The organism is Leptospira perolatii, assembly GCF_002811875.1.
GTDB lineage: Bacteria > Spirochaetota > Leptospiria > Leptospirales > Leptospiraceae > Leptospira_B > Leptospira_B perolatii.
On record NZ_NPDZ01000003.1, the window covers coordinates 110964 to 168634 of the forward strand.

The 57671-nt window shown below is 42.8% G+C and carries 54 protein-coding genes (2 of these 54 cut by a window edge); 33 read left to right on the forward strand and 21 right to left on the reverse strand.

All coding sequences use genetic code 11. The annotated features are described in order from the left end of the window. The 4 genes from htpX to CH373_RS06680 form a co-directional block, all read left to right on the forward strand. On the forward strand, positions 1-549 hold the 3' portion of the coding sequence (gene htpX, locus CH373_RS06665) for a protease HtpX (protein WP_100712631.1). It extends 345 nt beyond the left edge of the window; only the last 549 of its 894 coding nucleotides appear in the window; its start codon lies off the left edge, out of view; its stop codon occupies positions 547-549. A 136-nt stretch (positions 550-685) separates the two neighbouring features. Then, on the forward strand, positions 686-1219 hold the full coding sequence (locus tag CH373_RS06670) for an adenine phosphoribosyltransferase (RefSeq protein WP_100712632.1): 534 nt from the start codon (positions 686-688) through the stop codon (positions 1217-1219). Between the two features lie 7 nt (positions 1220-1226). Then, positions 1227-2690: a S1C family serine protease gene (locus tag CH373_RS06675; protein WP_100712633.1), complete on the forward strand. Its 1464-nt coding sequence runs from the start codon at positions 1227-1229 to the stop codon at positions 2688-2690. A 5-nt stretch (positions 2691-2695) separates the two neighbouring features. Then, entirely contained in the window at positions 2696-4243 is a 1548-nt protein-coding gene (locus CH373_RS06680; RefSeq protein ID WP_100712634.1) for a S1C family serine protease, read from the forward strand. 74 nt (positions 4244-4317) lie between these two features. Here the strand turns inward: CH373_RS06680 and CH373_RS06685 are convergent, their stop codons facing one another. From CH373_RS06685 to CH373_RS06695, 3 genes are all read right to left on the reverse strand, one after another. Beyond that, entirely contained in the window at positions 4318-5550 is a 1233-nt protein-coding gene (locus CH373_RS06685; RefSeq protein WP_165778798.1) for an AZOBR_p60025 family cell surface glycopolymer formation protein, read from the reverse strand. 97 nt (positions 5551-5647) lie between these two features. Beyond that, positions 5648-7189, reverse strand: a complete 1542-nt coding sequence (locus tag CH373_RS06690) for a hypothetical protein (RefSeq protein WP_100712635.1) — start codon at positions 7187-7189, stop codon at positions 5648-5650. Then, positions 7186-7584: a Fur family transcriptional regulator gene (locus tag CH373_RS06695; RefSeq protein WP_100712914.1), complete on the reverse strand. Its 399-nt coding sequence runs from the start codon at positions 7582-7584 to the stop codon at positions 7186-7188. Before CH373_RS06695 ends, CH373_RS06690 begins: the two co-directional genes overlap by 4 nt. Before the next feature lie 155 nt (positions 7585-7739). Between CH373_RS06695 and CH373_RS06700 the strand changes: the two genes are divergently transcribed. Continuing rightward, on the forward strand, positions 7740-8459 hold the full coding sequence (locus CH373_RS06700) for a leucine-rich repeat domain-containing protein (RefSeq protein ID WP_100712636.1): 720 nt from the start codon (positions 7740-7742) through the stop codon (positions 8457-8459). A gap of 3 nt (positions 8460-8462) precedes the next feature. Here the strand turns inward: CH373_RS06700 and CH373_RS06705 are convergent, their stop codons facing one another. Next, positions 8463-9248, reverse strand: a complete 786-nt coding sequence (locus CH373_RS06705; RefSeq protein WP_100712637.1) for a hypothetical protein — start codon at positions 9246-9248, stop codon at positions 8463-8465. A gap of 104 nt (positions 9249-9352) precedes the next feature. Between CH373_RS06705 and CH373_RS06710 the strand changes: the two genes are divergently transcribed. Beyond that, positions 9353-10909 (forward strand): peptidase M30, encoded by a 1557-nt coding sequence (locus CH373_RS06710; protein ID WP_100712638.1) that lies wholly within the window; start codon positions 9353-9355, stop codon positions 10907-10909. Between the two features lie 55 nt (positions 10910-10964). On the opposite strand, the gene CH373_RS06715 is transcribed toward CH373_RS06710, so the two are convergent. The 4 genes from CH373_RS06715 to queA form a co-directional block, all read right to left on the reverse strand. Then, positions 10965-11279 carry a YbaB/EbfC family nucleoid-associated protein gene (locus CH373_RS06715; protein ID WP_100712639.1) on the reverse strand — a complete coding sequence of 105 codons (315 nt, stop codon included), beginning with the start codon at positions 11277-11279 and terminating at the stop codon, positions 10965-10967. A 122-nt stretch (positions 11280-11401) separates the two neighbouring features. Further along, entirely contained in the window at positions 11402-12754 is a 1353-nt protein-coding gene (locus tag CH373_RS06720) for a hypothetical protein (RefSeq protein WP_100712640.1), read from the reverse strand. A 311-nt stretch (positions 12755-13065) separates the two neighbouring features. Next, positions 13066-14688, reverse strand: coding sequence for a S16 family serine protease (locus CH373_RS06730; protein ID WP_100712915.1), 1623 nt, complete (start codon positions 14686-14688; stop codon positions 13066-13068). A gap of 43 nt (positions 14689-14731) precedes the next feature. Beyond that, positions 14732-15793, reverse strand: a complete 1062-nt coding sequence (queA, locus tag CH373_RS06735) for a tRNA preQ1(34) S-adenosylmethionine ribosyltransferase-isomerase QueA (protein WP_100712916.1) — start codon at positions 15791-15793, stop codon at positions 14732-14734. Positions 15794-15917: 124 nt separating this feature from the next. Between queA and CH373_RS06740 the strand changes: the two genes are divergently transcribed. From CH373_RS06740 to CH373_RS06780, 9 genes are all read left to right on the forward strand, one after another. Continuing rightward, positions 15918-17231: a glycosyltransferase family 87 protein gene (locus CH373_RS06740; protein ID WP_100712917.1), complete on the forward strand. Its 1314-nt coding sequence runs from the start codon at positions 15918-15920 to the stop codon at positions 17229-17231. A gap of 6 nt (positions 17232-17237) precedes the next feature. Beyond that, a complete protein-coding gene (locus CH373_RS06745) occupies positions 17238-18383 on the forward strand; it encodes a glycosyltransferase family 4 protein (RefSeq protein ID WP_100712642.1) in 1146 nt (381 codons plus the stop codon). Further along, entirely contained in the window at positions 18380-18985 is a 606-nt protein-coding gene (locus CH373_RS06750; protein WP_100712643.1) for an LIC20162 family protein, read from the forward strand. The genes CH373_RS06745 and CH373_RS06750 overlap by 4 nt, the downstream gene beginning before the upstream one ends. A gap of 3 nt (positions 18986-18988) precedes the next feature. After that, the gene (locus CH373_RS06755) at positions 18989-20374 is read left to right on the forward strand and encodes a hypothetical protein (protein WP_243393294.1); all 1386 of its coding nucleotides are present in this window, start codon (positions 18989-18991) and stop codon (positions 20372-20374) included. A gap of 85 nt (positions 20375-20459) precedes the next feature. After that, a complete protein-coding gene (locus CH373_RS06760) occupies positions 20460-21959 on the forward strand; it encodes an MBOAT family O-acyltransferase (protein ID WP_100712644.1) in 1500 nt (499 codons plus the stop codon). A gap of 10 nt (positions 21960-21969) precedes the next feature. After that, a complete protein-coding gene (locus CH373_RS06765) occupies positions 21970-23142 on the forward strand; it encodes a hypothetical protein (RefSeq protein ID WP_100712645.1) in 1173 nt (390 codons plus the stop codon). Further along, positions 23139-24539, forward strand: coding sequence for an MBOAT family O-acyltransferase (locus CH373_RS06770; protein WP_100712646.1), 1401 nt, complete (start codon positions 23139-23141; stop codon positions 24537-24539). Before CH373_RS06765 ends, CH373_RS06770 begins: the two co-directional genes overlap by 4 nt. Positions 24540-24551: 12 nt before the next feature. After that, the gene (locus CH373_RS06775) at positions 24552-25637 is read left to right on the forward strand and encodes a DUF1574 family protein (protein WP_100712647.1); all 1086 of its coding nucleotides are present in this window, start codon (positions 24552-24554) and stop codon (positions 25635-25637) included. 35 nt (positions 25638-25672) lie between these two features. Next, complete coding sequence (locus CH373_RS06780) at positions 25673-26008, forward strand: nucleotide pyrophosphohydrolase (protein ID WP_100712648.1); 336 nt, start codon at positions 25673-25675, stop codon at positions 26006-26008. Positions 26009-26031: 23 nt separating this feature from the next. On the opposite strand, the gene CH373_RS06785 is transcribed toward CH373_RS06780, so the two are convergent. Both CH373_RS06785 and CH373_RS06790 read right to left on the reverse strand, forming a co-directional pair. Further along, positions 26032-26424, reverse strand: a complete 393-nt coding sequence (locus CH373_RS06785) for an ExbD/TolR family protein (RefSeq protein WP_100712649.1) — start codon at positions 26422-26424, stop codon at positions 26032-26034. A 2-nt stretch (positions 26425-26426) separates the two neighbouring features. Next, a complete protein-coding gene (locus CH373_RS06790; RefSeq protein WP_100712919.1) occupies positions 26427-26906 on the reverse strand; it encodes a MotA/TolQ/ExbB proton channel family protein in 480 nt (159 codons plus the stop codon). Positions 26907-27027: 121 nt separating this feature from the next. On the opposite strand from CH373_RS06790, the gene CH373_RS06795 reads away from it, so the two are divergent. From CH373_RS06795 to CH373_RS06805, 3 genes are all read left to right on the forward strand, one after another. Then, on the forward strand, positions 27028-27756 hold the full coding sequence (locus CH373_RS06795) for a ubiquinone/menaquinone biosynthesis methyltransferase (RefSeq protein WP_100712920.1): 729 nt from the start codon (positions 27028-27030) through the stop codon (positions 27754-27756). 67 nt (positions 27757-27823) lie between these two features. Then, positions 27824-29623, forward strand: coding sequence for an LruC domain-containing protein (locus CH373_RS06800; protein WP_100712650.1), 1800 nt, complete (start codon positions 27824-27826; stop codon positions 29621-29623). Positions 29624-29669: 46 nt separating this feature from the next. Then, the gene (locus tag CH373_RS06805) at positions 29670-31040 is read left to right on the forward strand and encodes a PrsW family glutamic-type intramembrane protease (protein WP_100712651.1); all 1371 of its coding nucleotides are present in this window, start codon (positions 29670-29672) and stop codon (positions 31038-31040) included. A gap of 97 nt (positions 31041-31137) precedes the next feature. Here the strand turns inward: CH373_RS06805 and CH373_RS06810 are convergent, their stop codons facing one another. The 7 genes from CH373_RS06810 to CH373_RS06840 all read right to left on the reverse strand — a co-directional run bounded on the left by CH373_RS06810 (position 31138) and on the right by CH373_RS06840 (position 37695). After that, complete coding sequence (locus tag CH373_RS06810; RefSeq protein WP_341476342.1) at positions 31138-33189, reverse strand: hypothetical protein; 2052 nt, start codon at positions 33187-33189, stop codon at positions 31138-31140. Between the two features lie 66 nt (positions 33190-33255). Further along, a complete protein-coding gene (locus CH373_RS06815) occupies positions 33256-33708 on the reverse strand; it encodes a TraR/DksA family transcriptional regulator (RefSeq protein WP_100712652.1) in 453 nt (150 codons plus the stop codon). Between the two features lie 17 nt (positions 33709-33725). Further along, positions 33726-33878 (reverse strand): 50S ribosomal protein L33, encoded by a 153-nt coding sequence (gene rpmG, locus CH373_RS06820; protein WP_100712653.1) that lies wholly within the window; start codon positions 33876-33878, stop codon positions 33726-33728. Between the two features lie 126 nt (positions 33879-34004). Continuing rightward, positions 34005-34970: a bile acid:sodium symporter family protein gene (locus CH373_RS06825; RefSeq protein WP_100712654.1), complete on the reverse strand. Its 966-nt coding sequence runs from the start codon at positions 34968-34970 to the stop codon at positions 34005-34007. Between the two features lie 18 nt (positions 34971-34988). Beyond that, the gene (locus tag CH373_RS06830; protein WP_100712655.1) at positions 34989-36134 is read right to left on the reverse strand and encodes an aminotransferase class V-fold PLP-dependent enzyme; all 1146 of its coding nucleotides are present in this window, start codon (positions 36132-36134) and stop codon (positions 34989-34991) included. A gap of 107 nt (positions 36135-36241) precedes the next feature. Beyond that, entirely contained in the window at positions 36242-37012 is a 771-nt protein-coding gene (locus CH373_RS06835) for a ferritin-like domain-containing protein (RefSeq protein WP_100712656.1), read from the reverse strand. A gap of 56 nt (positions 37013-37068) precedes the next feature. Next, positions 37069-37695, reverse strand: coding sequence for a lysoplasmalogenase (locus tag CH373_RS06840; protein WP_100712657.1), 627 nt, complete (start codon positions 37693-37695; stop codon positions 37069-37071). 101 nt (positions 37696-37796) lie between these two features. On the opposite strand from CH373_RS06840, the gene CH373_RS06845 reads away from it, so the two are divergent. From CH373_RS06845 to CH373_RS06915, 15 genes are all read left to right on the forward strand, one after another. Beyond that, the gene (locus CH373_RS06845; protein WP_100712658.1) at positions 37797-38792 is read left to right on the forward strand and encodes a TerC family protein; all 996 of its coding nucleotides are present in this window, start codon (positions 37797-37799) and stop codon (positions 38790-38792) included. A 77-nt stretch (positions 38793-38869) separates the two neighbouring features. Continuing rightward, complete coding sequence (locus tag CH373_RS06850) at positions 38870-40753, forward strand: methylmalonyl-CoA mutase family protein (RefSeq protein ID WP_100712659.1); 1884 nt, start codon at positions 38870-38872, stop codon at positions 40751-40753. Continuing rightward, entirely contained in the window at positions 40750-42942 is a 2193-nt protein-coding gene (gene scpA / locus CH373_RS06855; RefSeq protein ID WP_100712660.1) for a methylmalonyl-CoA mutase, read from the forward strand. The genes CH373_RS06850 and scpA overlap by 4 nt, the downstream gene beginning before the upstream one ends. Further along, on the forward strand, positions 42935-43984 hold the full coding sequence (meaB, locus tag CH373_RS06860) for a methylmalonyl Co-A mutase-associated GTPase MeaB (RefSeq protein ID WP_100712661.1): 1050 nt from the start codon (positions 42935-42937) through the stop codon (positions 43982-43984). Before scpA ends, meaB begins: the two co-directional genes overlap by 8 nt. Before the next feature lie 261 nt (positions 43985-44245). Next, positions 44246-44629: an LIC20211 family lipoprotein gene (locus tag CH373_RS06865; protein ID WP_423789752.1), complete on the forward strand. Its 384-nt coding sequence runs from the start codon at positions 44246-44248 to the stop codon at positions 44627-44629. Between the two features lie 20 nt (positions 44630-44649). Next, positions 44650-45108, forward strand: a complete 459-nt coding sequence (locus CH373_RS06870; protein ID WP_100712662.1) for a hypothetical protein — start codon at positions 44650-44652, stop codon at positions 45106-45108. Next, entirely contained in the window at positions 45109-45462 is a 354-nt protein-coding gene (locus tag CH373_RS06875) for a hypothetical protein (RefSeq protein WP_100712663.1), read from the forward strand. Position 45463: 1 nt separating this feature from the next. After that, complete coding sequence (locus CH373_RS06880; protein WP_100712664.1) at positions 45464-47995, forward strand: TonB-dependent receptor plug domain-containing protein; 2532 nt, start codon at positions 45464-45466, stop codon at positions 47993-47995. Next, on the forward strand, positions 47995-48501 hold the full coding sequence (locus CH373_RS06885; protein WP_125169889.1) for a hypothetical protein: 507 nt from the start codon (positions 47995-47997) through the stop codon (positions 48499-48501). The genes CH373_RS06880 and CH373_RS06885 overlap by 1 nt, the downstream gene beginning before the upstream one ends. 73 nt (positions 48502-48574) lie before the next feature. Beyond that, positions 48575-49189 (forward strand): MotA/TolQ/ExbB proton channel family protein, encoded by a 615-nt coding sequence (locus CH373_RS06890; protein ID WP_100712666.1) that lies wholly within the window; start codon positions 48575-48577, stop codon positions 49187-49189. Positions 49190-49219: 30 nt separating this feature from the next. After that, positions 49220-49624, forward strand: coding sequence for an ExbD/TolR family protein (locus CH373_RS06895; protein ID WP_100712667.1), 405 nt, complete (start codon positions 49220-49222; stop codon positions 49622-49624). Between the two features lie 18 nt (positions 49625-49642). After that, on the forward strand, positions 49643-50299 hold the full coding sequence (locus CH373_RS06900; protein WP_243393295.1) for an energy transducer TonB: 657 nt from the start codon (positions 49643-49645) through the stop codon (positions 50297-50299). Between the two features lie 176 nt (positions 50300-50475). Continuing rightward, complete coding sequence (locus CH373_RS06905; RefSeq protein ID WP_100712668.1) at positions 50476-51093, forward strand: SCO family protein; 618 nt, start codon at positions 50476-50478, stop codon at positions 51091-51093. Between the two features lie 167 nt (positions 51094-51260). Next, positions 51261-51710, forward strand: coding sequence for an LIC_20196 family exoprotein (locus tag CH373_RS06910; RefSeq protein ID WP_100712924.1), 450 nt, complete (start codon positions 51261-51263; stop codon positions 51708-51710). Between the two features lie 15 nt (positions 51711-51725). Then, positions 51726-54143: a C1 family peptidase gene (locus CH373_RS06915; protein ID WP_100712669.1), complete on the forward strand. Its 2418-nt coding sequence runs from the start codon at positions 51726-51728 to the stop codon at positions 54141-54143. An 81-nt stretch (positions 54144-54224) separates the two neighbouring features. On the opposite strand, the gene CH373_RS06920 is transcribed toward CH373_RS06915, so the two are convergent. The 4 genes in view from CH373_RS06920 to CH373_RS06935 are tightly spaced (at most 60 nt apart) and all read right to left on the reverse strand, a layout consistent with a single transcriptional unit that may run on beyond the window. After that, complete coding sequence (locus CH373_RS06920) at positions 54225-55598, reverse strand: EAL domain-containing protein (RefSeq protein WP_423789753.1); 1374 nt, start codon at positions 55596-55598, stop codon at positions 54225-54227. 57 nt (positions 55599-55655) lie between these two features. Continuing rightward, positions 55656-57083, reverse strand: a complete 1428-nt coding sequence (locus CH373_RS06925; protein ID WP_100712670.1) for a UTP--glucose-1-phosphate uridylyltransferase — start codon at positions 57081-57083, stop codon at positions 55656-55658. Continuing rightward, the gene (locus tag CH373_RS06930; RefSeq protein ID WP_100712926.1) at positions 57071-57454 is read right to left on the reverse strand and encodes a hypothetical protein; all 384 of its coding nucleotides are present in this window, start codon (positions 57452-57454) and stop codon (positions 57071-57073) included. Before CH373_RS06930 ends, CH373_RS06925 begins: the two co-directional genes overlap by 13 nt. Positions 57455-57514: 60 nt before the next feature. Beyond that, positions 57515-57671, reverse strand: partial view of a FlgO family outer membrane protein gene (locus CH373_RS06935; RefSeq protein ID WP_243393296.1) — the 3' portion only. The gene runs 404 nt beyond the window's last position; 157 of the gene's 561 nt are visible here — the last part of the coding sequence; the start codon falls outside the window, past its right edge; the stop codon is at positions 57515-57517.

The window sequence follows — 57671 nt, forward strand, 5'->3', positions numbered from 1 at the left end:
GCATTTGCGACGGGGCCGAGCAGAAACAACGCATTGGTTGCGGTTTCTACCGGACTTCTGAATAAGTTAGATTCCGGGGAATTGGATGGGGTCTTAGGTCACGAGCTTTCTCACGTGGCGAACGGAGATATGGTTACAATGACCTTGGTACAAGGAGTTGTGAACTCCTTCGTCTACTTCTTTGCTTGGATCGTGAGCAGAATCATTGCTTCTCAATTTAGAGATGATCTAGGATACTTTGCGAGATTCATGATCAACCAGCTATTGATCGTTGTTTTCGGAATTCTAGGATCTATCGTAGTAGCTTACGTCTCCAGAGCAAGGGAGTATAGGGCAGATGCAGGCGGAGCAAAGCTTGCAGGAAGAACCAATATGATCGCTGCTTTGGAGAAACTGAAAGCATCTTATTCAAGGGATCCGGTAGACCAAAGAGGAGATGCAATCGCAGCTCTAAAGATTTCCAATCGGTCCGGCGGATTTATGGCACTTTTCTCCACTCACCCACCTTTAGAGGAGAGAATCGCTGCTTTAAGAGCAAACGCCTACTAAGTACCAATTGCATATAGGCAAAATGGAAAGAAAAACGCTCCAAATTCTGGAGCGTTTTTTTATGATTAAAAAAGAATTGTTTCCGCAAATCGAAAGTTTGGAATAGGATCTTTATTCGAAGCTTTTCAGGAAATCAATGTCGATCGTAAAATCAAAAATTCGCACCATACCGGATTATCCTACAAAAGGGATTTTATTCCGAGATATCACTTCTCTACTTTTGGACCCGGAAGGTCTTGCGCTAACCATCGGCACATTTGTGGATCGTTATGCGAATAAAGGGATTACGAAAGTCGCCGCAATCGAAGCAAGGGGCTTCGTGATCGGAGCACCTGTTGCGTTCCAATTGGGTGTTGGCTTTATTCCGATCCGCAAAAAAGGAAAGCTTCCAGCCGAAACCGTTTCACAAGAGTACGACTTAGAATACGGTAAGGATATTATCGAAATCCATAAAGATTCTATCCAACCAGGAGATAAGGTTCTCGTCATGGATGATTTGATCGCTACCGGAGGAACCATGATCGCCGCGGTGCAACTATTGCGGAAGTTAGGCGCAGAAGTTCACGAAGCAGGAGTCATTATCGATCTACCCGATTTAGGTGGAACTGCCAAAATGGAAAAAGAATTACAGGTCAAAGTATTTTCGATTTGCGAGTTCGAAGGCCATTAAGGGCAAAATGAAACACACAAAAGCATCTATTTTCCTATTATTTACGATCTTTTTATTTTCTCCGATCTTTTCGGAGACCAAGACCGATTTCGACGAGATTCGAAAAGCTGTCGTACAAATCAGAGTCTATTCCCAAGCAGTAAATCCATTTTCTCCTTGGACCACAGAAGGAGTTCGAGCCAGTTCCGGTACTGGATTTTTGATTGGCGGGAAAAGAATCCTGACAAACGCACATGTAATTTCTAACGCGAAGTTCATCCAAGTGCAAAGATACGACCAGACGGAATGGTACAGGGTGAAAGTGCTTCACATCGCTCATGATTGTGACCTTGCGGTTTTGGAAGCAGAAAGTCCGAATTTCTACAAGGATTCTAAGGATCTAGAACTGGGAGGAATTCCGGAATTAAATTCTCCCCTAATTGTTGTAGGATATCCTATTGGTGGAAACCGAGTTTCAGTGACCAGAGGAATCGTTTCTAGAAAAGAGCAATCAGTGTACTCTCATTCTTCCGTAGATAGCCATCTCGTGTTACAAGTAGACGCAGCGATCAACCCCGGCAATTCCGGAGGGCCTGCGATCCAAGACAACAAAGTCGCTGGGGTGGCTTTTCAAGTAGCTACAAAAGGCGAAAACATCGGATATTTGATCCCGACCAACGTCATTCGACACTTTCTAAAAGACATAGAAGATGGAAAATACGACGGCTATGTAGAATTAGGTATTCGTACTTTAAATTCCTTTAATGTAGCGCTACGGAAGTCCAAAGGGATTCCGGATGATTTGGAAGGAGTTTTTGTATCTCGCGTATTACACAATGCTTCCGCAGAAGGTTATCTCAAAGATGGAGATTACCTGATTGAACTGGACGGCTTTCCGATTGGAAGGAACGGCACAGTCACTCTAGACAGAGACGCGAGAGTAGACTTTACCGAAATCGTGGATAATAAACACGCGGGGGATCTAATTCGATTCAAACTTTTACGAAAGGGTCAGACCTTAGAAGTGAAGTTTCCTGCCAAAAAAATGCAAGACTTTGATTTCTTGCGAAATCAGTACGATGTTCCTTATGAATATGCAATGATCGGAGGATTGGTTTTTCAAGAAATGTCCAGAGATCTTCTAACTGGCTGGAGTAGAGCCGGGAGCACTTCTGGGGGAAGCCAGTTCTTGTATCGGTTTTTTTACTTTATCGATGATCTGTTAAACAAAGACAAAAAGGCCGATGTGGTTCTTTATAGAAAGCTCGCACACCCGGTAAATTCTTCTGCAGACTATTTTTTGAATCTAGTACTGGAATCTGTAAACGGCAAACCTGTCAAAAGTCTGAAAGACTTAAAATCGATCCTGAGTTCCTCAAAGGAAAGATTCCTGCAATTAAAGTTTCTGGATGTGGAACTCCCACTCGTATTGGATAAGAACGAGGCGGAAAAGGCAGACGAGCAAATTCGGGCGACCTACAATTTGGAGTAGTTAGATTGAAATTCAGAATTTTACCTATTTTTGTTTTGATCCTAATTTCAGGCGGATTGCACGCAAAACAAAAGAAAAAGCAAAATCATCATTCAACAGAAAGTTACTTAAGTTCTAATATTCAAATTCCTTCCAAGGCCGAGGAAAATTATAAAAAGAGTATAGTTCAGATCAAGATTTCCTACCAGGAACCCGACTATCTTTACCCTTGGAAACGGAAAAGTCCTAAGGTACGTAGAGCCGTCGGAATCGTTGTAGAAGGCGGCAGAATTCTATTACCGGCTCATTTACTTTTATATCATACATTAATCGAAGTAAAAAAATTCTCCTCTTATACCGAAACCAAAGCAAATCTACTTAGGTTAGATCCAGAAATCAACCTGGCTCTGCTTAAAATCGAAGACAAGGATTTCTTCCAGGATTTGAAGCCTTTGGAATTTCACTCTATCGTGATGTATCCAAAGCAGGTTTCTATCTTCCAGCTTGATAATTCAGGATCCATTCAAACCGCAGCGGGAAATTTACTGAGTTTGGATCTGGATCAATCTCCGATCGGTCACGTGGAACTTCCCATTTTAGACGTAAACTCTACGGAGACCTTAAACGGAAACGGAGAGGTTTTGTTGGAAAATGGGAAAGTAAGCGGTATTCTCTTCGATTTTACCGGGGATAAAAATTCCGGTCGAGCTATCCCTTCTTTTTTGATCCAAAAGTTTTTAGGAATATTAGGAAATGCGAAAGTAGCCTACAAAGGATTCAGATATAGACCAATTACGGACCAAGCAACTAAAAACTTTTACGGCGTGCCAGGCCAAAACCAGGGAATACTTGTGGGAGACGTTTTGCCGAACGGATCTGCGGATGGAGTCTTGAAACCCGGAGACGTGATCTTAGAATTCGGTGGGAAAAAGATAGATTCCAAAGGATATTTCGATCATCCTCATTATGGAAAGCAAGCTCTATCATTTCTTTCTAATTTTGGAGATTCCTTCGGATATTCGATTGGCAAATCTGTACCGCTTTTAGTTGTTCGAGACAAAAAAGAAACTAAGCTGGAAATGATTTTAAAGACCTTTCCTTATAGTTCGGTTCGGATTCCCCACCGTAGCCCGCAGGCAAAATCAGAATACTACTTGGACGGCGGATTCTTATTTTTAGAACTTTCCGAGGATTATTTGCAAGAATGGGGAAAGGACTGGAGATCAAGAGTAGATAAGAAACTGCTCTACTTTTTCGATTATAGAAAATTTCGCACCCAAAAGGATCCTGAGGGCAGGATCGTGCTTTTCTCTCAGGTATTTCCAGATGAATCCAACGAAGGATATCACGAAGTTTCTTCTAGGATTGTAGAATCTGTAAATTCGAGCCCAGTGAATTCTGTCCGAGATCTAGCGCAAAAGGTAAAGGAAAGCAAAAGTAAATACGTTACCATTTTACTAGACGACGGAACAGAGGTAGTAATAGATAAGTCAGAGCTTAAAAGCGCAAATGAACGAATACAAAACCAGTACAAAATTCCGGTTTCCGCTATGGGAGAGCAATCTCAGAAATAGAGAATAGGCTCAAAAAGAAATCCAAGCGAATAGACGAAGAGACTTCTATTATAAAATCTTAAATGAAGTTATGATTAAGTTCCCCAAATCATATGCGAAAGCGGCTTGGAAATAAATGCTAATTTTATAAAGAGCGCAAACAGCACCAATAGAGTAATCACCCAAAAATGCCAGGTCTTGAGAGAATCATCTTCGGATTGCCAGAGAATCAGTAAGGGAACCGCGATCGTAAACATCCTGGAGATATTCTCGTAAGTCGCCCAATACAGTACGTATCCTCCGGAAAATACAGTGAATACCACAAGCGCGATTCCAAAACGGAATACTGACGCTTTCTTGTAATTCCCTCTAAATAGCAAAACGCAAGAGCTGACCAGAAGCAGAACCAAAGGAAATCTGGAAAATTTCTTCGCAAAAGCTCTAAATCCGACCTCTTCCGAATCGCTCGCGATCAGTTCTTGGGCGGATTCCCACAATTCGAACAGATATCTTCCGATTCCTTCGAAGGGCTCAAAGAATCCGGCATATCTTACAGGTTTCATTTCCGAAAAGTGAATCCTAAGAAACAAAGCCCAGGCGATCGGTGCGAATACAGTACAAAGTACGAAAATGCTCTTTCTGTATTCCCTTTGCCAAAGCGTTTGCACTCCGAGTGGAAATAGTAAAAAGAGAGCCTGCTCCTTGGTAAGAATCGCGAGGCTTCCGAATATTATAAAAATAGCATATTTTTCTTTCTTGTAAGCCCAATACGCCAAAACAACAAGACTGATCATGACCGCGTCCGAGACTAACAGGACGTAACTCCCTAAAGCAAACGGAGAAAACAAGTAAAACGCAGAAAGATACTTTTTATGCAAAGGAAGAATGGATCTGAGTGCAAGAAAGGAAATAACCATCAATCCTAGATTCAACAGATACATTCCGAAAATAGTTCCGTACTGCCCGAACCATCCAAATGGAGATGCGAGCAAAGGATACCCAATTCTAGGAGCTCTCAAACTTTCCTCAAAGCCTGGAGGCCAGACTAAACTAAAACCAGAAAGCATCCTGGAATAAAAATAGAATATTTGTCCGTCATAACCTGCTCCAAGGTCCCCCTTTTCTCCCAGAAAAACGATAGAGCCGTTAGGAGTTTCGGACTTATTGAGTTCGCAAAATTCCTTTCCAAAATTAACTTGCGAGCTCGGGTTCCAGCCGTATTTTTTCCATATAAGCGCCGAAGCGATCGCGTAGAGTAGCAACCCGATAAGAATTACTTTATTTTGATTTTCTAATATAGAAAGAATCTTATTCCAATAGATCGAAATTTTCGACATCGCAAGAGCGGCTATTCTTTGAAAAGGCCCATTGTTTTTCATCTATTTGAATTCTCCGGCCAAATTTTGCCTGATCGATAAAGGAAGTTCACTTGGTTTTTAGGTTCAATTCTTTGCCGATCCATTCAGCAAAATAGATCTCCGACATTCTTTCAGCGGCTTGATACGTCAGGTGGTGCGGATCCAAAAAATCCCGCTTTTCATTGCTTAATGATCCTGCATCGATGAAAGTACCTTTCTCTTTTACCAAGGATTGCAAGTGATTGAGATACCCTAAGTACCATTTACTTTTTTCGTACAAACTGCGCTCGATTGGATTTTCCGGCGAGTTTACGATTACTACATGTATTCCACTCTTTTGCAGGTACTCGACTGCTTTTCTCAATTTTTCCAGCTCCGAATTGGGGAAAAAGTCGGAAGACTTAGACAGCAGCATCTTTGATTTTCGAAGTACCTTTAATCTTGTAAGTGCACTTTCATTTTCTGGATTTCTGTACAAGCGTCTTTCATAGTCTTCCGTATATTTTTGATCCGAAAACCCGGAAATTCTGGAATCATCTATTCCGAGAATCCTGTCATAGGAAATGTTCTTCAGGATTGTTGCTCTACAAAAATTCTGAGAGAGGCGAATTCCGTAATTCTCCGAGACTCCAAAAATTCGGGCGTCTACTTCGTCAGAAGTTACACTCGGTGTCGCGACAAAATGTAATTTTACAAAATTAGAATTTTCTTTTACATCGAATTCTATATTCGTCCAACCAGACTTTGGAAAAATCTGATCAAAATAAAGTGTATCTTTCTTTTCCGAGAAAATTTGAACTCTTGTTTCTTTTTTCTGAGTAAAAATACTCTGCTTGAATTTACCATCCTGGACCACGCACTCGATATCGAATTCTGGCTTTGCCCACCCTCTTAAATAGATCCCTTGTTTTGGGGGAATTCCGGTATAATAATGATACGATCTACCACTTCTGAAATGATGCTCGATCCAAACGTCAAACGGGTCATACAAAAAGCTGCGGTATCTAGAAAGCAAGAAAAGCGATTTAGAAAGTAAAGAATAGAAATGAGAGCTACCTAATTTCCAAATAGAACCTAAGTGATCCCAAAAGAAGGCATCTGGGTATAAGAATCGATTCTGGTGTCTGCCGGATATAGAATCTTTTAACAGACTTGCTTCGTCAAAATCCACTCTTCCTTTTTTTTCGATCACGTAGTCGAGTTGTAAATCGGCAGGATTTAAGATATAAAAGACTAATTTAGGATTCTTTGATACTGCATCCTCTTTGTAATAATAGAAGTCGGAAGGAGTCATTGCAGGGTGCGCGTAGAATTCCGCCAAGACCTTTTCTTTTCCAAATTTGCTCGCAAAAACTTCGTTCAGTTTCTGAGGTAATACTGAGTAAAGAGCTACGCTGCTGCCTACAACAAGCACTCCATTTTGCTCTTCCCGGAATTTGATTTTTCTTCTTTTTTCCAGAAAGTTAAACCAAGGAGAAGTATCCCATTCCAATTCGTTTGGAAATCCGAATAGAACCGCAGGAAGCAGGAATCTATCCAGAATGCAATACGAAAGAAGTAATATTAGAGCTGTCAGAAAGACTTTGAGCTTTATTTTAATTTGATTCATTTGTTAAGAGAACTGCACTCGGAACACAGACCGTATAAGATAATCTCGTGCGATTCTACTTGAAATCCTTTTGGTAAATTTTCAATCGGGAAAGGACAAACTTCTATATCGTAGACCTTGTCGCAATTTCTACAATGAAAGTGATGGTGATGATCCAAATGACTCGTTTCGAATCTTGAAGATTCTCCAGGCAACTGTATCTCATGGATCCTGCCGGATTCTAAAAGCTGGTTTACGGATCTATAGACAGTGGCTATACCGATGTTCTTGATCGATTGTTTGGATATTTCGTGGATTTCCTTTACGGAAAGAGGACCTTTTGCGTCTTGGATCACGCGTAGGATCTCCCCTTTTTGTTTTGTATTTCTAGACGTGGTTTTTCTATCTTCGTCCATACGATAAAAACCTGTTCGGATGCGCACGTGCTACTACTCTCCGATTTGGAAGCAGGAGGTGTCAACCTGATTCCAGAAGAGCGGAAATAGCTGAAAATCCTGATCCACTCCAAATTAGAATTTCCATCGGAACTGTGAATGAGTAAAATTGCGCCATGTCCACAAGACCGTTCGGGCTACTTATTATAGTTTTTCTCTCTCTAAATTGCAAGTCCTCTCAATTCGGAATCCCGGTCTCTGAAACCTCCGGAGAAATCTTGGGGCAATATCACCCAGAAACTAGGTGGATCGGTTTTACCAAAAATCAGAATCCTAAACTATCAGAGTTAAGTCATTTTCCTAATCTAGAAATCCTAGAGCTTTCCTCCTCAGAAATAGAATCAATTGATGCATTGCCCGAGCTCCCGAAATTACGCTTCATCAATCTAAATCACACGAACGTCAAAAGATTTGAAGTCTTGGAAAAATTTCCCAAACTAGATAGTCTGATTTTAAACGGAACCCAAGTTGATGATTCAGACCTGGCCTTGTTTCACAGTTGGAACCGACTCACTAGATTAGAATTGAATGATACGAAAGTAACGAATCTGAATTTTCTAGTCCCCGGTTGTTCTCTCAGGAGACTGCATCTCAGACATACGAAAATAGAAGACATCTCTCCAGTTTCCAACTGTGTATTCTTAAAAGAACTGTATCTAGGCGGAACTCTGGTACAAGACTTAAAGCCATTGGCTTCTGTTAGCGGATTATATCATTTGCAATTAGACGGCACGAATGTATCTAACGAAGAAATCGCAAGTCTTCGAAAGCAGCTTCCCTATCTGAAAATATTTCCTGGTTTGAGGAAAATTTTCTTATCTGAAACGGGCCAGTAAACCCTATTCGTACACGAGCGGATTTGCTTCTCCAGGATTTGTATATAGAATCAAATCTCCGACTTTTAGAGGCAGTCCGCCTCCTAAAATTTCCCCAGTAGTTTCTACGGTTTTCAAAGATTTCAGCAGCGTTTTTCTGCCATCGGCTTTCTCCAAAACCAAGGTCGCGTTTTTACGAACTCTCGAAAGTCTCATTCCCCAAATGTCCAGGAAGCCGCTTTCTGCTCTTACGATGATTGCTGCGATTCTGTTTGGAGAAGAAGAAGGAGATCTTTGCAAAAGCAATCCATCTTCTTCTCCCTCAGGTCCAGGAAACAATCTAACTTGGTTCGGACCTGCATTCCAAATTAAGAATTCTAAGTGATCGCACTCGAATGCGCGGGCCAAGGCCCATCTTCCTCCAGCTTCTTTCGTAGTGTATATTCTACACAGTCTTGGAACAAATCTGTAACCTTTTCCTTCGGGATCTTCGATTAGTTTGCCCTCGAATCTTGTCTCCTCCCAATTTTTGGTCGAAGTTACGACAAGCTGACTGATCAAAAACTCCGGCCTTCTACGTTTGGCAAAAAGGAAAATCTGTCGTACAAAATACCCGTTTTCTAAGGGGCGAATTTCCGAAAAATATTCACCGTCTTCAGGGAGAGTTAGATTCGGACCAAGCCCAGGAAAAGGAACCTGGCCCATAAAATCGGTCTGGCTGGTTTTTGGACTGCAATTCAGGATCAGAAAGCAGGTCAGAAAAATTTTTCCAAATTGAGAAAAATCTTTCCAATTCACAAAGGTTAACATACCCAATGATACTTGCTCCGAAACAGTAGGTCTCAAAAATTGACCGTAAGAGAGGGCGGAAAACGAGTAAAGAAGATTCTTTCTCGTTCTGGATTGCTGAAAAGATGGCTCGCAAAATGCTCAGATACCTGTTCGGATCCCTTATCCTTCTGCAGCTTTTGGCCTGTAATATAGACGAGATGCTTAGACCAGGCAGCACGATCGGTCAGGATATTTTCAGCGCTCAGATGTTTTCTCTTTCCAATTGTACCGGAGAAGGTATGTTCTGGGCGAGAGATCTCAGGACGAATGCCTCGTACTGTGTAAAAGCGCAACTCAAAGCATCCGGCACTCACGCGGATATATACGTCGAAAGCCAGCTCATTACTAGTTTGAATTACGCGGACATCTCGAACGAATTCGATTCCAAGATTTATCCTAGACTAGAAATCGCATTCGGTTCCGCAATGGATCTGGATTCCAATGGAAAAATCATCATACTTATATTAGATATTAGAGATGGAAGCCAGCCTGGAGGCTCCTTCGTAGCAGGATTTTTTGATCCTGTAAATTTTTTTGACAACGAAATCGCGTCTCTAACTCACTCGAATCGTTCTGACATGCTCTATATGGACGGAGTGGAACTCGTCACCCTATCGAATAAAAATCTTTCGGAAGGAAAGCCGGACGCATTCTTAGCCACTCTATCGCACGAATACCAACACTTGATCCGTTTTGGATTTGAAATCCCGCATATGGGGGCCACAGGACTGAGAGATGAAACCTGGATCAACGAAGGATCCAGTGAAGTCGCCGCGGATATTGCGGGATACGCTCCTCAAGGGGAAAGGATCAAATGCTACCGAGGAAATATTGCCGGCACCTGCGCGAGAGGAGTAAACGGATCTTCCTTATTCGGTTCTTCTCGATACAATTCCGTAGTAGACTACGCTTTCTCTTATCCTTTCATGAAATACATTTATGTTTCTTCGGGCAGTACTGAGGGCGAGAGAAATATTTTCTTGAAGGCGACAGTGCAAGGAATCACCGGATCAAGGGCCGCTGACGCGAATGGATTGTTTGAAGTATTCAGAAAATCTTCTCCAAAGTACAGCGCAGCTTCGGCAAACGTTCTTTCTGCTTTGGGACCTGATAGCGCTTCCACATTTCGGAAAATGTTCGCCTCTTTTTTGTGGCAATCTTTGGGAGACACAACTCCTGCAGAGGCAAAAGCAGGAGATCCTTCCACGACCGGAACAGATATCCTAGCTCAGATGAATTCTGTGATTGGATACTTTCCTTTTCCGGCGAGCGGACAATTTGGAGCAGAACTAAATGATTTGTATTCGCCGCTTCGTCTTCCGGATATTCCACCTTTGTCCACGTTAGCACCTGGACAATTTCACTTTATTCGTGCAGATAGAACGAATGCGAATGCTAGCAACGGACAATACTTGCTCAAGAAATCGTTTTCTTCGGTTGTTTATTCACTGCAAGTAAATACGGAACCGTTTAGAAACGGAGACATTTCGCTATCTGTGGGCTTAGAAACTCCGAGTGAAGAACCGGAAGGATTCCATCTTCCGGATACCGGAGAGTTTACTCCGGTTTGTCCTCAGGATTTTATCCACCATCTACCGAGTCCGTATAGAACTCAGAGATTCCGTTTTCGTTCTGAATAATCACTTAGATGTCTAGAATTCTAGACGAAGCCAGTGTTTGTATGATTTGGTCAAATTAGCCAGGCATTTTGGAAAGCAGGCTACGGAACTCGCCCATTCTTTCTTCGGCTGCTTTTTGAGCTTGTTCGATCGCGAGATTGACTGCCTGCTTTATGCTTTTCTGAAGTAGCTTTTTATCATTTTTTTGTAAAAGTTCGTCTTCTACTTTCACTTCTTGGATCGTCAACCTACCGTCTGCGATGCAAGTGACTAATTCATTTTTTGATTTGCCTTCGAAAGATAAGGCTTCCAATTCTTTTTCCAGACGCTTCATGCGAACTCTCATCTGGTTCATTTGTTTAAAATTTTCGATACTCTTGCCACCAAGCATGTAGCTGATTCCTCCGGAAAAGTCGACCTAGTATTGCTAAGCTTGAAAAATAAGAAGAATGGAGCAACTCATTCTCTGACGAAGAGATAGAAACCGTCACTCACCTGCTTTTTAAATCCCTTCTAAAAGGAAAGTTCCAGTCCAAGACTGGTCGCATACTCGTAGATGGACTGAGCGTTTGTGGGAATTAAGTAAGGACCTAAATCGGTAAAATAAATTCCTCGGGCGTACTGATTCCGAAAGTTCATAAAGAAGATCGTATTCTTCATTCCAGTCTTTCCACGAAAACTCGCGGTAAAGGAACTGATGCTTTGGTCGTTTTTGCCTGCGATCGGAGCCTTTTTGGAAGCTACCATATCATAGAAGTTATTTCCTAAAAACAAGGAATAGTTTCCTGCCGAATCTAGTATCATGGTCAATCCTAGAGTCGCGGTGTCCATGTTCACTAAACCGTTTTTGAATAGTGCATGATTTGTAGGATCTGCCAAATAACTGTATCTGAGATTCAGTACAACTTTGCTAAACTCTAGCATCATAGAAATCTTTGCGAGTTCCGGATAAAATTCCCCTCTTCCTTGGTCCTTGTTGAGCACCGAACTTTGTATCAGGAAATTTTTTACAGGCCGAAAGTTTGCCTGCCATTCGATCACTCTACCGCTGTTCGGAGAATTGGGAGATGACATTGCACCGAGGGTTCCTCTTCCGACAAAAAAACTTTCTACAGGAAAAGGATTGGAGGCAGCTACCAATTGCGGCTGGTCGACCCTGGAACCATAGGCACCAGTAGAAATCCCAGTTACGATTCCAGTACTGAACATGTCGGTAGGTCGAATGGACAATCCGGCCATAGAATAATGGCTGGATTTTTTGTCGGATCGATCACTGTAAGGAGATCCAGTTTTTACTACCGCATCCACAAGAGAAGAAACCGAATACGCCACTTCCAAAGTGTCCATGCTAGGAATGTGATTGTTAGGATCTAAAGGATTCGCAGATTTTAAGATCCTATCTCTTGCTTTTCCTTCTTTATCTTCGCCCAATTGAGAATTCCGAGCCAAGGCAATCACCCTTAATTTAGGGGTGATAAAAGCGTAGGTTCTATTTCCAAAATGAACCGATTCATTTTCCCAAAGTGCATTATAAAAATTGTCACTCGCAATCGTTCGACTCGATCCTTTCAAACTCTGACTGGGATGAACTCCGGAGGCAATCCAAGAAGACATCTCTTCATGAAAGGAGGAATCGATTCCAGAATGCGCTTTCACATCGAAGTATTTTTCCTTCGGATTGGAGTCTGAGTCTGGTTCGGAAACAGGAAGTTCTAAACTAGGACTTAGTATTTCCGTAGGCTCGCTGAGTCTTGGTTTTTCTGGAACTTGTACAGGAACTATAGTCAAGAGTACTGCTAGAGTGCCGGCAGAGGCTGCTGAGATCAAAAGAGAGGAATGTATATTTATGCCCAGCGAGCTTTTCATTTTCCCTGCTACTCTAGTATCGGCTCCGCGCGAAGCCACAAAACAAGCGATTAGACGTTAAAACCGCAAAGATTCTGGTCTATTTTCAAAATTCGCTCAAGAAATAACTGATTGAACGAAATAAATTCTTCTAATTCTTTCTCTGACTATTTTCCGAAGCGACATTTAGTGCACTGCGGATTTCTATTTTTTTATAACTCCGGATTTTGTCTCATCGAAGCAGTATCCGGAATGGGAACGCCCCGGACCATTATTTCCGGAACGTTAAGTTGCACAAATATTTATTTCCTCATCAAAAAAATCTAATCTACTCATTCGTGTTCTTCGGATTCTCTCTTGCGATCAATTCTCTCTTCGATGATTCTGAATAAACTGCCTTCCGGATACTTTCCTAACTTGCTTAGTTTGCCAGCAGGCAGTCCGAAAATCTCAGGGATCAGATCCTCTACATGCGAACAAGAAATGATTCTGAACTTCTCTTTTTTCATCAGATTTCGGATCTCTTTATTCAAATTCAAATCTCTTACATTATCTTTTGGTAAATAAAGAGTGTATGTGTCCTTGGAAGATCCTGCCAGACGAGTGACATCGTACCAGGCCTGCACCTTTGCATTGACAGATCCTACTGGCAGAATTTCGCCGTATTGGGACATAGCACCGGTGGCTGCTATATTACAAGGGATCTCTAATCCGGAAAGTGCAGAAAGAAGCGCCAGCAGTTCGGCGCAGCTCGCCGAATCACCGTCGATCGGAGAATGATTTTGTTCAAATAATATGGAAGCGTCCAGACCGAAAGACTGAATATGAGAAAACATTCCCTTGATATAGGATTGAAGGATAAACACCCCTTTATCGTGCAGATCTCCCGATAGGTTTACTTCTCTTTCTATATTGATCAGATTACCCGATCCTAGAGATACCCTCGCAGAAACTTGGTTCACTTGTCCAAAATCCAAAAGCGAAGATTGTAACAAAATGATAGAAAGCCCGTTGATCCTTCCTGTCTTTTTTCCTTTTAACTGAACGCTAATTAACCCTTCTTTAATATTCTCTACGTATTTCCTTTTATGAATTGCAGTGCGTTTTTGTATTTCTTCCGGAGCTGCCTCGATCTGCGCTCTCGAAACCGATTTACCTCCCTTTCTATAAATGGCCAAAACCTCAGTCACAAAGGATCTTAGTTCCGATAGATGAAGAGAAATTCTAGTCTTGCTATCATTCCATCTGAGTGCAAGTTCCAGGAGAGCATCGAGCGCCGTTTTATCTAGAGGCGGATATCCCGGCTTTTCCCAAGATTTCATCAGCCCAAAAAAAACAGGGAGCTCGGAAGTTCCTAGACTGATTTCGTATGGAAGGTGAATCTTGAAATCGAATCCCACATAAAAATCTGGATCTAGGAGAGCCATCGCATCCGTCTCTTGCTCTTCTCCCACCAATATTAATCTGAATTTGGAGGGAATGGACGGATGAAATCGATTGATGTATCTTGAGTCCGGTCCTTCCGGAAGCGCAAGAAAATCGATCTTTCCTGTGAGAATCACTCCCTTCAGAAAAAAGTATAAATCCGGCTCCTCGACGAGTGGACGCAAAGGAAGTACCAGGAACCCTCCATCTGCTTCTGCAATTCTGCCGGGCCGATACTTTTCCTCCATCGGAAGTCCAGCTAAAGATAATAAAGTCGGTGCAGGTTCTGCAACCACTGGAACTCCAGAAAGAAAGGATTGAAGGTACTGCCCAAATCGCAACAGATTGGATTCGATCTCAGGTCCAGTGATCAAAAGATGTCGAAACAAACCTGGATTGTCCAGGGCTTGTTTGAACGTTCTCATTTCCTGTTTATGAAAAACTAAAAAGTCGGGAAGTCCGTTGAGCTGTTTTGCTCTGACCGCTCTAAATTTTACTTCGGTTTGTGTGGGAAGAACCTTGCGCAGCACACCTCCCATTATTCGTGAAACCTTGTTTTCCTCAATAAAAAACCTAAGTTGGGTGCTGAATGGTTTTTAGAATCAGCATGGCATCACCGTAGGAAAAGAATCGAAAATGATTCGAAATGGCGTATTTGTATGCCGAAAGCACCCATTCTTTTTTTGCGAAAGCGCATACGAGCAAAAGTAAACTGCTCTGAGGTAAATGAAAATTCGTAATCAGACCATCGGATGATTCGATTCTGTCCTCCGGCTGGAGAAAAAGAGTGCTCTTCCCTTCTCCGGCTCGAAACATTTTTAGAGATGGATCGTATGCTGTTTCCAAGACTCTCAATGTAGTAGTTCCTACAGAAATAATTCTTCTATTTTGCGCCCGAGCCTGATTTAGTTTGCTAGCGGTCTGTTCCGGAAGAAAGTAAGATTCCTCGTGGAGGGACTTACTTTGAAAATTCTCTTCTGTCAAAGGTTGAAAAGTTCCGTATCCTACTTTTAGCTCCAGCTCCAAAAACTGAATTCCTGAATCTTTACAACGCTTGATCAACTCGGGAGTAAAATGTAAACCTGCAGTCGGCGCGGCTACGGATCCCAAACCTCTTGCATACACGGTTTGGTACCTGATATCGTCTTCCTCTGTACTTTCTCTTTTGAAATAAGGTGGAATGGGAGTTTGCCCGATTCGATCGAAAGTCTCTTCAGTGAATTCGGAAGGCGCAGAAAGTAAAACGTTCTCCTTCTCTTTACCACAAAGGATAAACGAAATGGATCCAGTCTTTTCATCTCGGAGAATTTCTCCGATTTTTAGTTTTCTGGAATTACGAACGAGAGCCTTCCAATTTGCATTTCGATCTTGCCCTAAAAAAAGTGCTTCGTGTCTTCTCCCGGAACTAGATAGCAAATACACTCTTCTCTTACTTACCTTAGTGTTGTTTACTACGAGCACGTCTCCGGAGACCAAGTATTTGAGAATACAATCGAATGATTTTTCTTCTAGCTTCTCGCCATTAGAGCGGTCCAAAACAAGTAGCTTACTTTGGTCCCTGGAACTCGCGGGATTCTTTGCGATCTGATCCTCAGGTAGTTCAAATTGAAAATCTGAAAGTTCCTGAAAGTCCATAGATCCAAGAAACATGAGGGATATTCGGTGAAAATCGAATTTTCCGAAGGTAGGATCCTCGGTTTGTTAACGCATCCGAGTTTAGTTCTTGGCTTTTGAGGGCTTTCAAAAAAGAGTACCGGAGATGCGCACGGTTTTTGAAAAGAGGATCCCCCTCCTACTTTTCTCGTTCTTGCTGGTCTTTTTGTACATAAGCGGGATCGGAAAAGTTTCGCAAACATCCGATTTCAAAGATTATTTTCAAGCCTCCCAAAACTTCCGGGACAAAAAGGATCTATACAACCTAGATGTGTTAGAAGATCTGCGTTCCGAATTCGAATCCGGTAAATTAGATTTTAAGGATATTTTCCAGCCGGAAGTATTCGAAAAACTCAAAGCAAGAATGGACAATGTGGGAGCTTATATTTATCCTCCAACATTTGCTTTTTTATTAGTTCCGATTTCTTTTTTTCCGTACGAAGTCGCATCCGGAATCTTTTTTACCTTAAATTTCCTAGCGCTGCTAGGTAGCCTTTACCTAATATCAAAAATACTACATAGAGAAAATCAATACCTGTTCTTATCGCTGGCTGTTTTACTTTCCGTTCGGTTTATAGAAAATCACCAGAACAACAATCAGGTTGGCTTACTTTTACTTTTTCTAATACTCTCGTCGGTGGTAAGCAAGAAAGATTGGCTATCCGGACTTTTGCTGGGACTCGCAATCGTAATTAAAGTCACTCCTGCCGCATTCTTATTTTACTTTTTATTTAAAAAGAGATACGGAGCGATTTTTTACACGATAGGCTTCGCAGTACTTTGGGCTTGCTTGCCCGCTCTCTCGGATCCTGGTTTTACGTGGAATATGAATCGAACCTGGTACGAACTAGTACTGGAAAAGTATCTAAAATCTCCCATGCTAAGGGCTTGGAAAAATAATCAGAGCCTGAACGCTACACTAGCGAAATATTTTTTGCCCTACTCCGATATCATGAACCAGGGAAGATTCGGAATGCCGTTCATCGACTTGACCGTGTTTCAAGTAAAATGGATCGGAAATCTTCTCACTCTAACAATCGCAGGACCTTATTTGTACAAAGTTTACAAAGGTGCTAGCGAAGCATTTGTACTTTCCGGTTTGTTTTTCTTTTCCGTTTTGTTCAGCGGGATCTCGTGGATCCACGCCTTCGTATTCTTGATTTTTCCTGCCGCATATATTTTAGGAACTGTCTGGCCTAAGGACGATTCTATCCCGAAACTAGAGACATGGAAGGATAAGAGGAATAGATCTTCTTTCGTATTTCTATCTATGTCTTTATTCATTCTTCTAGCAAATCGCTCTTTGATCGGTTCTGGAACTGAAGAAAAACTATTGATGTTCTCTTACTTACTTTATACTTCTCTAATTCAATATTTTTGTCTTTTCTTCATCTCTCCAGGAGATACGGAAAAGTCTTGAGATTGTATGGTTCCTAAGGACGCACTGAAATATAAGCCCAGGGTCGCAGTTGATGCAAGACCTCTCTCTTATGGAATTACCGGAAATTCTAGGTACCTCGCAGAAGTATTAGAAAGGGTGATTCGAAACGATTCTCCTTTGGAATATTACCTTTATTCAAACAAACCGATTCATCCCGTATTTAACGAGTTAGTTGCAAAGGCTCAGGTGTTTTTACCGAGCAGTCTGCCCGGTTTACTCTGGCTCAACTTTTCGATGCCGAAAAAATTTGTAGAACACAGGATCGATCTTTTTTGGGGAACTCTGCAGTTGCTCCCCGTCGTTGGAAAAAAAATTCCGATGGCGGTGAATTACCACGATCTGAATTTCCGTTCCGCGCCAGAAACGATGACCACAGCCAACTACTGGCAACATAAAATCTTTTCCCCGATGACTCTGGACAGAGCCGACTTGATCTTCTGTCTTTCTGAAAACACAAAAAGAGAAATCTCGGAGTTTCGTCCTGGCATAGAATCAAAATTGAAAGTAGTCTATCCGGGCGCCCAAGGCTTCGGCAGAATCCTTCGCCCTGAAAAAAGACTCCCCGAAAAATTCCTATTTTCTCTCGGGACCTTGGAACCAAGAAAGAACCTGAGCACCTTGATCGAAGCATATAGATTTTTAAAGAAAGAAAATCCTAACTACCCATACTCGCTCGTTCTTGCTGGAAGGCTAGGTTGGAAATCTGAGGAACTCACACAATTGTTAAAAGAAGGCGCCCTTGAAAAGGAAGGGATCTTCTTTCTAGAAAATCCGGCAGATAGCACGCTCGGTTGGTTGTACCAAAATTGCTCCTACTTCGTATTTCCCTCTTTGCACGAAGGTTTTGGCTTGCCAATTTTGGAAGCTCTCCGAGAAAAGAAACACTGCATCGTTTCTAATATCCCCGTATTCCATGAAATCCTGGATCCGGAAGCGGATCTATTTGTACCTCCGAAGGATGTGAACGGCTGGAAAACTGCCTTGCAAAAGGCGGGTCAAAGAGGAAATCGAATCCGAAGGTCCGGTACTTTTGAATGGTCCTGGGATCATACAGCAAAAGAAGTCGAAGCAGGTTTGGTTTCTCTTTGGAAAAATAGGAAAAAGCAGGATCCAGTCAAAGAAAGGCAATGAACAAGCAAAAAGAAAGATCCCTTCCGGTATGGTGGAGTTGGAGCCAGGAAAATCAAATCGGCAAAAAAAGAAAACTCCAGCACGCAAAGTTGATTCCAAATCCAATTCCCAGCTTTCTTGCCATCCTGATCTACTGTGGATTCTTGTATTATCTTTTGCCTCTCCAAGAAATCATAGCGACCTATGTTTTCAAATTCGTGGAATTTCTACAAATTCCGAAAGTTCTGAAGATTCAGCTTCTGACAGACCCTAGGTTGTACCAGTATTCTGCACTTATATTGGTCGGTTATGTTGGATTTGCATTCTTTATCGATCTCTGGAACTTCTTGGAAAAGAACCTGTTGCAGAGCCTCTCCTGGGAAGGAGAAAAAATCAAACTCGTAAAGTGGAGTCTCCTAGGAAAAGAATCCGTGAGATGGAACCCGCACCTATCGGGATTGCAAATTATGCATAAGAGCGGACTTTTGCGATCCTTCTTAGGATTAGAAAAAATCGTATTTTATCAGCAAACCCAGGGGAAAGAAGTTTCGGTTTTAGCGGAATCCCCTTATTTTCATTCCAAAAAAAACCGCGAATTTTTGGATTCTATCCTCCATCGCTAAACCATGCTTTCCTTGAGTTCTCTCCATTCGGTTACATCAAATTTTTTGCATGCACTTTCTCATGGGAAAGGAAAATGGAAAGGATTTCTATTTCTCTTCGTTCTTTCTTTGGTAGTATTACTATTCGATCTACGCTTTCTATCTAGGCATTACGACTGGGATTCGATCGTTTACACTCATAATATCAACTCAGATCTATTTTGGAAGATATTTTACAATCCTCATCATATCGGATTCGAAAGTACCGGTTACCTTTATCTAAAGTTCTGGAAGTGGCTCAACGGTCCTCATTCGATTATGTTCGGGATGAGATTGAGAATTCTTTTCGCAGCGATCCTGTTCTTTTTTGCGCTCACCTCTTTTTACTGGAGAATGTACGGAGACATGGTAGGAGCGGTGCTGCTTGGATTTGCGGTCCACTTTACCCAAGGATTCTGGTTCTATGCCCAACACCATGACACTCCTCTCGTGCATTCTTGCCTGACAGGAGCACTCTTTTTGTACTGCGTATGGAACGCGCGAAAAGGTTGGGGACCAACGAAGTTATTTTTCGGGTTTGCATTACAAATTTGGAATGTGTTCTTTCACCAGTCGGATACGATTTTTCTGACGATGGTTCCTGCTTCCATTTTACTTTCTAATTCCTGGAAAGGCTCCGAATTCCAAACTTCCTTAAAGCTAAAGCTGATCTTTTCTTACACCTTTCTTATCGTATTCTTTCTGACCCTTTCCTATTTATTCGTAGGCTTTATCTTGCTAGAAAGAAATCTGATCGCTCCTCCGGAAAGCGAAAGGAATTTTGCGAATTGGCTTTTTTTATACGCGACCAAAGAGAAGTGGGGATTGGCCGCAGGAAATAAGAATTACGTAATGAACTTTTATCGAGGAATCGGAGATGCATTCCTAAACTTCGAGGGAGTCAAATCCGGCCTGAGAATCAAACCTCAGGATTTTATGAATAGAAATGCTTTGCCGTATAATTTGAATCTTGCCTTTTGGGTGAGCATTCTAGCATTAGCTTTCTTAAATATTTCCAGACTTTGGAAAAAATTTAGAGCGGAACTTGTGCTTTTGGCTCTTTGGCTAGTTCCTTCCCTTATTTTCTATACTTGGTGGGAAGGATATTTTTTTGAATTTTGGGTTTCGAGCGTGATCGGTCTTTTGATTTTTGCGGCTCTCGTAATTCAATCTTACAAAATGCAGTCGATTCCCCATGGGACCAGAGCACTCGGACATGTAGCACTGTTCGCCTATGTATTTTTGCTTTTTGCAGTGAACTTTACATTTTCTACATTCCCCAGATCCGAAAAGCCTACAATTAGTTTTATCGAGGGAATCGAAGATAAATACCGTTCGTTAGTTCCGGAACCGGTCTACGATCAAAAGTAGACGGACCTTTTTCTGGATGAAAATAGGGTTGTGAGTTTCCCTTCCCCCAAAAAACTGCTCGGAAGCAAGGCAAAACGGAACGATCATGCTGTTTAATTCCGCCCACTTCATGGTTTTTTTACCGATCGTTCTGATCGTTACAAAGCTTCTGAAGGGAACTCCAAGGCGGGTTTTCTTATTACTCGCGAGTTTGTACTTTTATAACGGATGGCACCCGGCATCCATTCAATGCTCCGCAATTCGGACTAGTTCTTGGATCGAAAATTGGATCGATTCTTCCTACTGCAACCTTGGAATCAATCTCTACATACTGATTCTATTCGCTTCTATGTTGGTCGACTATGCAGCCGGTCTACTCATGAGCCGGAATGGGGCAACAGATCGATTTCGCAGGATTTGCCTCATCGTTTCGTTAAGCGTGAATTTGGGAATCCTGGGATATTTCAAGTACACGAACTTTCTTTTAGAAGTTTTTGCAGACATTCAGAATCTTGGCCCTACTAAAATTGATCCTCTAAAGATCATACTTCCTGTCGGAATTTCTTTTTACACATTTCAATCCATGAGCTACACGATCGATGTCTATCGGAGAAATCTGATCGCTAGAACTTCCTTGCTCGACTTTGCGTTGTATGTTTCCTTTTTCCCGCAACTGGTAGCCGGCCCGATCGTAAGAGCTCACACTTTCTTTAGAGACTTGGATCATCCTCCGGTTGTAACTAAGGAAGATATTGAGATCGCTTTTTGTCAGATTTTGATGGGATTTACACGCAAGATAGTCTTTGCGGACAATCTTGCAAAGGTAGTAGACTTCACTTTCACAAATTATACTGTCTTAAATCCGGTCGAAATCTGGACCGGTGCTCTTGCGTTCGGTTGGCAGATCTACTTTGACTTTGCAGGATACACGGATATCGCGATCGGAGTCGCAAGACTTTTCGGATATAAATTTGATCCGAATTTTAACTTCCCGATGGTGGCAAAGAATATAGCAGACCACTGGACCAGGTGGCATATCTCTTTTTCTACTTGGATCAGAGACTACATCTTTATACCGTTAGGTGGATCTCGCGGATCTCAATTCCAAACTTATATAAATATGTTCATCACTTGGCTATTTGCAGGTGTTTGGCACGGAGCTGCTTACCATTTTATCGGCTGGGGGCTTTGGCAAGCGGTGATGATTTCGGTCCACAGAGAATATGCAAAGACTTCTTTGGCTCTTTGGCTGAATGAAAAAGGTGGGACCTCCTACGATATAATTTCCAGACTCGTGACCATGTTCTGCCTTGCATTCGGTTTCATTATGTTTCGGGCACAGGATATGAGAACAGCAGTAACAATGATGAAGTCACTGGTTTTCTGGGTTCCCGGAGGATTTGCTTCCGTAAAATCTTATGTAAACTACGACTATGGGCTTCTACTCGTAATCTGTTTCTCGGCGTCGTATTACTTCTCACGAAATACAATCGATTCGGTTGTGGAAAGTCCGAGAAAATTTTCTCTCTTCTTTTTAGCCAATGCGTTTCTGCTTTTAGTGTTCGGAATCACGGAAAGTAAGAACTTCCTATATTTCGATTTCTGAGGCTTTTGAAATGAATCCATACCTAAGTTTAATTCGAAAGCGAAAATTCTGGATTCCGTTTCTGCTGCTTGTGGGTTTTGATCTCTGCCTACAAACCGGAGCATATCGTCCTTTTTTGAAAAAAGGATCCTACGCAGCAAACGTGGTGCGCCTGACTGAAATTCCCATCGAGAAAAAATCAGAATTAGAGCCTACGGTTTTAGTCCTCGGCACCTCTGTCGCTTACCAAGGCCTATCGATGAAAATTTTGAACGATGCCTTGGAACCTTATGGCGAAAAGATACAATCCATTGCTGTGCCTGGCACAGAGTTACTCGTACAAAATCTGATTGTCCAAAAAGTTTTACCTAAGTTTCCAAAAGTCCATACTGTCATTCATGTATTCGAAGTTTCCACTCCTTGGGTGAATCAAACCGAACTCCATCTAGCCACTTTAGCAATGTTAGGCGAGTTAGACAGAATCAGCGCAATTCAAAAAATTTATCAGTATAAATACAATGTTAGATACGACGATATCGCGTATTTGTTATCCAAGAGCTTGGCTTACAGAAGAGATTTCAGAGACTTTTTCCTAGACCCTTCCAAGCGATTGAAAGATATCGGTCGCGCCAAAAAAGAACAGAACAAGAGTCCTTGGGCCTACGAAAACCAATACTCTGAAATGATCAGCATGTATCCGAAAGCGCAGGATGTGCAAAGCTGTCTTGCCACTACGGATATTCGAAATAATGAACCGATCCCGGCTGGATCAGACAGACACCACAAAAAGGCGATTTGGGATACTTGCGATCTGGCGGCACATACTCCTACAGTAGTTACTTACAATCCGGTAGTGCAGGCTTACTTTGAAAGGCTCGGGTACTTGTACAAAGATATTCGATCCATAGGCAAATCAAACGGACAAAATATCCGGATCATCGGAGTCCTTGCACCTTACAGTGAAATCATAAAGAGCTGGAGATCTCCGGAAAGAGATCGTATTTGGAAGGAAGAGTTATCCAAGTTATCCTCGGATGGAGAATTCAAGCTTTTGGACTACCAAGGAATCCTGGACGGAGGAAAGAATGGAGACTATTACTACGATCTAATCCATCTCAATCGACCAGGGATGCTCGAATTTTCTGATGCTCTTGCCAAGGATCTTCCTTCTGCTCTCAGCTTGGGAGTGAAAAGGAAACCATGATCTTTACTTCTACACTCTTTTTTGTATTTTTCTTATTTACATATATTGCATATTGGAGTTGGGACTCTAGAAAATTCAGAGAATGGATTTTATTGATCGCTTCCTTTGCTTTTTATGCGACTTGGAACCCTCCATTCTTGTTCCATTTGCTCGGTATCATCTACTTGAACTTTTTGTTCATGAAGGCGATTGCAATTTCTAAAAATAAGTGGCTACTGAGAACGATCGTAATCATAGACTTGGTCAATCTAGGAATCTTTAAGTATTTCTACTTTATCACGGATAATCTTTTCTACGTTACGAATTGGTCCTTATTTAATACGAACACTCTTCCTTTCCGTATCATTCTGCCTTTGGCGATCAGCTTTTATACGTTTCAAATCATCGCCTATGTAGTGGATGTATACCGTGGAAAAATCGAAAAGGTGCCGAGCTTATTTGATTTTACACTTTTTATCCTCTTTTTTCCGCAATTGGTCGCTGGACCGATCATGCGTCACGCGGACTTTTTCCCAAGGCTGGAAAAACTTAGGATCCATAAAACTTCTATCTACACAGGATTATTTTTGATCGGTCTAGGCGCTTGCAAAAAGATTCTGATTGCGGATAATCTAGGATCTCTGATCGATCCTGTATTTGCCAGACCAAAAGAATATGGCGGAATGTCTCTCTTTATGGCGGTGAACGGATTCACTTGGCAAGTATACTGCGATTTCTCCGGGTATACAGACGTAGCAAGAGGCTGCGGGTTGTTATTCGGTTTCAATATCCCTAGAAACTTCAGAGCGCCATTTTTTAGCGAAAACATACATGAACTCTGGAGGAGATGGCATATCACCCTGGGAACCTGGCTCCGAGATTATATTTATATTCCACTCGGAGGCAGCAGAATCTCTGAATTCAGAACGAATTTGCATCAAACCATCACATTCGCGTTAGGTGGGATTTGGCACGGAGCGAACTGGACTTTTTTGGCCTGGGGACTTACCCATGGCTTCTATCTGATGGTGGAGAGATTCATGGAAAGAAGGGGAATCCATGTACTTCCGCAAAGTGGAAAATTCTTCAAGATAGTCCGAATACTTTGGACCTATTTTTTATTTTTGATCGGAGCTGTTTTCTTCCGAGCTCTCAATATCGGCGATTCGTTTTATATACTCACGCACGGAATGTTAGGGGTTTCTCCAGAAAACAAGATCAGTTTTCTATCACCGGAACTCATCCTTCCCTATGCACTAGGTGGTCTGCTTTTGCACGCTGCTGAGGAACCTAAAAGATATCCGATGTGGTTCCATAGGAATCGAGGAAAATTGCTCCTTGCATTTCTTTTGATCGGAGCATTATTTTTCGGAAACTATGCAGGAAAAAGCCAAGAGTTTATCTACTTCGCTTTTTAAAGGAATGAAAGAATGAAAAAAGTTTCAAAGATACCTCTGCTTTCACTCCGAATCCTATGGATACCGCTCGGGATTGCATTCATCGCGTTTGCATGGGATAAAGTACTTTCTTCCCAATTGGTAAGACCTTACACCGAAGCAGGCGCGGAATATTACTTTTATGAAATGAAGTCCAAGATTATGGACACGATGAAAAAGGAAACAGAGACAAAGACCTCAGAACAAAAGGTTCTGACTTTTTTTGGGACCTCCCACATGGGAGAATTCTCACTCGAGGAATTTGCAAAAGAAAGCCCAGGATTGATCGTCTATAATCTTTCGGCACCTTCCGCACCCTACTCTTTTCACAACTTCACTCTCGAAAGAATGCTCGACCGAAACATTCCTTTGGATTATGCGATCTTAGAATACTATCCAGACTCCGCGATAGATTATTCCAATCGATATGCATTAAGATATTCTTATGATTTTAATTACTTTCTAAAGAACTGGGATGTTTTCCCCACGAATGAGTGGGATGTTTTTCTTCGATCTAGAGTGTTCAGAACCTCGGTTTTTCCGCCCAGATTCAAGGAAGCGATGCATAGGATCAAACACCCCGACGAACTAGCGTATCTAATGGCGATTCGAAACGGACTCATGAACGAGTCGGATAAGTACAAAGGCGGAATTCCGAACTCTCTACTGTCGAACACCCCGGAAGACAAACTCGATTCTGAATCAGAAAGAATCTACCGGGAGACTTACAGAAGCTTTTTCCTCTCAAAAACCCAAGAAGCCTTTCTTAGAAAGTTTTTGGAAAAGGCAAGATCCAAAGGAGTCAAGGTAGTCCTTTGGTCCCCGTTGCTATATTCTAAATTTGCAAAACTAGTCCAAGACTCTAAATTCTTTCCGGAATGGCTCCGGCTAAGAGATAAATTAAAGGAAGAATTCCCCGAAATCTTGGTACTGGACATGGAGAGCTATCGAAGCTCGGTCAAATGCCAAAAATTCATAGATCCCCACCATTTGAGCGGAGGCTGCTACCTGGAGCCTACTCGAATTTTAATCTCCTTCTTAGAAGAAAATGCAGGACTTCCTAAGACCAAAGTGAGATGAACATAGAATTACTTTACAGTTAGGAAACAACTCCGATGACCTTTGACGAAGCGCAGGCTACTGTAGACGAATGGATTCAGAGAATCGGAGTCCGGTATTTTTCCGAACTGACCAACCTCGCTATTCTGATGGAAGAGGTGGGAGAATTTTCCAGAATTGTGGCCCGAAAATACGGAGACCAATCGTTTAAGCAGGGAGAAGATCCTCAAGCTCTTAGCAAAGAATTCGGAGATATACTTTTTGTACTCACCTGCCTTGCCAATCAAATGGGGATTTCAATGGAGCAAGCTTTTCAGGCAACATTAGAGAAAAATAATACTAGAGACAAGGATCGTCACAAGAATAATCCCAAACTGCAAAAGGAACTGTAAAACCTCCGGCATTGCCGCAGTAGTCATTTTCGAACGGCGAGCTCCAAAGAATCGGCTTTTGCTTTTCGTAGATCTTCTAAGGTTCTTACAATCAAACCGTAATCTGTTTTTTCATCCGCGAACAGGCGGATTTCCTTTCCTTTCATCGCGCCGCTTGCAAAAAGGTTTTCCAGCGAATTGGAGTCCATATTTTTTCCGTTCACCTGAAACTGCCCTTCTGGCAAGAGTACGAGTTCCATCTTTTCTCCCTTCGGATCTTCTCCCTCTCCTACCTTGGGGAGCTCTAGAGGCAAAGCACGGATTTCCTTTCTAAAACTGACCGCGAGCATCACAAAGATCAAAAGAATAAAGACCACGTCCATGAAGCTGGTCAGGTCCATATTATTGTCTTCTTCCCTTAATAATGATTTTCTCATATTTATTTACTCGGAGGAATCTTAGTCCAGGACAGCACTTCTCTTTCCAAATCCAGAACCCTGTGCTTTAAGAATTGATAAGCGAAAAGAGAGGGAATCGCAACCGCCAAACCTAGAATCGTCGTAACCAATGCCAGACGGATTCCTCCGGCAAAGGCGTCCAAACTTACTGTTCCTGCTTCTTGCAAAGTGGAAAATGCCTCCGAAATTCCGAGCACAGTTCCGAGCAATCCGAGCATCGTGCTGATCCCAGCCAAATGTTTGATCCAAGCGAGTCTAGTTTCTAAAGGGAATAAGATCAGAGTTAACTTTTCTGCCCAAATCTCAGGATCTATCTGCGAAGAAAATTGCTCTAAGAGGTCCTTTCTCCTTTTGGGGAGGACGCTCCATATATGCAGAAAAGTTCCTAAATTCCATACGGAAAGAATTAGGATCAGCACCGAAACCCATCCGCCTTCTTCCCAAAGATTCTTTATTCCCATTAGATCCCCTATTTCTCCTAAAATTTCACTTAGATAGAACATGTCGATCTCAACTGAGTTCCAAATCCCTCTTGCCAAAGTCGATTTCCGAAAAATTCTGTGGGAAATGTCCTCCTTTCAAATGCCTTCCACAGATACGAAAGCAAGTTTCGTGAAGGAAAATTTCAACCAAATCGCAAGAAAGTATGATTTGTTCAACGACCTCAATAGCTTTTTTCTGCACAGAATCTGGAAGAACCATTTGGTCAAGGAAGTGGAGAAAGAAACAAAAGGCCAACTTGCAGTATTGGATTTATGCTGTGGAACTGGAGATATCAGCCTTCGATTTCACAAATCCAAAAGAGTAGATTCGCTCTTATGCATCGATTTTTCCAGTGAGATGCTCGAAATTGCAAAGTCCAGATTAAAAGAACCGATTTCGAGCGGGCGCGCAGTTCTCAAAATAGAAGATGCTACAAACTTGAAATCAGTTCCGAACAACTCATTGGATGCGGTGAGCATAGGATTCGGGCTTAGAAATGTAGACAATCTTCCCAAGGCATTGTCAGAAATCTATAGAATCCTAAAGCCTGGTGGAGTATTTGCAAACTTAGATGTAGGAAAGGTGAAGAGTCCGATCATCTCCAACCTTGCGAACTTTTACTTTTTCAAGATTGTGCCCTTGCTAGGCTATCTGATCTGGGGAGGGAAAAATGAAATGTTTGATTACTTGCCGGTTTCCTCTCTCAACTATCCTGACCAAGAATCTCTTAAGGCACACTTAGAGCAGACAGGCTTTCTAGACGTTCGATACAGAAACTTCGTATTCGGGAACGTTGCACTCCATCTGGGCAAAAAACCGCTTCGCTAACGTGGTAAATCCTTATTTCCGTAGTCCTACAACTACTAAGTAACCCCAAAAATAGGATTTCAAAACAATGAATCGAATCTTACTCCTGGCGTTTATCGCCTCTTTGACCTTTCAGTGTAATCACAAAAAGAAAGGTATGTTTTTATTACCCTTCCTAGATCTTGTAAATACAAACAGTACAGGTTCTTCCTCCGGAACTTCCGGAAATACAGGAAGCTCAGGAGTAGTGTTCGTCCCAGGGGACGGAAATGGGAACCCGGCACCAGGCGTCGAAGTTCCGACAAATTCTACCGACAATTCTAATTCAGGAAATTCCGGCACTACCTCTCCGAGTGGTTCTACCAGTAATTCAGGCGGAGGTTCAGAAGCCTCTAATTCTAATTCTGGCGGGGACAATACTACTAGTTCTGGGGGAGGATCCGGTTCTCCAGGCACTTCCTCTGGAACCGAGCCAAGTTCCGACAATTCTAATTCAGGTAATACAAGTTCTGGTGGCTCCGACGAAGTGGCTAGCGGAAATGAAAGCGACTCAGGTAGCGAGACTCCTGCAGACACCGGTACAGGAAACACCCAGCCACCTGCATCTGATGTAGTTGCAGTCGTAGTTGTAGATGACCCTAAGGGTGAACCAGATTTCAATTACAACACAACTCAGAACATTCCACTAAATCTTACCGTAGTGAATAACCAGGATCAGACTGTGAGCGGTGCTACGGTTCTGGTCTATGACGAAAACAGCAATTTACTATTTCAGGGAGTTTCTGATTCAAACGGTAAGGTCACAGGAATTCTTACAGTTCCTACTTCTGTCGGAAATATTACCGTAGATATTTCAATCGGTGGAGATTCCATTTCTCAATACATTGATCTTACGAATGTGCTCGGAATCAATCGTACGATCCGCTACGAAATCAATCTACCTGCAAATCAAGTCGCAGATTCGGATAATGACGGAGTTCCGAACAGTACTGATATTTATCCGGATGATCCTACTAGATCCACAGAACTTCTTTATCCAAGCGAAGGAGTATATACGATTGCTTTCGAGGATCAGTATCCTACTCCAGGAGACGCGGACTTAAACGACTACGTAATTCAGTTCAAAAACCAAGAAGATCTGAATGCATCTGGTAAAATCGTTCGACTCAGAGGAACTTATGCTCACGTGGCAAAAGGCGCTGGATACAGACACAAACTCTATGTTCGTTTGCCTGTCGGCACAGGAGCATCCGTCACCTATAAACTTACACAAGCAAGTGGAAAGGTAGAGGAAGAAAAAACCGTACAAGTCACTGCGAACGACTTGGCTACTGGCTTTGAAATCTTTCCGGATTCGAATACTACGATTCGCAACCAAAACGTTCATCCGGGAGATGTTTTCAAACCTGGATTCACAGCGACCGTAGAGTTTGTTTTCAATTCTCCTGTAGCAAGAACCAGCATAGGTGCATTTCCCTATGACCTGTATGCATACGTGATCAACACCAAGCAGAATATCCATCTTCCAGGCTTATTCAAAAATGCGGATGGAAGCGATCCTTACCTAGATAAAACAGGATTCCCTTGGGCTATCCTAATCCCTGGCGCTTGGAAATATCCTTACGAGCACAAAGACATTCGTAAACCTTCCGAAACCGGATATTCCGAGTTCGCACTTTGGGCAGCCTCTAACGGAAAAGAATACAAAGAATGGTACAACCATATCAGCAACGATAGTCTAGTATTCCCTGTCCCGGATCCGGCTGGATTGCTCGGTTACCTTTACCTTTCCGTAAAACATTACGCCTTGATTTACGCTGTCGGGCTATTGTTGGCAGCAGGGGCAGCGCTTTACATCCTAAAAAGAAAGCACTTAATTAGAGCTTAATTCCTAGGTTACTTTTCAAAGGGCATCGGCCGATACTAGTCTGGCGATGCCCTTTTTGTCGTACGCTTCGGAACTCTGGCCTATTCTTTGGAAATTATTTGCTACGGTCTCTGCGGCTGTTTTCTACTGGGACTTTTACCGTAGAACTTATTATTCTGGTCACGAACCTCTAGTTTCCATCACAGCATTTTATTCAGGAATGTTCGCGACCGGCATCGCGCTCATTTGGGAGGCAGCGGTATTCGATCTGTTTCCGAAGCTCTCTCCATTTTCACAGGCAATTTTTGCAGGAGCACTTCCCGAAGAAGTTTCCAAGGTAGCACTCGCGCTCTGGTATCTCAGAAAAGTAAAACCCTCGGCAAGCTTGGCGGACGGACTGTACTTTGGCTTAACTTTGGGTGCTTCTTTTGGTTGTATCGAAAACGTTTTCTATTCTTTCAAACTGGAGTTTTGGCCGAGCCTACTTCGGGCAGGCACCTCTCTACCTTTACATACTTTCTTGGGTGGTATTCTAGGTTTCATTTTGCTGCAGAACCAGCAATCGCGCAAATCCTTTCTGAAGAATATAGAAACGATCTTCTGGTTTTTGGGGATTGTTTTGCTGCACGGAGTATATAATAGATTATTAATAGGTTCCGGAGAAGGAATTTTATTCGTACCTATCCTGCTAGGAGTGGCCTTTATCATTTTAGAGGTATTGATGGTGCAGTCTCAGGTCACCCTGCCCTTCGAAATTTTGCAGGCCGGAGGACTATTCATCGACGATTACAAAATCATTCAAAAGTATTCTAGATACGATTCCTGGATGAGATCGGCGCAATCCAAAGAGAAGGTCAGAGTCGTACCGGCATTCCGCCCTCTATCCCCAGGGAGGACCTTGATTTCGATTTTGCTTTTCGGGATTCCGATTTTCTGCGCAAATTTCTATTTCTTTACTCCTGAGTTAATCCCTTACTATCTTGAAAATATCGATTTCCTGTTATTCATTGCATTGTTTATGGAATATCCTGCGTGGTTAGGAATTCTATTCCTACTCCGCGGGATACTCAACCCCTCTTTCTTCCGGGAAAGAATCCTAAAAATTCCACTGTTTTTATCCGTAAACCTCGGAAAAGAAGAAGATGCAGAATCCACGTTAGCATACTCACTTTCCAGAAGAGGATTTTATTCGCCCGTAATTCGAGAGCCAGAATTAGGAATTCCCCTTTTTGTTTCCTTTTACGTAGCAGGAAGAACGTTTCAGAACATTTTAGCGATTCCAGTTTGGAAAAACTTTCGCCCGGACGATCCTCAGTTCGAAAGCGGCGCTCTCTACAGATTTCCGAAAGTACCGTTCCGGCTTTTGCTCTGGCGTTGGAGCGTTCGCATCCGACAGCAAATTCGAAATAGTTTAACCGTCTTCCTTAGAAAAGAATAAATTATAAAAATACGATCCTCTAAATTATCTATGGCTCAGGATCGAATCTTCAACACAACCGGATTTGTTCAGCGAAGTCCTAAGTTCGACTTGGCTTCTATCGAATTCGATTCAGTCCGTCAAAATCATCGGTTGACACAAAGAATTCGTTCGGCCCGGCCTCGAGCAGAGAAATTCTCATGATCTCCGCGCTCAAAAACTTCGCACCACTCGGAACAGAGAGAGAAACTTGGCCAGTACTTCCGTTCAGAGGAATGCTCCTAGCTTGTAGTTCCACACCTGCCTGATCCCAGAATTTCCAACGAATATAAACTGGCTTTCCAGGTTTCGGGTCATCCGAAAGAGCTACCCTAAAATTCAGACTCCCCTTGTCTCCGATCACCCAAGAGACACCTGAACGGAACGCGTGGAACTTAGAACCGTACTTGGAAACATACTTTTCTTTTGCGGAAAGTTGGAATGTCTTTCTCTCCTCGTAACGGAACTCAGCACCTTGTGCCTTGGAAGATAAGGAAATCAGTGTCTTTACTCCAAGAATCAATCCGAAGAGTAGACAGACCAAATTGAATACAGGAACAATCCACCATTTAGGAAGTTCTTTCGTACTAGGTTGAGAAGATCCCAAGATCCAAAAAACCAAAAAGCCTAGAATTCCGGCTCCACCGGTCCAAGGAGAATAGAAAGTGACCGGAAACAAAAGCAACAGCAAAGTCCAAGCGTGACCTCTTTGAAAAGCCTCAAGTCCAATCCAGGCACCAAATAAGAGAAAGAAAAAGACTCCGCCCTCTTCCATCATCAATATCCAAGAAGACAGTTGAAAGTCCTGCCAACCAAGTTGAGGAAACGCACCCCTGGGTCCTAATTCAATCCAGTGTAGAGCAAAACCTCCGAATCCTTGGCCGAATACAGGAGCCTCCTTAAACCAGTTCCAGGCGGAGAGAGTTTGGACCCATCCGTCTTTCCAATAAAATTCTAGGAGCTTGGAAAAACCTTTTCCCTTGGTCCAGGCATTTACAAAATCTTCGTGGAGTACCTGCCAGGCAGTGGGAGTCCATTCCCATTTTCCAAGCCAACCTACTCCGATCAGAACCAGAAGAGTGCAAGCCGCTACAATCGGAAAAAAGGCATACTTTAAGATCCTATTCCGAACCATTCTTCGATAGGCAAGACCTACCACCATTCCGACTTGAAGAATTAGTAAAATCCAATAGACCGTGCCAGAATATCTCCCCGCGATGAAGAGTGGAATGAGAATCACGGCGCTCAAGAAAACCCTGGAATAAAGTCTCCAGCTTCTGCTATGAATATAATAAAACAATACGCTCGCTAAAATCGGCATTCCGAGATTGAAGGAATTTGCATCTGGAAAAAACCCGGTGACTCCAAAGGTTTCCGCATTTCCAGGAGTAAACGGAAAGTTCGTATCGCCACTGAGCGCTTGCAAACATCCTAATATTAGATTTCCGGCAAATCCGAGTGCAAGTCCCTGCCTCCAATGCTTTACAGGAGGATCCGTATCGTGAGAACTGATCTCCTCTGCCATAAAATAGACCACGGAAGAAAGCCAAATACCGATCCCGTCCAGAGTCAGAGCGAACGCGTACTTGGACGAAACCCCTGACGAGTATTCAGTATCCGGTAGCATCAGATGAGTGAAGGAACTAGTACCGAAATAATGGAGGATTCTTTCCAAAATACAGGCCAAAAGCAAAACGAGTAAGCCGGTCTTTGGGTTCTCGGTAAATGAAAGCGAGTTCTTGTAGGGCCTGTTGATATAAAAATATCTCAGTACAGGATCTTCGTCATTGGTAGAATGCCCGTAAAAAGTAGAAACATACTGTCTTAAAAACACTCCAAAGGTGGCACCGGCTAACAATGAGTTGACCCAGAGAAAACCGGTCTCTACAGAGGACAGTAGCCCTGGAGCAAGTAGTACAAGAGCTACGGTCCAAATTCGCCCTGTTTTGCGATGATAAAAGTTCGGGAGACACCCTGCCAAGAATTGGATCCACGCCAATCCAAGATTCGCTTCCGGATTTCTTACGAGCAAGGTCCACCTAAGGAGCAAGTACGTTAAGAAAACAGCAAACAGTAAGGTTAGGAAAGTTGGTGTTCTAAGTGGCCGTAATCGAGCGAATATTCGGGGCACGAATAGGAAATGCTCCAGAAATTCAGGTAGATTTCAATCGAAAAAAGAATCGAAATAGGAAGAAGATTAATCTTCTAGGGAATCTAAATCGGTAGGAATTTTGTAGGTACCGGTAAGTGTCGCCGAGGCTGGGCTTTTTTTACCAGAAGCGCGGTGTTTGGAAATGGCTTCCGCATACTCTACAGTATAGCGAGTCCACGGAATCGCTTTCAAACGAGCGAGTGGGATTTTTTTCCCAGTGCCTTCGCAAATTCCGTACGTGCCATCTTCAATTTTTTCTAAAGCAGAATCGATCTCACGAATTGTTTGTATTTCCGCTTCGCTCAATACAGAACTTAAGGTTTCTTCGTTAATTTCAGAGGCGATATCCGCGATATCGCCCATTTCCTTCAATCCGGATGGTTTGCTATTGTCTTCCCACTTCGCATACTTCTCTAATAGAGCGGTTTTCCGCTCCAATAATAGGTCCTTAATCTCAGTAAGGACCTTTTTGTCATATGCTTGTTTCTTAGCCACCATACGAATTGCTCGGTTTCTTAAACCTTGGATTCCTTATGTTCGACGTGTTTCCGGCAGAATTTACAGAATTTTTTCGTGACTAGCTTTTCAGATTTCGTCTTTTTGTTCTTAGTCTGGAAATAAGAATTCTTCTTACAATCCTGACAGGTCAGTTTTATGATCTCTCTCATGGTAGGTTCGTCTTACCCAAAAAATTAGCCCTAAATCCCTATTCTCCTGCGATTTCAGTTTAGAAGCCCGGAAAATTTAGACGGGGAAGGACTGCATCTGCAATAAAAAAAAAACGGTCCGAAAAATCAAGGAAGATCGACAGAAACTTCCGAAATTTCCTCTTCTGAACTCCGAGCGGTTCTCCTCCAAATTCCAGCAAGAATACTTCCGATCACAGAATGTACAAAGCTAGAAAGCGCCGCAGGGACTGCCACGATCGGATTCTGAAAATTATTTTGAGCAAGTGCTACACCCAAAGCACTGTTTTGCATGCCTACTTCGATAGAGATCGTCCTGGCAAAAATGGAATTACGAGTGCTCCATTTTCCGATCCAGTACCCAAAAAAATATCCGGAAATATGGAGCAAAAATACGCAAACTACGAGCTTCCCTCCAGATTCTAGCAAGGACTGCTTGCTGGAACCAATTACAGAAGAAACGATCAATGTGATCAATACAACTGCAACTAAGGGAGAAACCTTTTTCAGGGTCCGAGCCGCTCTGGGCAGATAGACATTCAACAACAGACCTAAAATGACCGGGAGTAAAATCACTTCGAAAGTACTCAGAAACAGTTTTTCAGGTTTTACCGGAACAGTACTGCCGACTAGCAATAAAGTCAGAGCCGGAGTCATTACAACCGCGAGCAAAGTAGAAATTGCAGTCATCGTTACGGAAAGCGCGACATCCCCTCTGGCAAGGAATGTGATCACATTAGAGGCCACCCCACCCGGACAGCAAGAGACCAAGATGAGTCCGGTCGCAAGAGGTTCCGGCAAATTTCCCAGATTTCCGATCACCCAGCCGGAAATCGGCATGACCGTGTACTGAGCAAGCACTCCGATCAAAACGGGTTTCGGAGCGGAGGCGATTCTTTTAAAATCATCCGGAACCAGAGTGATTCCCATACCGAGCATCGTAATCCCAAGGCCATAAGTAATCCAAGGTCCTTGGAACCAAGAGATCCACTCAGGGAGGATCCAACTTAGGATCGCACCGAGCAGTACCCAGAGCGGAAACAAAAGGGATGCTTTTTCGAAAATCTTTTCCAACTGAATAGCCGAACCGTTTTATTTCGGAAGCAATTCTAGGACGCGTCCAATCTGTTCCTTCGTATTATAGATATGCGGAGAAAATCTCACTCTTCCCAATCGATAGGCGCACATCACTCCGTTTTTCTTCAGATTGTGCACGACTTCTTCCGCAGAGGTTCCTTCCTTTTCCGCCACCACGATTCCAGTTTTGAAATCAGGAAAATGGTCTGAGGCAAGTTTCCAGCCTGCTTCTCGCAATCTTTCGGAAAGATAATCAGCTATTTCGTAGACTCGGTTCATCACGATCGGGAAAGTGATGTCGTTTAACATTTCCAAAGTGGACTGAAAATAGACCCAATCGATAAAATTCACCGTAGAAATCTCGTAACGGTCAGTACCTTTCAGTTCTTCTCGATACGGCAGATAAACTTCGTCGTTGACTACCGAGCTCGTCCCCTTGAAAGGAAAGTACAGATTTTCCAGTTTTTCCTTTGCCACATAAAGCACACCTAACCCGAGCGGACCCAGTAGCCACTTCCAGGCAGGAAAGGACATATACGAGATGCCGAACTCCCGAGGTTTCACTGGGAGCAAGCCTACTCCCTGCGCACCATCTAATACGAATTCAATATTACGATCTTTTAATATACTCCCGATCTCTTCGAGAGGGAAAGGCATACCGGTACACCAGTGGACCGCAGACAATGAGACCACTTTTGTGTTTGCGGTAATCGACGCTTTCAGATTCTCCAGAAAACCTTCAGGAGTTTCGGACATAGGAACAGAGGATATGGACACTCCCCTATCTCTCCAGTGCTCCCAAGGATAAATATTAGAAGGATACTCGTTTTCTAGAAGTAAGATTTCGTCCCCGGCCTTTAGCTTGAGACCGAGAGAGATAAAATTCATTCCTTCATTGGTATGATGGATCAGCGAAAGTTCTTCCGGATCGCAACCTAAAAGTTCCGACAAAATAGTGCGTATCGCCTTTTTTACCGAAGGATAGCGCCTTACATCCGTTAGGCCCCCTCGTTTTGAGTATCCTTCCAGATATTCATTGAGCGCTCGAATTGTCTCAGTATTGCAAGGAGTCGTACCGCAATTATTCAACCAGATCATTTCTCGATTGATCGGATAGATTTCTTGGATTTTGGCCCAATCGAATGCAGGTTTCGTTTTCATTCTGGGTCCAGATTAGGAAAGGAAACTAGGAGAAAAAACCTTTTTTTGCTCCAAAACGATAAACGGAGGAGGCTTTCAACCTCCCCCTATCGTTAAGTCCTATAGGATTATCTTTTTTTCTTTGCGCCAGCTTTCTTTTTAGGAGCAGGTTTTTTGGCGGCACTTTTCTTTTTAGGAGCTGCAGCTTTAGGTTTGGCCGCAGCCTTTTTCTTAGCCGCAGGCTTCGCCTTTTTAGGTGCAGCTTTCTTTGCGGCAGTTTTTGCTGCCTTTGGTTTTGCGAGAGACTTGGACTTTCCGGCTGATTTTGCGCTGGAAGGACCTTCCACAACTTTGGCTAATTCTTCGGCTTGCTCATCCCAGAAATATGCTCCCCTTCCGGAAGAAGTCTGGTCCAAAGCATTTTGCTCTGCTTCGAGCAGGGACTGGTAGTTTTTGCTGTATTCCATCAGTTTAGAAAACAAAAGCCTGATATTCGGATCAGTGAACTTGGTGGTGAGTTTGTCGTAGAATGCGACCGAATTTTCAGCCTCTCGAATCGCGAGTTCCAACGCCTCGTGCGCGTTTCTGGAACCTGGACCCATAATCTGTCTGTCCAGTTTGTGCATTAGTTTTTGAATCGTTGTTTGGTGAAACTTATGAATCGCCGCCAATTGTTTTAGATTCGGAAGTTCTTCCCCCTCAGCATCCTTATACAGTTCGGTAATGAATTGTATATGCTCATCCACTTCTTCCGCTAAATTTTCAAAAAGCTCTCTGGTTCTACCAGGTGGTAGCTTTTCGTAGGTATTCATGTAAAATTCAAAGTAATCTTTCTCATGTTGGATCGCAGCCGCAACTGCTTCGAGAAAGGTTGTCTCCTTGAGGGGTTTAATACTCATACGTTTCTCCGGTGCCGACAATTCTAAAGATTTTCATTTGAGGTTCAATAAGAATTTTATTCTTCTTTTGTGGATTCGAAAATCAAATATTGCGCCAAGTAGTAAGTCCCCATGATCGCAATTCCGTGAAATGGAATTTTTATTGAGGTAAATTGTCCGAGTGCGATGAGAGCGTCGGAAACGATAAAAATAGAAGCACCGCTCAGAGAAAGAATCCATTTCTTTTTAGAAACTTCTCTAGCTGCGGATCTCCATCCCATTGTGCAAATCGCTAAAACATAAAATGCGACCGGAATTTGCATCGACGCAGGAATTCCACCTAACAGCCATGCATAATATAGAATTCCGAAAACGAGAAAAGGAAGGAGCCTCCACAAATGGAGAGAACTATGTAAGGAAAATGCGAACGTATAACAAATTTGTGTGATTAAAAAGCTAGCCAACCCGAGCACAAAAACTCGATCTGGAAGTGCTAAGATGGTGTCTCCGATTAGAGAAAATACAAGCCCGATTCCGATCCAAATTCCAAGTTTTGTCTTGGTTCTTTTTTCTTGTACTAAAGCAAAAATCAAAAGCACAATCGGCAATATCTTGCTCAAAAGCCTGAGTGCAAAAATTTCCGAGAAAAAAACCAACACCAACAAATGCAAAGAGCACAAAATAAGATAGAAAATCCTAAGCATAAATCTCCGCCAAAAGTCGAAACTACAGATTTGAGATTGTCAATCTACGTAACGTGAGGATCCTTGTCGTCCATTAACAAGTTTTAGATTGAGGAACCCGAATGCTCTCCTTTAGTCAAAAAGATACTACTCTTTTTCTCATTTTTGCAGTTCTAATCTTCACACTTATCTATATAGATTTATTCGTTTTAAACAAAAGAGCGCACAAACAAACCCTGAGAGAATCCGGTTCCTGGACACTTTTTTGGGTTTCCTTGGCGCTTGCCTTTTCACTGTTAGTTTATATTTTCCACGAGGATCCTGCTCGCCCGGAATTCGCAAAAGAAAAGACTCTGGAATTTCTCGCCGGGTATTTATTGGAATATTCCTTATCCATCGACAACCTTTTTGTTTTCATCATGGTGTTCTCTAAATTCAAAGTGCAACCTCAGTACCAACCCATGGTACTGAAATGGGGAATCATCGGAGCTCTCGTATTTCGCGGTCTTATGATTTTTTCCGGAGCAGAACTAGTTTCGAGATTCCACTGGGTGCTCTACTTTTTCGGAGTATTACTGTTATACTCCGCATGGAAAATGTTCTTTCACGTAGACGACGAAGAGGATTTCCATCCGGAAAAAATGAAAATCTTAAAGTACGCGAAAAAAGTTCTGCCCATGACTCACGTGCACCATCCCGAAAAGCTGATGGTAAAAGAACACGGAAAGATGGTTTTCACTTCCACATTCTTGGTCGTACTGATCGTAGAATTCTCGGACATACTATTTGCGGCGGATTCGATTCCTGCGATTTTTTCCATCACTCAGGACAGCTTCATTATCTACACTTCCAACGTATTCGCGATCCTGGGACTGAGGTCTCTGTTCTTCTTGCTAGGCGGGATCATGGAACTTTTTATCTATCTAAAAAAGGGGGTCGCATTGCTACTCGCATTCGTGGGAGCGAAATTGCTGCTTCCCGCATTCTCTCCTTATCTTTGGGGAAAAGAAATCCATATATCCATTGAAGTCTCGCTTGCGGTAATCGTCGGAACCTTGGTTGTTTCTGTACTGTCCTCTCTTCCTCATTATTTCAAGACGAAAAAAGGAAAGCACTAGGGTTTTCCGCTTTACACCAGGCTTCGCGACGAATCCCTAGAAGGGAGTAGTCGAAAGGTTGTGGGCAAAGCTCTCGAATGAATTTCCAAAAATTGTTCCAAGAATTTCCTCCGGTAAAAACGGAAGAATGGTTGGCTCTGATTCAAAAAGATTTAAAAGGAGCCGATTTTGAAAAAAAGCTAGTTTGGCAAACCGAAGAAGGTTTTAAGGTTCAGCCATTCTACAGAAAAGAAGACCTAAATGGAAAGGAAGATCTTACTTCCAATTTACCCGGAGTATTTCCATTTACTCGATCCACAAGAAAGCTCGTCAATGACTGGAGCATTCGACAGGATATAGATTCTTCTGATATCGAAACTGCAAAAATTCTAGCTTCGGAAGCGATCGCCAACGGAGTGTCTTCGATCGGCTTTGTGATCCAGAACAAAACGAGCGGAAGAAAAGGAATCCCGATCCAATCAAAAGCGGATCTAGAAAAACTACTCTCCGACATTCCTCTTGCAGAAACCACAGTTCATTTTGTAGCAGAGGAACTTTCTCCCGAAATATATTCTTGGCTTCCAAAATCCCAAAACATCGTGGGTGGCTTAGGTTACGATCCGATTCGAATTCTAGCCAGACATGGCAGATCTGGGGGTCATGGGATCAAAAGCCTCTCACCAATTTTACAAGAGACCGCAAACAAATGGCCTCACTTTAGAGCACTGACCGTACATTCGTCCACATTTTCGGATGCAGGCGCAACGATTGTGCAAGAACTCGCCTTCACTCTTTCCCTAGGTGCAGAATATCTTTTCCAACTTTCTGAGGCTGGAATTGATCCGGCAGTTTCTAATTCTCAAACCTTATTCCAATTCACGATCGGCCCGGATTACTTTTTACAGATCGCAAAGTTCCGAGCGGCCAGAACATTATGGTCCGAAATCTTTCGCTCCTATTCCTCAGAAACCGGAGAAAAGTCTCTGCCGTTCATTACCGCTGAGACTTCTAGATTCAATTTCGGAATCTACGATGTGTACAATAACCTTCTACGCGGTACAACCGAAGCGATGTCTGCAGCAATCGGTGGATGTGAAATCATCTCAGTGCTTCCTTTCGATCATTTGCTCCACCCGGGTGACTCTTTCTCTTTACGGATTGCTAGAAACATTCAGCTTTTGATGAAGCACGAGTCCTATTTGGACAAGGTAGTGGATCCAGCTTCAGGTTCCTACTATTTGGAATCACTTACAGAAAATCTAATAGAGAAAGCTTGGGACTTATTCTGTGATATAGAAGAGGAAGGCGGCTTTACTTCTTCTTTGAAGTCCGGTAAAATACAGTCTCGTATTAAAGATTCTAGAAAACAAAAAGAAGAAAATTATTCCACTAGAAAGTCCATCCTCTTAGGTACAAATCAGTACCCGAATTTGAAAGATAGAATCGAAGTCTCCGAATTGAATAAGTCGATCCGGATGAAACCTTTGGAATCTGTCTCAGGAGAAGAAGTTTGCGAGGCGATCCCCGATTTCTTTGCGGGAGATTCTTTGGAACATATCCGCAAAAAAACCGAAGACTGGGAAAAAGCAAACAGTCGAAAACTCAAAGTATTATTGCTACCCTTGGGTGACCTGAAGATGCAAAAGGCCCGCGCAATTTTTGTGCTCAACTTTTTGGGATGCGCAGGATTCGAAGTAATCGATCCAGGAAGCTTTGCAAGCTCAGAAAATGTAATCGCACAAATCAAAGAATTGAAACCGGACGGTATCGTATTCTGTTCCGCAGACGAAGAATATCCGAATTGGGTGAAGGAGATCCTACCGCAAACTTCCAAGCAATCGATTCGAATTGCATTGATTGCTGGTTATCCAAAAGATAAGATCGAAGAATTAAATGCATTAGGAATTACCGGATACATTCATGCAAAATCGAACCTGCTGGAGACTTTATCGGATCTCCAAAAGAAACTAGGATTCCAATGAAAAGACCGAAGTTTAATCGCAAACAGCCAAAACCAGCAAACACTACTCAGATAGGAGAGTGGTCTAAAAAAGCTTTGGATGAGTTAGGTCTTTCTGATATGAATTCCATCCTTTGGAATACACCAGAAAAACTTCCGATCAAACCGGTCTACACTCCCGAAGATGCAAAATCTCTCGAACATATCGATTATGCTGCTGGAATTCCACCTTTCTTGAGAGGACCTTATTCTACGATGTATGTCCAGCAACCTTGGACCATTCGTCAATATGCAGGATTTTCCACCGCAGAAGAATCGAACGCATTCTATCGTAGGAATCTAGCCGCCGGACAAAAAGGATTGTCTGTGGCGTTTGACTTAGCGACCCACAGAGGTTACGACTCCGACCACGAAAGAGTATTAGGAGATGTAGGAAAAGCCGGAGTCGCAATCGATTCGGTCCTAGATATGAAAGTACTCTTCGACCAAATTCCTTTGGATCAAATGTCTGTTTCCATGACGATGAATGGCGCGGTGATTCCGACCATGGCATTTTATATTGTAGCTGCAGAAGAACAAGGAGTATCCGCCGACAAACTTTCGGGAACCATCCAGAACGATATTCTAAAAGAATTCATGGTTCGTAATACATACATTTATCCGCCGGGTCCTTCCATGAAGATCATCGCGGATATTTTCAAGTATACTTCCGATCACATGCCCAAGTTCAATTCTATCTCTATTTCCGGGTACCATATGCAAGAAGCTGGTGCCACTGCTGATATTGAACTTGCTTATACTCTCGCGGACGGACTGGAGTACATTCGAACCGGAATCCATGCAGGAATGGATGTGGATAGTTTTGCTCCTAGGCTATCTTTTTTCTGGGCGATCGGAATGAGCCACTTTATGGAAATCGCAAAGATGCGAGCCGGAAGATTGCTCTGGGCAAAAATCGTAAAACAGTTCAACCCTAAGAGCACCAAATCCCTGGCACTTCGAACTCATTGCCAAACCTCCGGCTGGAGTCTTACGGAACAAGATCCATTCAATAACGTAGCTCGTACTTGTATCGAAGCTCTCGCGGCCTCGTTGGGTCATACTCAATCCTTGCACACAAACGCTTTGGACGAAGCGATCGCTCTTCCGACGGATTTCTCTGCCCGAATCGCGAGAAATACTCAGATCTATCTCCAGGAAGAAACGAATATACATAGAGTCGTGGATCCTTGGGGAGGATCCTATTACGTGGAGGCATTGACCAATGATCTAGCCCACAGGGCTTGGGAACTCATCGAGGAAGTGGAGAAACTCGGCGGAATGGCAAAGGCAATCGAGACCGGAATTCCAAAAATGAGAATCGAGGAAGCTGCCGCCCGTAAACAAGCAAGGATCGATTCCGGAAAAGACGTAATCGTGGGAGTCAATAGATACAGGCCTGCAAAAGAAAATCCTTTAGATATATTAGATATCGATAATACTGCGGTTCGAGAAGCACAGATCCGCAAACTAAAAGAGATGAAAAAGAACAGAGACTCGGCCGCGGTAGAAGCATCATTGAATGCAATCACCAAATGCGCAGAAGGCGGACCCGGGAATTTGCTAGATCTGGCAGTGGACGCTGCACGCAAGAGAGCCTCTCTGGGAGAAATTTCTTACGCTATGGAAAAAGTATTCGGCAGATACCAAGCTACGATCCGTTCTATTTCAGGAGTATATTCCTCAGAAATAGAATCAGATCCAGATTTCAAGAGAGCGAAAGAATTATCGGATAAGTTTTCACACATGGAAGGAAGACGCCCCAGAATCATGGTCGCTAAAATGGGCCAAGACGGACATGACCGCGGAGCGAAAGTGATCGCGACCAGCTTTGCGGATATGGGCTTTGACGTAGATATAGGACCTCTTTTCCAAACACCTGCGGAAGCAGCAAAGCAAGCAGTGGAAAACGACGTGCATATCCTTGGAATTTCCAGCCTTGCGGCAGGCCATAAGACTTTAGTGCCACAAGTGATCTCTGAACTTAAGAAATTAGGAAGAGATGATATTCTAGTGATTGCCGGAGGAGTTATCCCTCAGCAAGATTATGACACCCTCTACAAATCCGGAGTGAATGGGATATTCGGTCCAGGCACAAAAATATCCAAAGCAGCAGTGGATATCCTAGAACTTTTGATCCAAAGTTTGGAGGATGCCAAAGTTCATGCCTGAACCTCCGAATCCAGAAAAAGGGATTCGGGAACCTAGCCTCTTGCGAGGCACGATCCGAAAAAAGTCCCTTCCAAATCTGGAGACTTTCGTAGAAGGCATATTAGGAGGAGACATCGTTCTGTTGAGCAGAGCGATCACTCTTATTGAAAGCACACTCCCCGAGCACCATGATCTCGCGGAACAAATTTTAGACCGTTGCCTTCCCCATTCCGGTAAAAGTATTCGAATTGGAATCACCGGAATTCCGGGCGTAGGTAAAAGCACCTTCATTGAATCTTTCGGGAACCATGTCCTAGACCAAGGCAAAAAGATCGCAGTACTTACGATCGATCCTTCTTCCCAATTATCCAAGGGATCCATCCTAGGAGACAAGACTAGAATGGAATCTCTTTCTCGAAGGGAACGGGCCTATATTCGCCCTTCTCCCTCCGGAGATTCTTTGGGCGGGGTCGCTAGAAAAACGAGAGAAACCATTTTCCTTTGTGAGGCAGCCGGATTCGATACAGTGCTAGTCGAAACCGTAGGTGTAGGCCAATCAGAAACCGCAGTCCATTCCATGGTGGATGTTTTTCTATTACTAATGATTGCAGGCGCAGGAGACGAGCTCCAAGGAATCAAGAGAGGAATCATGGAGATGGCGGATTTAATCGCGATCACCAAAGCAGACGGAGACAATATTTCGCGTTCGGAACGCACGAAGGCAGAAACACTCTCGGCGATTCGATTTTTGCCTCCTCACGAATCAAGGGTGCCCACGGAAGTTTTGACCTGTTCCGCTCTGACCGGAAACGGAATCGGGGCTGTCTGGACAGAAATTTTATCCTATGTGGAACAAGTGCAAAAAAACGGAACGCTTCAAAACAAACGAAAGGAACAAGCAAGGTACTGGCTAAAAGAATCCGTTCAATCAATGCTTCTGGAAGATTTTAGACTCAAACTAGGATCCGATTTTATCTCAGCAGAAAATGCGGTGACTGAGGGTAAAATCAGTTCCTTCAGAGCTGCGAGAGCGCTATTAGCAAAGTATAAGAATAGTAGATAAAAAAATCCTAAACTTCAAAAGTTTCTCATCAAAGGATTTTTATATGTTACAAAATAGTAATATACAATTGTTCATCTTTTGAAGAATTCAATCGACCACCGACCACGGTATCAATCCAAATTTCGAAAAATTCTTTTTTTCCTACAATCGAATTGTCCGGCCTTTGCATAGATAGGATAGAATTGACAGGATAGAAAAATAAAAATTAATAGGTTGTACCTTAGCGGTCAATTTGTCCTAAAATTAAGGCAGGATGTCACCATGTCTCGATTGATTCCCAGGATGTTTCTTGGAGCTTTGATTCTTTCGTCTTTCATTCAATGCGCCACGGCAAGTGCCGGTTTATCCACAAGCACGATCCCTATGGCGGACAAAAAATATAAGGTGCTCGGTCCTGTCGAAGGCCAGGAAACCTGGTTCACCTTCGATATCGCAATCATTGGGATTCCTTTCCACGCGCCTCCGATCGACAAATTAGTCGATTCTCTCCAAAAATCGAAGGAGGCGGATGCTTTGATCAATATTAGATATTGGAATGATAAGTTCGTATTATTATTTCTGACGATCAATCGATTTCATATATCTGCAGAAGCAGTGAAATTCGAAGAAGATTCGACCGAGCCCGGTAAAAAGAAAGGAAGATAGATTTCGGAAGAAGATCCATTATGAAAAAGTTAAGTCTTTTTTACCTGGGCGCGACTTTCCTGTTGCTTTCCAACTGTTCCGGCTCGTTTGCATTGGGTGACATCGGAGGGCGAATCAGGAATCCGCAACTTTTTGAATCCGCGACGATCATCCGGAGTTCCGATTATCTGGAATTAGGAGAATCGATCGGAGAAAGTTCCACATTCTTCCTTTTCGGATTGTGGCCTGTTACCAATCCGTTGAACGTTGATTATGCGCTCAGCGAGGCAGTCAGAAAAATTCCCGGGGGCAAAACAATCATCAGATTGAAAATTTGGCAAGAAACCCATCTCTTTTTCCCGGTAGGCACAGTAAGTGTTCTAAAAGTAAAAGGAATGGTAGTCGGCGCAGCTCACGAAGAAGTAAGCCCTGCTCCCCCTCGGAACCAAGGCTCGGGGACTCAGAATGATGGCGGGATTTCTGTAGGAGGTAAAAAATAGATGCTCTCTACTTCCTTCCGAATCAAAATATTTATATTGCTTATCGCAATCGTCTTAGGCAACTGCGTCACCAAAGACGTTGTCAGCGCTGGAGACTCCAATAGCCAAATTCTTGCCGCAGCTAATTTTCTAGCGAATAAGTGCGGCACTACGATTCCGCAACCAATCCCCTTAGCAGTGAGCGACGTTTATAGAAGAAACCTAGATCTTTGCAGCATTGCTATTACAAAATCCGAATGTCCCTTTGTCGGCTATCCAGTTGCTTGTTTATTCATTTATTTTGATAAACCTGCCGAACAGATTCCTTGGTATATCAACTATAAAGATAGTTTAGTAACTCCGAAGATACCTTAATATGAAAACGACCGTATCGAAAATCTTATTATTGTTAGTTGTAGCTCCATTGGAACTACTGGCCGAGGTCTCCTTCAAGGCGAGATTATTCTCTCGCCAGAAAAATCAGGGAGAGCCCAGGGTCAACGTACTCATTTTTGAAACTAAAAAGTTCTACAAGACTGACGACGAAGGTTATTTCGAAGCAACGGTTCCGACTCCAGGAACCTACAGATTCAGACTCAACCGCTTGGACGGGATGCAAGAGATCAAACACAATGTAGACGACTCCGGAGAATTGGTTACAATCTATACCGACTCAGGAAGCACCGGAGGAATCGGAGGATCCACTCAAAAAGGTGCGATCACTGTAACCGGTGAGAGAGAAAAGCCATTACTTTCTAGAACTACGATCAAATACGACGAGATCAAACGGATGCCTGGTACTTTCGGTGAACCTTTGCGTGCATTGGAAACAGTCCCAGGAGTTGTACCCGCGGCTTCGTTTGGAGCAGGTGCAAACAACTATGTGATCCGAGGTGCTGACCCAAATTCAAACTTATATTTGATCGATGATCTTCCTGTATTCTATCCGTTCCACCTGGATGGATTGACTGCAGTACTAAACGCAAACTTGATCAAGTCCATCGACGTGTACACCGGCGTATTTCCTGCAAACTTCAACAACGCATTAGGCGGGGTAATCCATATAGATACCGTAGACAAAGTCGAGAGAAGGCAGGTCAATTTGCTGATGTCTCTTTGGGCATCCGGTGTCAATTACATGCAGCCCACTTTTGATGGCAAAGGCTATATCGCCGCAGCAGTTCGTGCCGGTTATTTGAATAAACTTTTCTCTGAAGGATTTAGTAGGCTAGGTGCGGATTTACCGGAAGGGATTCGACTACCTACCTTTGTGGATTCACAGGTAAAGTTCGTACATAATTTTAACAACAGCCATCAGATCTCTTTCTATTCCTTTACTTCCAAGGACGAGCTCGCGTTTAATCCACCGGCAAAATTTCACAACGATCCAACCACAGACCAACTTGCAGTATTTGCAGGAGGTACTTTTTCTGCGGGGCAAGGTTTTAGAACGCAAGCACTGCGTTATACTTGGAAACCTACTGAGACTTTCTCGAATCGCCTTACATTTATCAGTTACGATCCATTCGTAGATTTTAATGTTACTTTAGGAACCATCAAAGGAAAGAACAGAGCTGCCGGAGCTTACGAAGGAATTCGACAAGATGCATTTTGGGATCCAAATCGATTCTTGTCTGTTGAATTCGGAACTGAAGCGCGCTTGCTTCATTATTATATAGAAGGGGATACGATCATTCAAAAGGATCCGAACAATCCTAGTCCAAACCCCTACAATACAGCCAACCCAGATTTTCAAACCCTTCCGACCAATCAGAGGGTAAACGGAACTTACTATAACTCTTATCTCACCACCAAAATCAAATTAGGCGGGCTCCAGATCGAGCCAGGTGTAAGGTACGACTATATTCCTTATGTAAACAACGGAGCTCTTGGCCCGAGGGCGCAAGCGTCTTACAAGATTGATTCCATTGGCAAAGGGATGACCATCTTTGCGGGTGGTGGAGATTTTTACCGCTATCCTTTGGATACTAGATTTAATAAGGACAGTGGAAACCCTCACCTTCGATTTGAAAAAGTATTCAAATACGGAGGAGGGATTGATCAGCAACTCGCCGGAGATTACCAAATTAAAGGAGAAATCTTTAAGCAGGAATATTCAAATCTTTGGGTAGATGATCCTTATATTACGGATTTCATAGGAACCAATCCGAATCCTTATGCGAGAATCGTTCAGCCTTATGTCATGAACAAACAGCTGAACACTTCCAATAGCGGAACTGGCTGGTCGAGAGGATACGAATTAGTTTTACGTAAAAACTCTCGTCCGGGCACGAAAGGATGGTTTGGTTGGATTACTTATACGTGGTCTCAGACCTTCAGAAATAACAATATCTATAGGCCGGATGCAAACGCTCCTGTACTTTCTTCGGCAGAAGAAAGGCTGGTGGCACAGTTTTATAGGAATTCTAAAGAGACACTTTACGATTTCGACAGAACTCACGTAATGAACATGATCTTTGGATGGAGATGGAGCCAAGAATGGCAATTTGGAGCTCGCTGGTCATACTTGACGAATAGACCCTTCACTCCGATTGTGGGAGATGACGGTGGAAAGTTCAGTAACCCGGCAAATGGTCAAACGATCTGGATTCCGGAATATGCGAATAATCCATACCTGGCAGACTATATCAATACGAGAAGATTGAAGCCTTACCATCGTTTGGATATTCGATTCGACAGGTTCTTCAATTACGAGTGGGGATATGTGAACATTTTCTTCGAGATCATCAACGTGTATCTGAGAAAGAACGTGGTGGATCAAAATTTTGATAATACCAAACCATTTTCGGCCACCAACCCCACGCCGTCTCAGACTTTCGGAACCGTGGAGCTTCCGGGAGGAGTAGTCATCCCATTCTTCAACCTTGGTGTGGAGGTGAAATTCTGATGAAACGGAAATTGTACCTAACTTCAATACACAGATGGCTTCTAACATCTATTTTCAGCGTTTTGCTTTTCTCTGCCTGTCATCTACCGAATGATGATAAATCATTTGATGACCAGAATCAGCAGAGAATTATATTACAGTATCTAATGCAGACTCCTGCAAATCCGAATGGTGAGTGCCTTTCCTCCGCGTCTGCAGCTCAGATTTGTCTAAACGCAAGTGCAGATCTCTCTGGAACTGTAACCGAATCAGTATTGTCTCAACTCTTCTCAGGATCCGCTTCGATTACTACTTACTCTCAATATTGCTCTGCGTTGTTAAGCTCCGATTCGTTTGTAAGGTTCAGCGAAAAAGCAAAAGAATGCGTGATGGTTTGCAACAAGGAATACTGGCAGGATCTGAATTCGCAAAGCTTATGCGGAGGACAGAGCGCGGACTTGATCAGTGGCTCCTCGACCGGAACGTTGTCTTGCATTCGAATCTGCACGAGTGTTTCCGGACCCTGATTTAGAAAAAGGAACAAAAATGAAATTATCAGGATCTTATCTATCAAAAACAGGAACAAAAGGATAGCCCACAATGAATTTTGAATTATTAATCGAAGTTGGGGAAAATGCAATCTTCATCATTATGTTTATTGCAAGTATACTTGCAGTGGCTGTAGGCGTGGAACGTACTGTTATTTTTCAAAAGAATACAAAGAATTCAAAAGCCCTCCTCCCTGAAATCGTGCAGCATGTTCGAAGCGGGGATTTGAAAGAAGCGGACAAATTCTTTCATTCTCACCCGGAAAACGTATACGCACGTTTTGCGGAATTTGCCTCGCAACATTCCCAATCCGGAAGAGAGAGTCTTTCCGAATTGATGGAAGGAAAGATTATCGGAGAAAGAGTCGATTTTGAGCAAAGATTATCTATTTTGAATACACTTGGAAATAATGCTCCATTTATCGGATTATTGGGAACAATCTTCGGTGTGATCAATGCATTTTATCGCTTGGGAACTCTTGGAAACACAGGAGCGGAAGTAGTGATGCGGAGTATTTCGACAGCGCTGCTTGCTACTGCCGCAGGTCTTGCAGTCGCGATTCCAGTGGTCATGGCAAACAATTACTTCACTAGAAAACTGAAAGTGATTCAGGCTAACTTAGACATACTTTCGAAAGAATTCTTAGCGAATCTTTCCAAAAAATAGAGAGAAGTTCATACTTAGGGGGAAAGATCTATGGCAGGGCAAGCTTCTTCCGGCGATAGCGACGAAATCGGAAATATCAATATCACTCCTATGGTGGATGTGATTTTAGTACTGCTAGTGATCTTTATGGTCACAGCAAACTTTTTGAAAAAGGAATCCATCAATATCAATTTACCGAAGGTAGATGCTTCGGATCCAAATGTGGCGCAATCCGTCCAAGTAGCCCTGACAAAAGACGGGAAGATCGTATTAGAAGGATCTGAAACAACCGCCGAGAAATTGGGAAGCCATCTCGCGCGAGATTCCAAAATTCGTCCGAACATGAGAATCACCTTATCTGCAGATGCATCTTTGCCTTACGGAAAGATCGCAGAAGTGATGGGAGTGGTTCGTAGGTCTGGAGTAAGACAGATCGCTCTATCTGTAAAAAGATAGGCAAAGGATTATCCGGAAGTGAAGGAAAAACTGATACAGTTTCTGAAGACCAGCAAGATTTGGTTCTTTTCCAAGAACTTATGGGATCGCTGTCTCTACGGATCCATCTTACTTCACTTTGTTGCATTCGGTTCTTATTATGCTGCGACTCATTGGGAATATGAGGATGTAGATTCCGAAAGATTAGAGATCGAAGATATAGAAGTGGATATCCAAGATATTCCTCCGGAACTTGTAGGGGGAGAAAACTCTCCAGCTCCTGTAGAAAAACAAGAATGGGTCGAAGGTACCAAAAAAGACGGAGAAGATCCTGAAGAACAAGATGTGGACTTCAATAAAGTCTCAGGAGATGGGACAGATAAAGACGGATATTTGTACGCGGTTTACGGAGACCGTCCACCTACTCCCATCATAGATTTTGATCTCAGAGATTTCTTCCCACCGAAGGCAAAACAACAGGGGATCTCCTACGCAAAAACAATCGTAGAAGTACGCGTAGACGAACAAGGAAATTTGGTAGATGCCAGAGTGATCAAGGCGGATATCCGAAAATACGGATTTGAAGAAGCTGCGATCAATATCGTAAAATATGCGAGATGGTCACCCGGATATCTAAATGGAAGACCAACCAGAATGAACCATAGGATTCCGGTTAACTTCAATTTAGAAGACTAGAGTTCGTTTTCCCTGCAAACATGTTCAATTACATCGAATCTGACTTAATTTGCACATCTTTACCATGAGTTTGCGTAATTTTCCTTTGCTACTTTTAGGATAGAAAAGCAAAAGCGGGTGCAGATTTAAACGTTACGTGTTCTGCTGCTCATAGACTTGGAATCAGCGCGTGACGTATGTCACAAAACATTAGAATGGAATCGAATCTCTGGAAATTTGCGTTTATCGGATTGGTATCCGTCCTTCCATTTTTATGGGCAATTTCGAATAAGCCCTCTCCAATGGTTCCATCCGAAAAGTCACTTTCTCAAAGTCTTTCTAGACTGAACACGAAAGAAGGAAAAGAGATTTCACTCTCACAAGCCTTTCATGGAAAACAAAGTTTGGTGTATTTCGGAATTCTAAATTGCAAGACCTCCTGCCCAACCACCTTGAACAGACTGCTGAAATGGTCGCAATCTTCTCCTCAGGAAGCACAGCTAGTATTCATTACTCTCGATCCGTTGAAGGACAATTCGGAGCAGCTCAATTCTTACTTCGAAAATAGAAAGTCCAATGTGATTTGGCTGAGACCGTCGTCCACTACAGACGCAATCCAAATCGCAAGATCTTTCGGCATTCCCATTCTACCCAAAATCAATGGAATAGAGCATCCTGATACAGTAGTATGGGTAGATTCTTCTGCTAAGATTCGGGGGATTTTTCCGAACTTTAACGAAAGCTGGAGAGAGGCTTCTAAAAATCTGGCGAAATACGCATTTAACACGAACTCCGATTCTGAAACCGGGTTGTAATCGGAATTCATTCCGATTCGTCGAATATTTTTCCTGCGAAATTTACTCAAAACTTTCCTCAGAGAAATGGAATTTGCAAAGTTTGCGGAAAATCGGTTGAAATAGGTCCGCTACAGGTTATGTTTTTTCCTACTCTTTTTGGAAAAAAAAGCGCTCGGAGAAAACAGATGACTCGATTCATCCAAATTCTTATATTCTCATTTTCTATATTACTATTTCCGCTTTCTGCACTCACTCCACCTCCAAGTCTCGAATCACAGGTTGCAAAATCGGATTATATCGCTTTGGCTAGACTCTCAAAGATCAAAGAGACTAAAATTTCCTCCAATTCGGTATCCGTTTCCGCCAGCGTAGAAATACTGAACGCGCTCAAAGGTGGAGAAACTCTGAGCCCTAAGTTCGATGTAGCTTTTATGATATTTCCGGAATATTACGGAAAGTGGCTAAAGGCCTCTCCGCAAGAAGGAGAATATATTCTTTTTCTAATCAAGAAAACAATAAAGGATAGCAAGGGAAAAGAAACTGAAATCATAGCTCTCTACGAACCTCACCCTTACGCCTTTCGCGAATATTCAAAAGAACTTGAAGAAAAAATCGCGTCTTTAATAAAAAATTAATACTTGGAGCTTGGAATGAAATCTACGATTAGAACCATATTCAAATCTCTTTTTTTACTTCTTTCATTCTTGATTTTATCGAATTCTCAGGTCTTTGCACAAAAGATCAAAATCCCCGCGCTAGGGATGAAGCAAGAACCAGCCGAACTACTCTCCTCATTAAAAGAGACAAATCCGAACCGAATCTCGCATAGAGGACTTCCTTCGAGTGTAGACCTGTCCGAGTTTATGCCGCCGGTCGGTAATCAGGGCCAGCAAGGATCGTGTGTCGCTTGGTCCACCGCGTACGCAACGAAATCCTATCAGGAATACATCGAGAGAAAGGCAAAAGGAAATTGGTCGCTCCGAACTCAGTCTGGAGAACCGAACTATTCTCAGATTTTTTCACCGGCGTTCATCTACAACCAGATCAATGGCGGGAGAGATAACGGCTCTCTCATTTCAGATGCGATGAGACTAGTAGTAGAAACTGGCGCAGCTACATGGGAAGCAATGCCTTATGATGAAGGTAACTATCTAAGGAGACCGCCCCAGACTGCATTCGATACTGCTTCTAAGTTCAAAGCGAAGGAATTCCTACGGGTAAGACAAACGGATCCGAACGAAGTCAAAAGTCAGCTTTCCCAAGGTAGACCGGTAGTCGCTGGAATCATTGTTTATGAAAACTTTATGAACTTAAAAGGAAAAGAGATCTACAAGGACGGGGTTGGAAAAACCTACGGTGGCCATGCGATCTCGATCGTTGGATACGATGATTCCAAAAACGCATTCAAATTCATTAATTCTTGGAGCACCGATTGGGGTGACCAAGGATACGGTTATATCGACTACAGATGGTTTACGAAAGTGTGCCAATCCGCGTTCGTGTTGGTGGATCAAACCGCGAGTGCAGATGTAAATCCGCAGCCATCTCCTACCGAAGACAAACCGGTAAAACCAGAAAAAGTGAAGCCGAATCCACCGAACGAAATATCAGCTTCACAAGGAACATATCCGGATCGGGTTCTAATTACGTGGGAAAGTTCGGATGAAGCAATCGGATACGAGATCTACAGAAAAGGTCCCGGAGATTCTTCCTATTCCAAGATAGGACTTTCGCAGACAAACAGCTTTAACGATGACGGAATCCAAAAGGATATCGCATATTCTTATAAAGTAACTTCCCTATCCGATTCAGATTCTTCGGAACTTTCGGAAGGAGAAGCGATCGGTTATGCCAAGACTGAAGAACAGAAAGCTCCTCCGAAGGTTGTAGGCCTAGAAGCAAGTCAAGGTTTGTATGCGAACAAAATAGAATTAAGCTGGGATGAACAAGAAGGGGCGTCAGATTACACTGTGTACAAGTGGAGCGGAACGCAAAAAAGATATTCTCCGATTGGAAAAGTAAAAGTACCGAGCTACACAGACTCTCGACCAGCTAAAAACGGAATCGTTGAGTATTATGTAATTTCTGCAGGGAGCAAAGGGAAAGTTGGAGAACCTTCGGACGCGGCTGCCGGTTATACTGCAAAATTAAGCGAAAGGCCTCCGAAACCTACCGGTTTGGAAGCAACGAAAGGATTGTACAATAGTAAAGTGGAACTCCAGTGGAAGAAGGTAGACGGTGCAAACAAGTACGTGATTTATCGCTATTCTTCCAGCGGGCTCTTTAGCTCCGGTTCCTGGTCCAAGGTAGCAGAAGAGTCCAAGGAGAACTTTGTAGACGAGAACCTACCTTCTCAGTACGCATTCTACTCGATTGCCGCAGTCAATAAAGAGGGAGTGATTGGACCATTCTCAGATTACGCTTACGGGTATATAGACCCGAATAAACATCGAGGAGTAAAACTGGCTCCGCCTTCAAATCTGAAGGGCACTCTGGATAAATCTTCGTCTAAGATCTCCCTCAAATGGGACGCAGTAAAAGATGCATCTGAATATTATGTTTTTCGAAAGAAAAGAGGCGGCTCTTCCTGGGATTACCTTTCTAAGGTAAACTCCAAGACTACAAACTTCACGGCGGATGTTCCAGAAAAGGAAACTTTCTATCTGTTTTCGGTAACCGCAAAGACTGACTTAGGTGGAGAGAGTGAATACTCCAGTCCGGTAAGTGCAGTGATTTCTAACTCCAAGCCTGCAAAGATCATGAGGGCATTTGGAGGAGAATCCTCTTTGGAAAAATTCAAAGGGCCTTGGAGTGCTATGGCGTGGGATGGATCTAAAAACGTAAACCCTGTGTTATTAGAAATCGAAAGCCAAGACAATGTGAACTATGTAGTAAAGTTCAATAAGCAGAAAATCTTTGAAGGTAAGTACATAGAAAATAGTCCGATCATAGACAAGGACGGAAAGTTCAAGATTGAGTTAGAAAGAACCGAGGATGCACTTTCGGTTACTCTAAAAGATAACGCGATCATCAATCAAAAGACTACGTTGAACTTCTTGAAGGATTAAATTCTAATGGATCGGCCCTTTGTGACAAAAGGGCTTAGGCTATTTAGCAAAACCCTTTGCTTTTGGAGAACTAGATGTCGGTTAAAACAAATCTAGTTCTTTGGCTAACGTGAAGATATTTCCGGATTCTTTTAATCTTTGGGTGAGCTCTTCGGAGCTCAAGATTTTGGTGACAGCTACTTCTGGTAGCTTCTGCATTCTGTTGAATTTTTCTCTGAAGTCTTGAATCCAGATCTTACGGCAGAATAAGTTAGCTTGGAAAAAATAAACTTGGTGAGTTATTAAGAAGTTTAGAGAATCGAGATCTTCCAAAGCTTCTGCAGTGATAATCGCCTCTCTGTTGTCGGATAATCTTCTGCAATAATCGATAAAGGCTAGGTTATCTAGAAACTTAGTCAAATCCTGATCCGCCTTGAATTTGAAGCTGATCGGGTCTAACTTGAACTCTTTGATCATTTCGCCCAAGTCCAGGACAACCTGGTGACTCTGGCTTTTTACACCAAAATCATCTGCGGCAAAACTGATTCCGAAATTCCAGAATCTGCGACAAACCGATTTGAGCGTTGCCTCCGCTTCCTCATAAGGCTTTTCGATCAATTCCAATCTGATATTCTGTGGATTCAGATTCTGCTTGAGAAGTAACTCATGAAAACGAGTCACTTTCTCGTCTGTATCAAAAGTATCTATCAATGTCTGAGGAGAGATATTGAACTTTAATAGGCCCGGAGATCCGTTGCAAGACATGATCAGCTTTTCCAGAATGAGCAATTCGATCCGATTCAAGTCCTGATCATGAGGAATATCCCGGATCAGATCCGCATAACCTGCGTAAGCTTCTCCTCGAACAAAAACCTCTCCGCCTTTCATGGAAAAAGTATGATCCCTGTGATTATAGTGGATCATAGGTTGGATGACAGCATCATGGCGATCGCTGGCGAAGTAGTCGTTGACCCTATTTAAATAAGTCCAGCTCCATCTCACCAAATTGTCTTTGAGATTTTTTAAGGAAGACGATTCCAGCTCCCTAAATATCTCTTCTACGTAAGAGATGAAATTGCATTGGGTTCTTCCGATCCCAAAATCGAAGTTCAATGCTCCAGTGCGCACCGCTGTGTCGTGGAATCTTCCAATTGCGGCATCGAAATTGGCTAGATTTTCCAGACTGGAAGATTCGAGAGGAGAAACACCGATCAATAAATTCTTTTTATCCCCGTACGTGTAGTAACGGAATCTTTCCCTCTGATTTTCTTCTAGCTCGCAGATTTTTTGAGGAACTAATTGAATGAACTCCACTAAGGAGATGCTAGAAACATTCTGGAAGCGAAGTAAAAAGATCGGCTTCCCTCTGTTTTCGTTAATGAAAACAGTCTTAAATTGTTCCAGATCCCCCATATCGAAGGATCTCAGCTTTGGATTTTGGGAACTGGACATTTCGGCTTCGACTTTTATCGCCATAAGGAGCGGACGGTTTTCCCTTTTCGCCCGTGGACTGGAGTTTAGATTACAGTCGTTTTATGTAAAGCGGAATCGTAACTTCTCATTGGAGATTCGTGATTTGCCAAGTTCCGAAATTCTTTTCTGCTCCGATGACTCATTCTCGATAGTTACATCCCCAACCAATTCTACTGGTTTGTCAAAGAACACATCCCCTCGAACTGTTAGAGAGGTGCAGCGCACCATCGACGGAATAAACTGAAACCTCCGGTTAAAGTCGCCTACCTTCTTGTAAAACGAATCATCTAAATGAACAAGCAATTCGCCGAGTCCCTTTTCTTTTCTTAGTTTTGACATGGTAATCGAAAAATCAGAGTGAATTTCATAAGCATCCGACCTTCTAACCAAGTAATCTTCACATTTTTTGACAGGAGCGAATCGATCTCTTGGCACAATGATTCCTTTGGCTTTTGGAAAGTTTTGGATCGCGGATCCCATTGCGGATTCCAACTGAAGGACCTCCTTCCCTTCCACCTTCTTCGGATTTACGATAAGAGATAAGGAAAAGTCTTTTGCGAGCAATCTACGCTTCAAGGAATCCAAACGGATCCATAGATTGTTCGTAGAGAAGGTTCTAAATTTAGCTGTTCCTTCGAATTCGTGCATATGCTCAGGAGGAACCTGCGCAGTTTCTAAAAGCTGAAAATTTCCAGGCTTTCCGGAAATCATTCTGCGAAAGATTGCACCACCCTTTGTGTCGGCTAGGGTCTTGGGAGTCATCTCCATGCAAAACTCGAGCTCTTCGTTTAACATGTACTCTAAAATCCCAGGGTGTACAGTGGCACCAAGATTGTCTCCATTCGATACGAAAGCAACCTTTACCCCTTTTTCTAGCAGTTTATCCAGTATACCGGTTTCTAAAAGAGTGAACCAGATATCTCCATGGCCAGGAGGACACCATTCCTCTTTGGAATCAGAGAGTTGGATCGGAGTAAAATCCGACTTCCGAAGTCTCGGAACTTTATGCTGCAGAAAGCTTGTAGGAAAAGATTGGGTGAATCCAATTTGCTTCAGTACTTTTTGGCTTTGCTCCTGGGTATTAAAGCTGTCCATAAAAAGTAGCGGAACTTGCGTATGATAGTTTTTTCGAAGGAACTCTATTTGTTTGGCGATCACTTCAAGGAAAGACATTCCGTCTTTGATTTCTATCAAAGATTTTGGACCGGAAAGTCCCATACCTGTTCCCAATCCGCCATTTAGTTTAATCACTGCTAGATGTTCTAAATTAGAAAGGTTCGGCTTCGTATTCTTTTCGATCGTTTCTAAATCAATCTCGTCGGAAGTCGGATCCAGATCTCCTACTTCTTCCCATTTTACCATGCCAGTTGCACCGTTTCGGACCTGGGCGACCATCGAAAGAAAATCAGAAGTGAATTCCTCGGAAAGTCCTTCGCTTAACATTTTCTGTTGAATTGCTGAATCAGATTCTGAGCTCAAGGAATCCATTTCATTATCCTTTTTTTATCATATGCTTCGTCAAACTCTCCGAACTGGATTTCGTATTTTTCTCCGGGAGAGTCCGGTTGAAAGATCAATTTGACTTTCACTTCCCTTCCAGAATCTTTTGGAACTGGCTTCTCATTTTCCTCCGCATAAAGAGGCAAGAAAACCAAGTAGGTGTAAATATACACGACGCTCTTGGAATCCTTTCTATAAGCCAGGATCCCTTGCCCATTCAAGTTTCGCTTTAGTATCTTTGAAAAAGGAACCGGAAAAGTTCGATTCCAAGTGCTCACTAAAATCTTGTCAGCCTGATGATACGTGGGAACATTCGAAAAAAGATTTGTACCTGATAAAAATGCAGTCAACCCGAACATGCAAAAAAAATAGCGGACCTTGAAAGCTACGAACACCTATTCTCCTAAGAATGCGAACGACTATTTTGAAACTTCTCTAAATTTGGAAAAAGTTTCGTCATTGGACGCGAACACCACTTCCGAAGTGGCAAGAATCACTCCGCTAAGAGAAACGATTCTTACATTTAGCAAAAAGTCCTGGTCTTGAAAAGAAATCTGACCTAAAAGCAAATATTCC

What these genes read in the sequence shown, in the direction of transcription:
- CH373_RS06765 (WP_100712645.1), top strand. Translation starts at nt 21,970, where the DNA reads ATGAATCCATACCTAAGTTTAATTCGAAAGCGAAAATTCTGGATTCCG.
- CH373_RS06755 (WP_243393294.1), top strand. Translation starts at nt 18,989, where the DNA reads ATGCTTTCCTTGAGTTCTCTCCATTCGGTTACATCAAATTTTTTGCAT.
- CH373_RS06705 (WP_100712637.1), bottom strand. Translation starts at nt 9,248, where the DNA reads ATGTTAACCTTTGTGAATTGGAAAGATTTTTCTCAATTTGGAAAAATT.
- CH373_RS06800 (WP_100712650.1), top strand. Translation starts at nt 27,824, where the DNA reads ATGAATCGAATCTTACTCCTGGCGTTTATCGCCTCTTTGACCTTTCAG.
- CH373_RS06740 (WP_100712917.1), top strand. Translation starts at nt 15,918, where the DNA reads ATGCGCACGGTTTTTGAAAAGAGGATCCCCCTCCTACTTTTCTCGTTC.
- CH373_RS06780 (WP_100712648.1), top strand. Translation starts at nt 25,673, where the DNA reads ATGACCTTTGACGAAGCGCAGGCTACTGTAGACGAATGGATTCAGAGA.
- CH373_RS06920 (WP_423789753.1), bottom strand. Translation starts at nt 55,598, where the DNA reads ATGGCGATAAAAGTCGAAGCCGAAATGTCCAGTTCCCAAAATCCAAAG.
- CH373_RS06850 (WP_100712659.1), top strand. Translation starts at nt 38,870, where the DNA reads ATGAATTTCCAAAAATTGTTCCAAGAATTTCCTCCGGTAAAAACGGAA.
- CH373_RS06880 (WP_100712664.1), top strand. Translation starts at nt 45,464, where the DNA reads ATGAAAACGACCGTATCGAAAATCTTATTATTGTTAGTTGTAGCTCCA.
- CH373_RS06720 (WP_100712640.1), bottom strand. Translation starts at nt 12,754, where the DNA reads ATGAAAAGCTCGCTGGGCATAAATATACATTCCTCTCTTTTGATCTCA.
- CH373_RS06930 (WP_100712926.1), bottom strand. Translation starts at nt 57,454, where the DNA reads ATGTTCGGGTTGACTGCATTTTTATCAGGTACAAATCTTTTTTCGAAT.
- CH373_RS06715 (WP_100712639.1), bottom strand. Translation starts at nt 11,279, where the DNA reads ATGCTTGGTGGCAAGAGTATCGAAAATTTTAAACAAATGAACCAGATG.
- CH373_RS06695 (WP_100712914.1), bottom strand. Translation starts at nt 7,584, where the DNA reads ATGGACGAAGATAGAAAAACCACGTCTAGAAATACAAAACAAAAAGGG.
- CH373_RS06835 (WP_100712656.1), bottom strand. Translation starts at nt 37,012, where the DNA reads ATGAGTATTAAACCCCTCAAGGAGACAACCTTTCTCGAAGCAGTTGCG.
- CH373_RS06915 (WP_100712669.1), top strand. Translation starts at nt 51,726, where the DNA reads ATGAAATCTACGATTAGAACCATATTCAAATCTCTTTTTTTACTTCTT.
- CH373_RS06675 (WP_100712633.1), top strand. Translation starts at nt 1,227, where the DNA reads ATGAAACACACAAAAGCATCTATTTTCCTATTATTTACGATCTTTTTA.
- queA (WP_100712916.1), bottom strand. Translation starts at nt 15,793, where the DNA reads ATGGACTTTCAGGAACTTTCAGATTTTCAATTTGAACTACCTGAGGAT.
- CH373_RS06750 (WP_100712643.1), top strand. Translation starts at nt 18,380, where the DNA reads ATGAACAAGCAAAAAGAAAGATCCCTTCCGGTATGGTGGAGTTGGAGC.
- CH373_RS06790 (WP_100712919.1), bottom strand. Translation starts at nt 26,906, where the DNA reads ATGGGAATAAAGAATCTTTGGGAAGAAGGCGGATGGGTTTCGGTGCTG.
- scpA (WP_100712660.1), top strand. Translation starts at nt 40,750, where the DNA reads ATGAAAAGACCGAAGTTTAATCGCAAACAGCCAAAACCAGCAAACACT.
- CH373_RS06830 (WP_100712655.1), bottom strand. Translation starts at nt 36,134, where the DNA reads ATGAAAACGAAACCTGCATTCGATTGGGCCAAAATCCAAGAAATCTAT.
- CH373_RS06700 (WP_100712636.1), top strand. Translation starts at nt 7,740, where the DNA reads ATGTCCACAAGACCGTTCGGGCTACTTATTATAGTTTTTCTCTCTCTA.
- CH373_RS06895 (WP_100712667.1), top strand. Translation starts at nt 49,220, where the DNA reads ATGGCAGGGCAAGCTTCTTCCGGCGATAGCGACGAAATCGGAAATATC.
- CH373_RS06840 (WP_100712657.1), bottom strand. Translation starts at nt 37,695, where the DNA reads ATGCTTAGGATTTTCTATCTTATTTTGTGCTCTTTGCATTTGTTGGTG.
- CH373_RS06690 (WP_100712635.1), bottom strand. Translation starts at nt 7,189, where the DNA reads ATGAATCAAATTAAAATAAAGCTCAAAGTCTTTCTGACAGCTCTAATA.
- CH373_RS06770 (WP_100712646.1), top strand. Translation starts at nt 23,139, where the DNA reads ATGATCTTTACTTCTACACTCTTTTTTGTATTTTTCTTATTTACATAT.
- CH373_RS06745 (WP_100712642.1), top strand. Translation starts at nt 17,238, where the DNA reads ATGGTTCCTAAGGACGCACTGAAATATAAGCCCAGGGTCGCAGTTGAT.
- CH373_RS06815 (WP_100712652.1), bottom strand. Translation starts at nt 33,708, where the DNA reads ATGGTGGCTAAGAAACAAGCATATGACAAAAAGGTCCTTACTGAGATT.
- CH373_RS06845 (WP_100712658.1), top strand. Translation starts at nt 37,797, where the DNA reads ATGCTCTCCTTTAGTCAAAAAGATACTACTCTTTTTCTCATTTTTGCA.
- CH373_RS06910 (WP_100712924.1), top strand. Translation starts at nt 51,261, where the DNA reads ATGACTCGATTCATCCAAATTCTTATATTCTCATTTTCTATATTACTA.
- CH373_RS06760 (WP_100712644.1), top strand. Translation starts at nt 20,460, where the DNA reads ATGCTGTTTAATTCCGCCCACTTCATGGTTTTTTTACCGATCGTTCTG.
- CH373_RS06925 (WP_100712670.1), bottom strand. Translation starts at nt 57,083, where the DNA reads ATGGATTCCTTGAGCTCAGAATCTGATTCAGCAATTCAACAGAAAATG.
- CH373_RS06775 (WP_100712647.1), top strand. Translation starts at nt 24,552, where the DNA reads ATGAAAAAAGTTTCAAAGATACCTCTGCTTTCACTCCGAATCCTATGG.
- CH373_RS06865 (WP_423789752.1), top strand. Translation starts at nt 44,246, where the DNA reads ATGTCTCGATTGATTCCCAGGATGTTTCTTGGAGCTTTGATTCTTTCG.
- CH373_RS06795 (WP_100712920.1), top strand. Translation starts at nt 27,028, where the DNA reads ATGCCTTCCACAGATACGAAAGCAAGTTTCGTGAAGGAAAATTTCAAC.
- CH373_RS06890 (WP_100712666.1), top strand. Translation starts at nt 48,575, where the DNA reads ATGAATTTTGAATTATTAATCGAAGTTGGGGAAAATGCAATCTTCATC.
- CH373_RS06905 (WP_100712668.1), top strand. Translation starts at nt 50,476, where the DNA reads ATGTCACAAAACATTAGAATGGAATCGAATCTCTGGAAATTTGCGTTT.
- CH373_RS06885 (WP_125169889.1), top strand. Translation starts at nt 47,995, where the DNA reads ATGAAACGGAAATTGTACCTAACTTCAATACACAGATGGCTTCTAACA.
- CH373_RS06875 (WP_100712663.1), top strand. Translation starts at nt 45,109, where the DNA reads ATGCTCTCTACTTCCTTCCGAATCAAAATATTTATATTGCTTATCGCA.
- CH373_RS06710 (WP_100712638.1), top strand. Translation starts at nt 9,353, where the DNA reads ATGGCTCGCAAAATGCTCAGATACCTGTTCGGATCCCTTATCCTTCTG.
- CH373_RS06670 (WP_100712632.1), top strand. Translation starts at nt 686, where the DNA reads ATGTCGATCGTAAAATCAAAAATTCGCACCATACCGGATTATCCTACA.
- CH373_RS06805 (WP_100712651.1), top strand. Translation starts at nt 29,670, where the DNA reads ATGCCCTTTTTGTCGTACGCTTCGGAACTCTGGCCTATTCTTTGGAAA.
- CH373_RS06785 (WP_100712649.1), bottom strand. Translation starts at nt 26,424, where the DNA reads ATGAGAAAATCATTATTAAGGGAAGAAGACAATAATATGGACCTGACC.
- rpmG (WP_100712653.1), bottom strand. Translation starts at nt 33,878, where the DNA reads ATGAGAGAGATCATAAAACTGACCTGTCAGGATTGTAAGAAGAATTCT.
- CH373_RS06870 (WP_100712662.1), top strand. Translation starts at nt 44,650, where the DNA reads ATGAAAAAGTTAAGTCTTTTTTACCTGGGCGCGACTTTCCTGTTGCTT.
- meaB (WP_100712661.1), top strand. Translation starts at nt 42,935, where the DNA reads ATGCCTGAACCTCCGAATCCAGAAAAAGGGATTCGGGAACCTAGCCTC.